The sequence below is a fragment of the Mucilaginibacter sp. P5_A4 genome (genome assembly GCF_056400605.1).
Genome location: NZ_JBFUKX010000053.1, coordinates 1 through 44,103 on the forward strand (window position 1 = coordinate 1; position 44,103 = coordinate 44,103).

A 44,103-nucleotide genomic window follows, 5' to 3' on the forward strand; every position below is an offset into this window, starting at 1 on the left:
GTTCTTTTCTTTCCACTTTCCTTTCCAGAAAATTCATATGGGCTGATGCTATAGATTGAGATAAAACCCATTGATGAAGATTAGGAATTTGAAGCCTAAAATTAATCGTTATTTCTTTTTGCTTTAATTCGTCTATCCTTAAAGAATTTGGGGAAGACCGCATTGCAAGCATTGCAAGTTTATCCTCTTCCCCTGCTTTTTCTAAAGATAAAACATCTTTTAAAATCATAGCTGTGGCGATAAGGTCAATCTTCGGGTAGTAAAAAGTTCCTTTATCACCAATCCCAGCTACGAGTACCATACCGCAATTGACTACGGGTTTTACGGTATAGGGAGCACATAATGCAAAAAGTGATTTTAACCCTATTTGAGATGAAATTGCAATACCTGCACGTATCAGTAATGGGGTTCCTATACCATATCCTGAAAGTTCCTGCGAATTCCACAAACCACAAATTTCTCCGGTACCATGTTGTGCAAAATTATTAACCAGGCCAAATACCCGTGCGTCCATTCCACCAGTTGCCTGTTCAATGGGTAATGGCTGCGATCCTCCTGCAACGTGAACCCTCGCGCCTCCGTAAACCTTTTTTCCATCCATTGATTCAACGATTATTACAAAAGCGCCGGGGTTTGCCGACCATTCATTTTTAGAGGATGTAACCTTTGTAACGCCAATGCTGGTTAAAACATTAGTGTGGCCTTCAATAAATAGCTCGCAAGTTTCGGGCTCATCAATTGCCCTGAAAGCTCTGAGTCTTACTTCGGGTTTTTCTTTATTTACATTATCATCCATTAATGAAATTTTTTCTGAAAAAATGATATTTAATCCGACAGGATTATTACTTAATTAGCGTAGGGGGATTAAGTAAATTAAACGGCGATTTTCGTTTAAGGTTCGGGTTTTTAATTAGTAATTGAAGAAATAGAAATCAAGGCAGAACCTAAGAGGGTTATCGGGGTAACTTTTTAACCTATTAAGGCTTTATCATGCCGATAGTACATTTTTATTGTGTACTATTGTAGTGATCCGGTTTTTTCAAGCTTAGCAATTCACAATCAGTTTGTTATAATTTATATCGGACAGTTACGATATACCCCCCAATTGGTTGTAAAGCCATATTATGGAAAAAGATAAAATGAATCTATCCGATCAATTAAGTATTGCAAACAAAGAGCTCATCATCCAAAATCAGGAAAAAGAAAAGCTTGCTGCCGAATTAAGCATTGCAAACACCCAACTACTTTTTCAAAATAAAGAAAAAGGGAAGCGCGCAGCAGAGTTAATTATTGCAAACATTGAGCTTGATTTTCAAAACGAAGAAAAACTAAAGCTTGCAGCAGCGTTAATTGAAGTAAATAAAGAGCTTGATTCTCAAAATGAAGAGAAGGAAAGGCGCGCGGCAGAATTAATTATCGCTTATGCCCAGCTCAGTTTACAAAACGAAGAAAAAGAAAAACGGGCTGCGGAGCTGATATTAGCGAATACAGAGCTAATATTTCAAAACCAGGAAAAAGAAAAGCGTGCCGCCGAATTGATAATAGCAAACACAGAGCTAATATTCCAAAATTTAGAAAAGGAAAAACGTGCAGCTGAGTTAATAATTGCCAATGCCGAACTGGTATTTCAAAATAAGGAAAAAGAAAAACGGGCAACAGAATTAATTATAGCTAACAAGGAGCTCGTATTTCAGAATAAAGAAAAAGGGAAGAGGGCCGCTGAATTGATATTAGCCAACATTGAACTCGATTTTCAGGATGAAGAGAAAGAAAAACGTGCCGCTGAATTGATTATAGCACTTCAAGAACTTGGCTTCCAGGATGAAGAAAAAGAAAAACGTGCCGCAGAATTAATTATAGCCAACAGAGAATTATTGGTTCAAAAGCAGGAAAAAGAGCGACGCGCCGCTGCCGAAGCAAAGAAAGATGAGTTTTTTAATATGGTAAGTCATGAATTTAAAACACCGTTAACTAATATTAAAGCCATTAATCAGCTCCTGGAAAAAACGACAAACAAAACCGATAAAACTTATGCGTTTATTTTAAATGCCAACAATAGCATTAAACGCCTGGAAAGATTAATAGAAGATTTATTAGATGTTACCAGGATAAACTCCGGGCAAATAGATTTGAATATATCTGCATTTAGTTTTTCAGATGCGCTTGCTAATAGTATATCCAGCGTACAACAAATCTCTAATAAACATAAGATCCTGCTTGAAAACTCAATTGATATACACTACACAGGCGATCAATTTAAGATAGAACAGGTTTTGATTAATCTTCTTAATAATGCGATAAAATATTCTCCAGATGCAAATAAAGTAATTGTAAAGGCGAAAGTGGCTTCGGGGCACATTGTAATAAATGTGGAGGATTTTGGAATAGGCATTGCAAAAGAGGACATAGGCCAATTATTTCAGCGCTTTTACCGGGTAAGTAAAACATCAATGCTTTACCAGGGTGTTGGCCTTGGACTTTATATCGCATCAGAGATCATCAAAAAACATAATGGAAATTTTACAATAGAAAGTGAATTAGGAAAAGGAAGCATCTTTGGCTTTAGCTTGCCCTTAAATCCTGTAATGTGTAATTGATACTAATCTGTTTATGCAAAAAAACAACATTCAGTACATAAGTTTTTGCCGGGGTTTTTACTTTATTCCTGCGGGTGATAGTCTGCATGTGAAAGCCCAAACTGCAATACACGGTCAATTGTCAGCATGGCCTGCCAGGTTGGTCCTGTCGTACTTTGTGGCTTAATCCAGGCCGGTTTAAAACCATTTTGCTGATAAAAGCGCAGAACCGATTTTGGATAATATAACTGCGCATCTAAATTTTGCCCCGAACCTGCTTTTTAATCTCCTGACTTAATCCTGTATCGATTGTAAGTGCATCTGTTTTTTGAGTAAATGTTGCTTTGGCATCACAATTTTGCAAATTGGCTACGATTAATATCACTATCCCAAGAGATAATAAATATTGGCTGATTCGGGTTTCCATAACATTGAATTATGAACATAAAGATCGACGGGAACCGATTGCTAAATAATGACAATCCTCACCTTAATTTTTGACCATTAACATCAATCAGGTAATAAGCGTAACTAAAATTCCTGCCATAACCTAATTTTCAGGGATCATCAACACCTGAGTGGTCACGTTTGTAATTATAGATGGGTTTGTATAAAACGAAACGCAAAAAAATGACCATCGTCACTTTTTTGCGTGAAAAGAATTATATTTTATATGGTTCTGATTACCAATATTTGTGATCACAATCAATATTTGATAAAATCTGTATATGGAAAACACCGCTCTTTTAAAAGCGATCATCGAAAACGCCATTGATGGTATCATCACGATCGATGGAAAAGGCATCGTAGAAACCATCAATCCCGCGGCCTGCAGACTATTCCTTTGCAGCCCGGAGGAGGTGATTGGTAAAAATGTTTCTACACTGATGCCACCGCCTTACAAGGAGCAACATGATGAGTATATTAATAGGTACCAGCGAACCAACGAACCGCATATCATTGGCATTGGTCGGGTAGTGACCGGTTTACGCAAAGACGGCACTACATTTCCATTCAAACTGGGGGTGAGCGACGTTCCTTTTTCAGGAAGGAAGATCTATGCGGGTTTTATTCATGACCTGAGCCGGGAAATGGAAGCAGAAGAGCAATTGAAGGAATATGCAGCCCATTTAGAAGAGTTGGTTGAAGACAGGACCCAATCCCTGAAGAAAACTGTACAGGCCTTACAACGGGCCAAAGAAGAAGTAAGCCTCTCCCTGGAAAAGGAAAAGGAGCTTGGCCAGCTAAAAAGCAGGTTTGTATCCATGGCTTCTCATGAGTTCCGTACGCCGTTAAGTGCTATACAATTATCATCCTCTTTAATAGAAAAATATGCGCAGCCTTTCGATAATCCCAACATCAGCAAACATGTCGGTAAGATCAAAACCGCGATTGGTAACCTTACCGCTATCCTGAACGATTTTCTATCGCTGGAAAAACTGGAAGCAGGGAAGGTAACCCCTTCATTCATCGCTTTCGACCTGGTAAAGCTTTCGGAAGAGATTACGGAGGAAATGCAAATGGTGGCCAAACAAAATCAAAACATTATTTACCAGCATACCGGGATTAGCAGCCTGATCGTCCTCGACCAAAATCTGGTCAGAAACTGCGTAATCAACCTCATTGGTAATGCCATAAAATATTCTGGAGAAAACACTTTCATAGAATTTAACACGGAGATCAATGAACAATTTTGCCTGATCACCGTTAAAGACAACGGAATAGGTATTCCGGAAACCGACCAAAAACATCTTTTTGAAGCATTTTTCCGCGCCCATAACACCGGTAATATCCCCGGAACCGGGTTAGGTTTAAATATTGTAGCGCGCTACGCTGGCCTGATGAATGGGCAGATAGAGTTTAAAAGCGACATTAACCAGGGAACCACATTCACCATTAAATTTCCAATATCATGAATAAAAAAGTATTGATCATTGAAGACAACAATGACATCCGTGAAAACGTGGTTGAAATACTGGAACTGGCCGGTTACGATGTAGCTGATGCCAATAATGGCAAAACCGGGGTAGAACTCGCCATTAAAAATCCGCCCGATATTATTTTATGCGATATCATGATGCCAGAGCTGGATGGGTATGGAGTTTTATATATGCTAAATAAAAATCCTGAAACCAGTGCTGTCCCTTTTATATTCCTGACGGCCAAAGCCGAACGGTTAGACCTGCGAAAAGGGATGGAAATGGGCGCAGATGATTACCTGACCAAACCATTTGATGATATGGACCTGCTCAACGCCATTGAAAGCCGGCTGAAAAAGAAGGAACTCCAGAAAAATTTTTATAGCAAATCATTGGACAGTTTGAACCATCTGATCTCCAGAAACGACGGGCTTAACGAATTAAAAAAGATCATCAGCGAACGGAGAAGCCGTCAGTTCAAGAAAAATCAGGTCATATACTATGATGGCGATAAGGGTGCCGGCCTTTACCTGGTAATCAACGGAAAAATAAAAACTATTAAACTTGCCGAAGATGGCCGCGAACTAATGACCGGCATTTATGCTAATGATGAATACCTGGGCGTCAATGCACTGTTATCCAACGAGCCTTATACGGATACGGCAACTGCCCTTGAAGACAGCACGTTATGTCTTATCCCTAAGGACCAGGTAGAACGGTTACTTAATCTGTATCCCGAGGTAGCCCGCGAATTTATTAAGCTGCTGGCCAATGATATCAGGTATAAGGAAGACCAGTTGATGCAGCTTGCCTACCATTCTGTACGAAAAAGAATGGCTGAGGCTCTGATCCGGCTGTTCCGTCAGCAGGGTAATAACACAGCTGGTTTTAAAATAACCAGGGAGGACCTCGCCGCTATGGCAGGAATGGCAACTGAAACCGTAAGCCGGACACTATCAGACTTTAAAGATGAAGGACTGATTGAAAAGAAAGGCAGCCTGATCAACATACTGGAACCCGAAAAACTGGTAAAAATGAAAAACTGACACATGTCATTATTTCACCTGATATTACTCATTCTATAGGGGTTACCATAATAATAGCTTTGTTTAATAAAAGCAATTAGGATGAAAGCGGTAGCGTACAGTATCAAGCACTTTGAAAAAGAATATTTGGCAAAGGCCAACCAGAAAAAGCATGACATCACGCTTATTTCAAACCCTTTAGGTCCGGAAACAGCTGTATATGCAGAAGGAAAGGACGCAGTCATTGTATTCACAAATGATGATGTGTCGTCTGGCGTCATTGAAATACTTGCCGGCTATGGCGTCAAATTTATTGTAACCCGCTCGTCGGGTACAGACCACATTGACAAGGACGCTGCAGCAAAACATGGGATCAAAATCGCCAATGTTCCTTCCTATTCTCCGCAAGCCATAGCAGAACATGCATTGGCCCTCGCCTTTGCACTCAACCGCCACATTGTTATAGCGGCCCGGCACAGTCACGAATTTGATTTTCGCAATGATAACCTTATCGGCTTTAACTTTTTGGGTAAAACCGTTGGAATCGTGGGGCTGGGCAATACCGGCCAGGCTGCAGCTACTATCTTTCACGGCATCGGTTGTCAGGTGATCGGCTACGATCCCCAATTCCCCAACGGCCTGCGCTACGTCAAACAGTCCTCATTAGACAATCTTTTAAGTACATCCGATATCATTAGCCTTCACATTCCGATGACACCGGAAAACAGGCATCTTATCTGTAAGGAAACGCTCGAAAAAATGAAGACCGGGGTCATGCTCATCAATACATCCCGGGGAGCGCTCATCCATACGCAGGATATACTGCACGCGCTGGAAAGTAAAAAAGTAGGATACCTGGGACTTGATGTTTATGAATTTGAAAAGGGTCTTTTCTTTGAGGACCACCAAAAGGATTTGATCAAAGACCCGCTGCTGCTTAACCTGATGAACCATCCCAATGTGCTTATCACGCCACATCAGGCGTATCTGACCAAAGAGGCTTTACAGGAAATTGCCGACCAGACCATTAAAAGCCTTGACTTATGGCAACTCAAAAAATGTGTCGGCAAAGCCTGTGCCTGTGCGCAGGATTGCAAAAAAAACATTGCACAGGAAAATTTATCTATACTCAACCATGAAAAGTCTGCATAAATATTTGTCCGATAAATACAACGTGGCCGCCCCTCGGTATACCAGCTACCCCAGCATGCCCTATTGGGATAATTCCAATTTTAGCCTGTCTTCCTGGAAGCAGGCAGTCAGGTTCTCTTTTGTAGAGAGTAACGAAACTTCGGGTATTAGTTTGTATGTCCACCTGCCTTTTTGTGAAAATTTGTGTACCTATTGCGGCTGCAATACCCGGATTACCAAAAATCACCAGGTAGAGGAACCTTATATAGCAGCCGTATTGAAGGAATGGATGCTATATCGAGAGGTATTCGATGGCGTTCCGGTGATCCGCGAAATACATTTAGGCGGGGGCACCCCTACTTTTTTTAGCGCCGAAAACCTGCATAAACTGATTGACGGTTTGCTGGAAGGCCTGCACATCCATACTGATGCTGAATTCAGTTTTGAAGCTCACCCTGCCAATACCACCATTGACCACCTGCAAACCCTTTTTGATCTGGGGTTTCGCCGGCTGAGTTTGGGCATACAGGATTTTGACCCCAAAGTGCAGTTCATCATCAACCGGCACCAAACCTTTGAACAGGTACAGACAGTAACCCTGCTGGCCCGTAAGATTGGTTATACCTCGGTCAATTATGACCTGATCTATGGCCTGCCATTACAAACAAAGGAAGGGCTGATCAGTACGATGAATACCGTTGCAGGCCTTAAGCCAGACAGGATAGCCTTTTACAGTTACGCGCATGTGCCCTGGATAAAACCGGGACAGCGCCATTTTACGGAGACGGATCTTCCGGATCCGGAACTGAAAGCCGAGCTGCATGAAACCGGTCGCAGGCTGCTGAGCAGCTATGGTTATCAGGAAATTGGGATGGACCATTATGCGTTACCCGGCGATGAATTGCTGAAAGCAGAACAGAAGGGAAGTTTATACCGTAATTTTATGGGTTATACCCATCAGCATACCCGGTTACTGGTTGGGCTTGGCGTATCTGCTATCAGCGATTCCTGGAATGCATTCGCTCAGAACGTAAAAACAGTGGAAGAATATCTTGCGCTGATCAAAAATGGGGATTTACCCGTTTTTAAGGGGCATATATTAACACAGGAAGACCTGATCATCCGCCGGCACATCTTAAACATCATGTGTAAAGGACATACAAACTGGAATCATCATCGGGAAACCACAGAAGCTATATTTGATGGACTGGACAGGCTAAAGTCATTGGAAGCTGACGGTCTGATAGAAACGGATTCGCTGGGTTTGAGGGTTACACCGCTTGGTAAAAACTTCCTGCGAAATATATGCATGTGCCTTGATGCCAGGCTATGGGCGGATAAGCCAACTACGCCATTATTCAGCATGGCAGTTTAATGTACCTGTATTATGGTTTAAGCCATAATACAGGTTGAAGTTTCTGTTACCATATTTTTTAGTGCCTGGATAAATATGGGGCTGTCATTCAGGCTTTCCACCAGCTGAAGGTGTTCTCCTCCAGCCATTAAAAAGGCTGCCCGGTATTCTACTCCTATTTCATAAAGCGTTTCCAGGCAATCGGCTACAAAAGCGGGGCAGATCACTAAAATCCTTTTTTTACCTACCGCTGCCAAGCGGGTAAGCCTATCAGCAGTGTATGGCTTGAGCCATTCCGAATTTCCGAGCCTTGATTGGAAGCTGATGGAATAATCCATCCTGTTCAGCATCAGCTCACCGGCAATCAGCCGGGCAGTTTGATGGCACTGGGCTGCATAGCAATTTTGGTTGATAGCAGAGATTTGATCGCAGCAATTTCTTTTTTGCATGCAGTGGAGACCAGATGGATCACATTGCCTCACCTGCCGCTCCGGCAATCCATGAAAACTGAACAATACATGATCATAATTTGCAGCCAAATATTTTCGCGCGTTGACTGCAAAAGCACGGATGACTAAAGGGTTATCATAAAACGCGTTGGCAAATGACAACGATGGTATAACGGACCAGGTGCTGATGATATTCATTACCTTTTCAAACACTGAACCGCTGGTAGCGGAGGCGTACTGCGGAAAAAGGGGTATAACCCGGATACTGCCTACATCAGCGTTCCGCAATTTGGCCAGTCCGCTTTCGATGGATGGGTGCTGGTAGCGCATGGCCAGCTCTACCACATAATCAGTACCAAGACTTTGTGCCAATAATTGCTGCTGCAGGGTGCTGTAATGCAACAAGGGCGAGCCGGTTTTGTTATTCCAGATCTTCCGGTATAAACCTGCTGAACGGGGTCCGCGGAATGGTACTATGATCGCACGAACGAGCATAAAACGTAAAAAAGGGTGTATATCGATCACCCTTTTATCCATCAGGAATTCAGTAAGGTATTTGCGAACGTCGCCCGTGGCCGGGCTAACCGGTGTTCCTAAGTTAACCAGCAAAATTCCTTTTCTCATGTAGCATATATTTAATTTAAACCTGGTTTTATGAGGGTTTTGCTATTTCCAGACGGCGAAAGCAACGGCCTCCTCCATATCTTTACGGTTTATGATGCAAAGGAACAATCGCCCTGCAATCATAATAAGTTGAAATAAGGGTGAAATGTTACAGTATAAAGATGATGAGCATAAGAATATGGATAAGGATACTCATTGCAAAAAGCCTAAGCATGGTTTTTATTCCCGCACCTCCCATACCAGCTATGATATTTGCAAAAAACAAGGATAGTGTTAAAACCACTACCAGGACCGGAGCATTGAAATAATATATCAGAACAGCCGGTACAGGCAAAAAGAAAACGCCCTGAAACACCAGTGAGATCAGGAACCATAAAGTTTTGTTGTCGGATTGGCTTTCCATGAAGGTTGTCCATTTCATTTGAAGGCCTTTGCTATAGGATTTTGTGGCGGCCTGAGCGGCCCATTGGGTGGTTGTATTTACAGTTGCCATAATAATGATGATTAATACTGCAAATATCCCTTACCCCTGTGATCCGTGCCATGATCTCAGCCCTTGAATAATATGACCCTGATCACAAAAGGCGCATTAGTTACCAAACAACCGGCAATAATAACTTCATGATAATTGCAAAAACTAACGGCAAATACTTACGCCAGAGGCTGGTTTCGCTGGGCTGAGGTAAGGAATATTCAGTTCCATGCCGCGAAGCAGGAACCAAAGGCCAAGGCAAACCATCAGGTATGGCATTCCCTTATTGATCCGGCGGCGCAAGGGGAGGCCGACTAAACCGGTACTAACAGTAGCCAATAACATTAACGGGAAAGTGCCTGCCCCAAACCAAAACATATATTGCGCTGATGCTGAAGGAGAGGAGGTATTCACCGCGCCGATAAGCGCCAGGTAAACAAAGCCACAGGGTAAAAATCCATTCAGCATACCTAATGCAAAATGTCCTGCTTTATGTCGAAGCGCATAGCTTATCACCCTGTTCACAGGCGCCAGCGATTTGGCAGCGAATTTGGATCTGCTGAATTTTACTTTGAAGATCCTGAAAAAACCTGCAGTTATGATCAACAAGCCGCTGATGATACTGACACTTTGCTGCAAACCGGCCAGCCAAAGTTGGTGCCCCACCACACCGATCAGCAAGCCCAGCAGGGTGTATGTTATTACCCGGCCCACATTGTAAATAAATTTATCGGCAACTACCATCCACCAGCGTTCATGAAAGGAGGGCACTGCAAAAGCCAGGGGGCCGCACATCCCGATACAATGGACACTGCCGAACAAGCCTATAAAAAAGGCAATCTGGTTTGTGGTCATTCGATATCTACCTCCTTTTCGTATAGGTAAGCTTTCCTGTTACTCTCCCATTCCAGTACTACATGCCACCGGCCCTTAATCAATGATGCGGTGGATAAACCAGCAATTTTGCCCAGTTCGGTATTTAACGGAAAGGAGGCATCCAGCGCTTTGCTTGAAGGCCTGATAAATTTTACACTCCCTTTTGCAGGTTCGGTAAAAGATATGCTCACCTGTTTGCCGTTGATATGGATAACCGGCTGGGCATGGTCTGTAACAACCTGTTTCTCCTTTGCATAGGCTTTATTAAAATCCAGCCCTTTTTCATAATAATGATGGTCATACTCGTCTGCCGGCAAAGCAAACATGCGGACACACATACTAATAATAAAAAGCATGAACAAGGCCATGCCGGTAATAATTCCTTTTCCCCAATTCATTTTTTTAATCATTTAATGGCCCCACAAAGGTGGTGCTGACCGTTTGAATTATTTTTTTGTTTAGTACAAGATTAATTTTGACATCAGTTTTTGCCGCGTGAATGTCACTGGCCGGGATCAATAAAAAAAAGACGGTTTTGACAGACCCGCCTGCGCTGATAGCCCCTGGTGCCTGTATGTACTTTATTTTTACTGCGGGATCCTCGGATACGATACTAATGTTCCTTGCTGTATTGGATTTATTGATGATTTCTGCGTTATAAATGTTACTGATGTAACCGCCCTCTTGTTCCTGGTAAAGCATGCCGGCACTGCGCAAAACAGTAATATCAATATCGCCGCGGCTAAAAATAAAATAACAAAGAACCGTCATCAGCACTATGATGACGCCGCTGTAACCCATCATCCTGCCGGTAAACGAAGGTTTTTGCTGTTTACGGATCATATTTTCCGAGTAAAACCCGATCAGATTGAGAGGTTTGTGAATCTTATCCATCACCTCATTGCACACATCAATACACGCGGTGCAGTTCACACACTCCATTTGCGTCCCCTCCCGGATATCTATACCGGTGGGGCAAACCGATACACACAGCCCGCAGTCCACGCAGTCTCCTTTAAGATGAATCGGGTTCGTATTTTTAGATAGTTTAGACCTCGGCTCACCTCTTACTTCATCATAAGCTACAACAAGGGTATCCTGGTCAAGTAAAACACCCTGTAGCCTACCGTAAGGACATATCACTGTACAAACCAGTTCCCGGACCTGGCTGTAGACCAGGTAAAAAATAAGGGTAAATAGCCAGATACTTAAAAAGCCTGACCAGTGGAGCACAACCGGCTCGGTAATGATTTTAAAAAGTGTATCACTTCCTACCAGGTAAGCCAAAAAAGTGTTGCCAATTAAAAAGGAAAAGAGAACAAATAGGATATGCTTGGAGCTTTTTTTTATGATTTTCTCCTTTGTCCAGGGAGCGGCGTTTAACTTTTTCTGTTTACCGGCGTTGCCTTCGATCCAGTTTTCGATCTTTCGGAAAAACATTTCCATAAAGATAGTCTGCGGACAGATCCAACCACAGAAAATACGCCCGAAAGCGATGGTGAACAACACCACACAAACTACAAAAACAAGGGTAGCCAGTACAAACAGGAAAATATCCTGTGGCCAGAATACCTGCCCCAGGATAACAAAATGCCTGTCCATAAAGTTTAGCAGCAGCAAGGGCTGCCCGTTAATCCTGAGAAAAGGTGCGGTAAAAAAAAGCAGGAGATACCCGTAACTTATCCAGGAACGCCATTTATACAATTTTCCTTTACGAATCAGCGGGTAAATCCACTTGCGTTTTTCTGTTTCCTTCACTACCGGTGTTCCGTCCATCGTTTATTTATTTGCAACCAGTTTTTGGTCCGTATCCGCTTCCTTTGCCCCTTGCGGTTCCTTTGCGCCGGCGGGATTTGAGCCATGCAGGGATTTGATATAATTGGCCACATCTGCAATCTGTTTTGGCGATAATTGCTTCTCCCAGGTAGGCATGCCTTTGGCCAATACGCCATACTTTATGGTTTTAAACACATCATTGATTTTATTGCCATGCAGCCAATAATCATCTGTAAGGTTTGGGCCAACATTCCCCTGGGCATGATCACCGTGGCAAGGTTTGCAGTTTTGCATATATACTGTTTGTCCGGAGGCCATGGAGGCCGGGTCATGAACCAGTTTAACCGTGTTCTCATCTACCCGGTTAGCGGCTTTACTTAAAAATGCCTGTTTCTCCCTGTCTGCCTGTACCATTTCTGTTTTATATTCTGCATATTGCAACTGTCCCGTTTTAAATACGTGATAGTTCAGCAGGTAACCTGCGGCAAATATGATGGAGGCATAAAAAAGGTACATGAACCAGGCTGGAATGGGGTTGTCGAGTTCCTGGATGCCATCATAATCGTGGGCTATCAACAGTTCATGTTCTTCTTCCACCGGCCGTAGAGAAAGTATTTTTTGCCAAACCTCGGCTTTGGGTTTCTTTTCCTTTTTTATTTTTTCAGGGACCATTTCCGCGGCAATCTCTGCTTCGGTTAAACCTTGCTGCCTGAGCACCATTTTGGTTAATACTTTAAAAGTTTTTAACAGCACCAACATCGCGATGACGAAAAGCAACAGCACGGCAACGATGATACCATAGGCTATTTCATTCATAACATCTCCCGGAATAAGGCTGTCGCTTGCCATAACAGGCTTAAAGAGCATGACCATGGCTGATATTAATAGGAGGCGTAGGTACTTCATGATTCAAAAGGTTGTTGTATATCGGTTAAACTGTCCTGCAGCGGCAGGTCACGCATATGATCTACATGCTGTTTGCGGGTGCGTACCAGCATGATGGTTACTACAATGAAAAACACAAAGAATATCCCGAGGGAGAATAACAGGTAAGCCTGGTTTGCGTTGATGTTTTCTGTGAATTGCTTAAACATGATGTTGGTTATTTATTGGCTGTTTTACTGGCTTTTATATCTGTCCCAAGGCGTTGCAGGTAGGCAATAATGGCGATGATCTCCTTATTGTCTTTCACTTTAATATGATCGGTATAAAGGTTATCTCTTATTTCTTTTTCTTGTTTTTCGAGGTCGCGGTTGGCCATGTTTTCATATCCTATCGGGTAAGGTACCCCGAGGGTCCGCATAGCCTGAATTTTAGCCCTGGTTGAAGTGGTATCCAGGTTCTGTGTGATTAACCAGTCATAATTGGGCATGATACTGCCCGGTGACATTAGCCGCGGGTCCATCAGGTGATTATAATGCCAGGCGTTTCCATATTTCTGACCTTCCCTTGCCAGGTCTGGTCCGGTCCGTTTAGAACCCCAAAGGAACGGGTGATCGTATACAAATTCCCCTGCCTTGCTGTATTCCCCGTAACGTTCAGTTTCAGACCGGAATGGTCTTACTGTCTGGGAGTGACAATTGGAACAGCCTTCACGGATATACAGATCACGCCCCTGTAGCTCCAGCGGGGTATAAGGTTTCACAGCAGCAATAGTAGGAATGTTGGAGGAAATGGTCAGTGTCGGCATCAGCTCAATGAAAGTGCCCACCAAAATCACCAGCAATGCGCCAATCAGCATCTGGATCGGTTTACGTTCCAGCCTGCGGTGCCAGCTGTTTTCCCGGGCCATGGTGTGTACGGGTTCCAACGGCATGGCCTGGGCTGCTTCGTTGGCAACCAGCTTGCCCTGTAAGGCAGTTCGGGTAAGGTTATAGGCCATTACAATAACTCCCAGCAAATACATCGCCCCCCCGGCCGAACGCATCATGTGCATCGGCAGGATCTGCAGAGTAGTTTCCAAAAAGTTCGGGTATTTTAACATACCTTCAGATGTAAATTCTTTCAGCATCAGGCTTTGGGTAAAACCAGCCCAATACATAGGAATGGCATAGAAGAGAATACCCAGAGTGCCGATCCAGAAATGGAACGAAGCCATTTTTTTGGAAAAAAGCTCGGTTTTATAAATACGCGGAATCAGCCAGTACAGAATAGCGAAAGTAAGGAACCCATTCCAGCCCAGTGCGCCAACATGTACGTGGGCAACTATCCAGTCACTAAAGTGAGCGATGCCGTTCACTTGTTTCAGAGATAGCAACGGGCCTTCAAAAGTGGCCATACCATATGCGGTAAGGCCAACAACCATGAATTTCAGGATAACATCATCCCTAACCTTATCCCATGCGCCCCGCAGGGTTAACAGGCCGTTGATCATCCCGCCCCAACTGGGTGCAATAAGCATGATGGAGAAAGCAACACCCAGCGACTGTGCCCAGCCTGGCAGGGTAGTATATAATAAGTGATGCGGACCTGCCCAGATATAGATAAAAATGAGCGCCCAGAAATGCAGTATACTTAATTTATAAGAGTAAATGGGGCGATTAGCCATTTTGGGCAAAAAGTAGTACATCATACCCAGGTAGGGAGTTGTCAGGAAAAACGCAACCGCGTTATGACCATACCACCATTGCACCAGCGCGTCTTGCACACCGGCATAAACCATATAACTTTTGAAGGGAGATACCGGCAGCTCAAATGAGTTGACGATATGCAGCACCGCGATAGTAACAAAGGTGGCAATGTAAAACCAAATAGCTACATACAAGTGCCGTTCCCGGCGTTTAAAAATAGTGCCGAACATGTTCCAGCCAAACACCACCCAGATGATGGTTATGGCAATATCTATTGGCCATTCCAGTTCTGCGTATTCATGTGAGGTAGTAAAGCCAAGCGGCAGGGTAATTACCGCCGACAAAATGATTAGCTGCCAGCCCCAGAAATGGATCTGGCTCAGCACGTCGCTAAACATCCTTGCCTTGAGCAGGCGCTGCAGGGAATAGTACACACCCATAAAAATGGCGTTCCCAACAAAGGCGAAAATAACCGCGTTGGTGTGCAACGGGCGGATACGGCCAAAGGTGGTATACTGGTTGTGCATATTGGCACCCGGATGGAATAGCTGGATAGCCGCAATCAGGCCAACCGTCATGCCGATGATCCCCCAAACTACGGTAGCTATACCAAAGTTCCGGACGATCTTGTTGTCATAATAAAATTTTTCAGGCTGCATAAAATTGTTCTCTGTTTATGGTGGTAAAATTATTAAGGCTTGTTGGGTGACAGCATGACGAAAGTGGGCTTTAAAAATGATTGAAATCATTTTTTATCGGCCTTCGGGTCGTCATCATCCAGCAGAATCCGTATGGATGGGGTATAGAGGTCTTCGTTTTGTCCGCTGCGCTGGGCCCATAAAAATGCGCCCAGGAAGATCAGGGCAAGCAAAACGCTGCAACCGATCAGGAAATAGATGATGTTCATATGAGTTTTCTCCTTTTTGCGGCAAAATGAGTGGCCAGGGTGGTAAATGAAATAATGGTCACGGTGCTTAGCGGCATCAATACGGCTGCTACCAGGGGCGACAGACTACCGGTAACCGCATAGCTTAAACCGACCAGGTTATAAGTGAGCGAGATCAGAAAAGAGGCATGGATGATGTTGACAGTATCTTTTGAAAAACGTAGGAAAGCAGGCAATTTATGAAAAGAACGACCGTCGAGGATCGCATCGCTGCCCGGCGAAAAATTATTCACATTATCCGTAACCGCCACGCCCAGGTCGCTTTGCTTTAATGCCCCTGAGTCATTCAGACCATCTCCCAGCATCATTACCTTATGGCTCTCCTGCTGAAGCATTTCAATCCGGTCAAGCTTTTGTTGTGGAGATTGCCCGAAGTACATGTGCCCCTCATCGGGTAAGAACCGGAGCAATTCATTCCGTTCATGATCCTGGTCACCTGATAGCAGGTAAAGGGAATAGGCCGGTTCTAACTCCCCTATCCGTTCCATGCCATCCCGATACTCCTGCAAAAAGGCGAAATGGCCCAGGTAGTCGCCATCAATCATTAAATGAACGCGGGTCATTAGTTTGGCTTCTGTAAAATAGCCAAATAAAAATTCGTCGCTGCCGATGCGCAGTTGATGTCCATTGATAGTGGCCGTAATCCCTTTCCCTGGCAATTCTTTATAATTCATTACGGGCAGCTTTTCCAGGGATCCGAGGTATTGACAGATCATACGGCTTAAAGGATGGATCGAATTAACACAGCCACTGTAGATCAGTTGTTTTTGATCCCCGGTCAATTCCCCGTCCAAATCAATACGCTTGCTACGGCCGGTAGTGATCGTGCCTGTTTTATCCATAACCACGGTGTCAATACGAGCCATTTGCTCCACGACTGCGGTATTTTTGAGGTAAAAAAGGTTACGGTCAAAAATGCTTAACGCGGCCGACATCGTAAAAGGGGTACTTAATGCCAGCGCACACGGGCAGGCTACAATGAGCACCGCCGTAAAGGCATCAATCCCGCGCCCGTAGTTAAAAGGCAACCAAGCCAGCAGGGAGCCAATAGCAATGGCGATCAAAACGATAGTAAAATATTTGCTGACTGTTTCATTAAAGGTTTTCATGCGGTTATCCTGTTTACGGGTAAACGCTTCATTATTCCATAGTTGGGTGAGGTAGCTCTGGGAGACCGGCTTGATCACTTCCAGTTCGATAGCCTCTCCGGTCTGCCGCCCCCCTGCGTAAATAATTTCCCCTAATGTTTTATTAACAGGCACCGATTCGCCGGTTACAAAGCTAAAATCGATGAGCGCCTCGCCTTTCAGCAGGATGGCATCGGCTGGAATGATCTCATTATAACGGATCAGCATGCGGTGCCCGGTCATCAAACCGGAAAGCGGTACTGGCTTTTCCTTCCCCTCGTCGAGGATTTGAACTGCTACCGGAAAAAAAGAACGATAATCTCTTTCAAAGGAAATATGATGATAGGTTTTCTGCTGGACAAATCTTCCCACCAGCAGGAAAAATACCAGCCCGCATAAAGTATCTGCAAAGCCCGCCCCCGTATGGGTGATAATTTCCGCCGCAGTCCGGAGAAACAACACCGCGATACCCAGCGCCAACGGAAAATCGATATTTAATATCTTGTTTTTTAAATTATGCCAGGCGGAAATGAAGTAGCCGCGGCCGCTAAAAAACACAACCGGAAGGGTAAACAGGATGTTGAGGTAACCAAAAAAATGTCTGAAGGTTTGTTCATAATCTGAAAGCCCGAAGTATTCCGGAAAACTGAGCAGCATGACATTGCCAAAACAAAAACCCGCCACGGCGATCTTCTGTACAAGGTTGTCTTTTTTCGCTTTGGTTTGTCTTTTGATAATATCCTGCAGACTGATCAGGGGTTCATAGCCCACATCGTATAACAGCTCCACCAGTTGCTGCAGGCTGAGCTCGCGGGGATCGAACCGAACGATCAGTTGTTTTTTTAGGAAATCCACCCTTGAATAGTGGATAGCCGGATTAAAGCGGTTCAATTGTTCCAGCAACCAAAGACAGGAGCTGCAATGAATCTGCGGGATATACAGCGTAATGACCGACAACCGATCATCAGTGTAATCCAGCAATTCGGCCAGAATGGTCGGATCACTCAGATAATCAAAGCGTTTGTCTGTTCTCACCCGCGTCGTTCCGGGATGGTCATTATAATTATAGTAACTGCAAAGCCCGGCACCGGAAAGTATTTCGTACACACTTTGGCAACCTTGACAGCAGAATTGCTTTTCTTCCGTTTGATAAGTAGTAGTCAAACATTCATCACCGCAATGATAGCAGCTGGTTTTGACAAGTGTTGTGGTTTCCGGCATTTTTCTTTCAATTTATTGGCTCAAAAATGAAGGATTGACCCTAACTCTGAAATGATTTGGATTGCTTAAAAAGATGATCTCCGTCACTTTTTACCTGATTCTCCATTACCCGGTCAATATGTTTTAGCAGAATTCAGGTTATGCGTTGCCGCCTGGCAGGGAATATCTTTTTGCCTGACAAGCCAAGCACCTTTTGATATTTATAAGAATTAATTTTTTCTTTACCCACAAATCAATCACATCCGTTTCTGCTTCACAAATTTTCTTGTTCCGCAATAAAACAATACGAATTTCAGCGATATATGACCTTGGTCATTTATTGAACAACCATCACAGAATAGCTTTGCGGGCAAACTCTTTGAATGGACACACCCGAGATAATAGATATAACCGCAATTGAACCTGGTTTAAAGCATCCGGTCATTTTCGAAAAATTTGATGCTTTAAGGCCGGAAAACGCCATGATCATTATTGATGATCATGAACCCGGGCCACTTTTTCATCTGCTGCTGAACAAGCGCGGGAAGGCCTTTCAATGGAAGGTGCCTGAAAATGGGCCGGCAATCTGGCGAATAGAAATTATAAAAAAAGCGATAAGCAGCGATGGGGATACGATAGGAAAGATCGTTTCAAGGGAGTACCGGAAAGCCCAGGTGTTTAAAAGCCTGGATATAGATTTTAGTTGCAGCGGAAATAAAACCATCAAACAAGCCTGCGAAGAAAAGGGATTGTCCGATGAAGAGGTATGGCTGCAATTGGCCGAAATAGATTCGGTGGCGCCTGAAAAAGAAGCGAACTACCTAAGCTGGGACATCGCTTTTCTGACAAACTATATCATCGAGTTCCATCATCGCTTTGTAAGTACACAAACCCGGTTTATTACCGAACTGGCGTACAAAGTTGCCGAATCTGACCGGGTACGTAACCCCGAAATTAAGCAGGTCGCAGATTTATTTGCTAACACAGGCAAAACGCTCGAACTAAAAGGAGCCGAAGAAGAAACAATATTATTTCCTTATTTAACTATGCTAAATACAGCCTATAAGAGCGGTGCAAAAATAAAGGAAGCAGACTTTGGACATATTTCAGAGCTCCTTTATTTGATGCAGGCAGACAGTGGAAAAGTAGCAGAAGATTTCCGGCTGATCAGGCAATTAACCAATGGCTATGTAGCCCCTATCTATACTTCTAACACCTGCTCTATCCTCTACAAGCTGCTTGCGGCCTATGAGGAGGACATGCATTTACATCTCCATCTGGAAAACAATATCCTTTTCCCTAAAGCCCTTGAAATGGAAGAACTGCTGCGGGCAAAACAACTAATTTTTTGGCAAAACCCAACATTCAAAATTTAATTAAATCAAGCTAATCCCATTAATATGAGTCATACGTTTCACATCCCCGTTTTAGGACTGGGCTATTCCATTGATACTCCTTTAAAGGTTGCCCGTTATGGCATATCCTCCTCCATGTCTATTGTTGATGATGAACTGATTGAAAGGATGCGCCAATACCATACGCAGCTTGCCGGTGAGGCCTTTATCCCCATTTTAAAAAAGGAGGATGACGCCAGAGCCAGAAGGATCACTGCTTACCTGAACCTGGTTGATCGCCTGGTTGACCGGCAGTTTGAAGAGTTGAAAGCTTTGCCATTTGAAGCCGGGAACGATCTGTGTCGTTATTTTGAGCTGCTTCCAGAAAATACACGTTTAAGGCAGGGTTATGACCTAATGCTGGAGGTAAGGGATGAATGGCAAAAAAAACACTTTCAGGAATTACTTAAAAAAGAAATGAAACCGGGTGCTATTGATGTCAATATCATGTCTAAAGTAGATAAAATGAATTACACGGTAAACGGCGATTCCAGCGGCGACCTGAATACGGATGCGTTGGCGGCACTTCGCGGGTTTGCCAAAAGCAGCCTGCATTCTTCGGTGATCATGTCTGCGGGTATGAACCCCCGCTTATATAGTTACCTGGAAACATTCGCGGATTTCTATCCGGACGCAAACGGCCAGCTGCGTAAAAAAGTCATCCTGAAGGTGAGTGATTTTCGTTCCGCATTTATCCAGGCGAAATTTTTGGCTAAAAAAGGCATATGGATATCAGAATTACGCGTAGAATCCGGCCTTAACTGCGGTGGCCACGCTTTTGCAACAGAGGGCTTTCTGCTTGGACCGATCCTTGAAGAATTTAAGCAGAAACGTAAGGACATGCTGGAAGAGCTTTCAATGAGCTACCAAAACGCGCTGGCTGAAAAGGGAATCAACTGCGTTAAAATACCCCTGCAACGCCTGAGTGTTCAAGGCGGGATTGGCACTGCCTCGGAAAACGAATTTTTGCTGGATCATTACCAAATGGACGCTACCGGCTGGGGTAGCCCTTTTTTACTGGTCCCGGAGGTCACCAACGTGGATAAGGAAACGCTGGAGCAACTGGAACATGCCGGGGAAGATGATTATTTTGTGAGCGATGCCTCTCCTCTTGGCATTAAATTCAATAACTTTAAAAAGAGCACATCGGAAGCACTCCGCCTGAAAAGGCTCGACAATAACCGGCCAGGCAGTCCATGCACGAAAAAATATTTGTGCACGGATACGGAGTTTACCGAGCAGCCCATTTGCACTGCTTCCCGTGAATACCAACATCTTAAACTGCAGCAACTGCAAACCATGGACCTTAGAAAGCAGGAATATGAACATCAATTTCAGGCTATAGTTGAAAAAGTATGCCTTTGCGAAGGCCTTTGCGCATCTGCCTATATCAAATATAATATGCTCAAACCGCGGGAAAACAAAGCGGTTGCCATCTGTCCCGGGCCTAACCTGGCGTATTTTTCCCGGATTTATACCCTGGAAGAAATGGTCAGGCATATTTACGGGAACATAGACCTGTTGAACAAGATCAAACGGCCCCATATGTTTATCAAAGAGCTGAATCTATATATTGACTACCTGCAACATGATCTACAACCCCAATTGAAGGATCTGAACGATAAAAAAAGGAAGCAACTGACTAAATTCAAGTTACAACTGCAGGATGGTATTAGCTATTATAAAACGCTTTTTGTTGAATCTGCATACCACACCAACCAGTTTTTTCAGGATTGGATCGGCGAGCTAACCTGTTCGGAAGCGAAATTAAGCAGAATAGAGATATAAGGTAAAAACAAGGAGAGGGCCTTCACCCATGGCAAAGGCCCTCCTTTTGATTTCTTTTAAGTGTTCAGGGTCTTGAGGGGAGTATGATCACCGGAATAGTGATATGATAAGTGGCCTGACTACTTTGTCCTCTTTTAAAGAACCTTGCCATTTGTTCCCGTGGTTGCTGGACAACTGCAAGCAGATCCGTTTTTTTATTGGCTTTCAACCAATTCCAATCTTTCTGGGTATTCTTATCGGGGATACTACGGAAATAAGCCCCTCCGAAGTTCAGTTTTTGATACAAGTCACGGTTAAGTTGTTTTTCGGCTTCCTCGATACAAGTGTCTGCGGGATTTTCATTCAGGTGGGCAACCATCAATTCCGCTGCGAAACCTTCCATCAGACCGCCCAATTCGGCGATGGAATTAATATCCTCTTTGTGAAGCTGCGAAGCAAAGGCAATTTTTTCAAAATTTTTGATTGCCGCGCTTTCAGGTACAACAAGCACCGGAACGGTGGCCCAGTCAATGATCCTGTTACAGGCATCGCCGAGCATATACGTCACCAGGTCATCTTTACCGAAAGGAAAAGTAACAATCATAGCGATCTCGCTATTCTTCATGATGGCTGTCATTATATCCACGATTTCCGGGCCTTCATCGTTAAATGCCACTTCAGGTAAAGAAGAGCCCGGAAATGATCCGTTCTTCAGGTCCATCTCCATGCGAAAGGTAAAATCTGCCAGCGCGTTACCAGAATCCAGCAAATGCTCTGGCTCACCGGCCGGCACGAGCTGTAGGTTTAGGTTTAGGTTTACCGGAACAGCGCTAAGGGAGAACAATAATACTTTTGCCCTCATCTTTTTGGCCATATGCATGGCAAAACGGGTAGCGTGGACGGATCTTTCTGAAAAATCGGTCAGTACGGCGATTGTGTTCATATAAATATATGGGGGATCATTGGTTTTGTTCTACGTAATTGTTTGGCCAGTTCAAATCCGTAACGGGCCAACTGTTTCGACCCATCTGAAAAATCGGTGGCAATTACTATTGTTTTCATGACTTTACACATCTAATTTGTGATGTAAAACTGCCTGTTTGTGTGCAGTATAAAACTGATGACGGTCATATTTTATAATGATCTTATGTCGGGAAAAACAGTCATATTAATCGGGCGTCAGATGACTTTTTTTGAACTAAAATGAGCTTCGGCATTTTTTTCAGAGCAATATCATTGCAATTTTCAGCAGCATTGATTTTGAGCGGACTCTATTTAGCACGATCATGATTATATAAGTACCCGAGCTATTTTTACAAACTATATTATTATATCACCCCATGTTTGGCTTTAATGCTTAATTCCACTTAAGTTCAGGGGGAAACTGATGAGTATCACGTGACCGGGTAAGAGTATCAGATAAATTATTGCCAAAGTTTTTCAGCTGGTTGTTTGTTCAAACCGCCCCGTTTTCTTGCTGATACGGATTTTATAAAGAATGAGTTCGATGTCATTTCCGATGTCGCTTTCCCTGGCCGTTATACCATGCGATGGGTGCGTGTTATCTCCCGTAAGAAAAGGGCTGATCTTGTCAATGAGTTTCTGCATTGCCTGTAGTTTTTCATTCAGATCTGTTATTTCTTCAAAAACGCCCCATACGATAACACATTCCCAGTTAACCATATCTTTTATATGATCAACCTCAAAACATATTTCCGGGTTTTCCCGCAGCATACTAATCTTGAGACCCTCTGTGGAGTGTGCAAGAATGTGCGTGCAATCGTAGACATAATTTACAGGAACAATATAAGTTGTCCCTTTGGCGTGACAGCCAATCCGGCCAATCATCTGGCTTTTTAATAAAGCCTCTATCCAGTTTTCGTTTAATTCTCCTAACATGACGGATTGTTTATTGGTTAACAATCGAATATTCCGGTTTGAAGTATTTTTATCAGTCTGGATGCAGCATCAGTCGCTGTGCACGAATCAGGAATTCGGTCAGGTGAGTAAATTGCCTGTCTTCGTATTCCCAGTCAAGGATGAATCGATATCTGCCATCATCACATGGGCCAAGAGGAACTTCAAAATCTTTTTTTCCTTTACTGTCAACCAGGATCTCCTGAGCTGACTGCGCATCACCACAAAGGCGCCTCAAACAGGCACGGCCTTTAACCGGGTGTGAAAAATTAAATTTCAGACTTGGCATATCTCCTCCTTACTGTAAACCGAAATGTACTACCAAATTTAGATACTACCAATTTCCAAAAAAATGACATCCGGCACAAAATAGCATGACCTTCCATATATTCCCCGGGGGTATCTTCTACTCGGTATCCCGTCATCAGGATAGTGTTTCTTGCATCCTTGCAGAATATAATAATTGGGACAAAAGTTAATTAATGAGAACAGTTCTGGCACCAATCTTACTCTTTCACACCGACTAAAATCTACGGACAAAATGTAGATGATGTAAAGTACAGGCTTGCGAAAGAAGTTTTTAAGAGTGAGTTTTGGAAAGAACTTTACGATCTTCAATACAATATTGAGAAACCCCGCCAAAGATTTGCTTTCCTTCGCTACCAGTTGTCGCCGTATTTGAATAATCTTTATACAGATAAATACTTATATATACCTTTGCCGCATGGCAGGAATATATTTACTAATTGATATTCAGCATCTTATTTGTTAAGAGTAACATATAAGTAACAAACGGAATTAACGGAGTCGAAAAATTAATGGTCAGTTTACATTGCATGTAATACGTCATCGGTTTTGTATCTTAGAACTATGGAAATAAATTTGATCGCAAAGAATAAGATAGCCGACTATATTCAGCAGCAGCCCCAAGCGCAAACAGCTTTTTTAAACTGGCTTAGGGATTTTCCTTATAGGGAAGCAAAAAGTATATCCCGGCAAATTGAAAGATCATCCCCGAGTGAGTCTTCTTCTGCGTCCTCGCCATTAAATAATGGCGAATACCAAATTGAGTATCGTACTAATTATTTGCTTAAAACCACTTATATTTCTTGGCTGGGTACACGAAAAGAACTGGAAGATTATATGCATGCCGAGTTTAAAAAAGAACGGGCCAAAAATCCGGGTTTAAATTTCCGAGTTATAAAAACAACCGTCGTACTTACCCCGCCGCCGATGTCGTCCTCAATAAAGCATACGGGAGAAATAATGGTAAATGCGGACGGCAACCCAGTCAATATTAATTTTATTAAAGAAGTAACCGTACATCCCAGGCCACTTTATGTAGAAAGCGATCTGGATTACAGAACAAAGGTAGAATATGAGCAGGCCTTAAACAGAGCTATTTCTATTTTTGACGCCCGACCAGATACACCCGAATTTGAGGAATTAAGTTCATTGCTGCCATTAGTGAAACACTATGAGGATACCAAACTTATTTTACCTGAGTTGGACATATCTGATGTTATTAGGCTTACTATAAAAAACTTCGACTTACTCAGGCCGATGTTAAAACCCATAATTGGTCGGCAAGAAGAAGTAGACCTGTTTTTGGCAGGCAAACAACAACTCCCAGAACAAATGCTTAAGTTAATATGTAATAATCTTGGAATCCGATATTAATCTAAGCCTTTTTTTAACCAAAATACATCTAACACTTGTTCAATTTTTGAAGAATTCTTAGTTTACTTTTGCATTTTAAAAATCTCTGATGGCAGGCATCTACATTCATATCCCTTTTTGCAAACAGGCATGTCATTATTGCGATTTCCATTTCAGCACGTCGCCGCAATATAAGGACGAGTTGGTGCAGGCATTGGTAAGCGAAATTAAACTGCAAAAGAGTTACCTGAATGGCGAAACAGTAGAAACTATTTATTTTGGAGGTGGCACCCCATCGGTGCTGGCAGCCGACGAAATTCACCTGCTTATTAATACGATAACAGAACAGCATACCGTAGCCTCAAATGCCGAAATTACACTGGAGGCTAATCCCGATGACCTTGACGTAGCCAAAGTAAAAGCGTTTAAACAAACCAATATAAACCGCTTTAGCATTGGCATCCAATCGTTTTTTGATGAGGATTTGGTATGGATGAACCGGGCCCACCGCGCCCGCGAATCAGAATCGGCAGTAAAACGAGTACAGGATGCCGGCTTTGAAAACATCACAGCCGACTTGATATACGGCTACCCTTTACTTACCGATACCAAGTGGAAACAAAACCTGGATAAAATTTTTGAATTATCTATCCCGCACATATCAGCTTATTCCATGACGGTGGAACCGCAAACCGCCCTGGCATCATTCATCAGCAAAAAAAAGCAACCGCCCATGAACGATCAGCAAAGCGCTGCCCAGTTCATGGTGCTGGTGCAAGCCATGGCTGATCATGATTTTGAGCATTACGAGATCTCGAACTTTGCCTTACCAGGCCAATATTCAAAACATAACTCCAATTATTGGCAAGGTATAAAATACCTGGGGATAGGTCCATCGGCACACTCCTACAACGGCGAGGTAAGGCAATGGAATATTGCCAACAATGCCAAATACATACAGGCCATCATTACCGGTACAATACCCGCAGAAACAGAAACCCTTACCGAAGAAAACCGTCTTAACGAGTACATCATGACCTCCATCCGTACCATGTGGGGACTGGATCTGGACAGGCTTAATGCCATCGCAGGAGGCTCTTCGGACCAATTGCTGATTTCGGCTGGGAATTTTTTTGACAAAGAGTGGATCACCCAAAAAGAGCGTACCATTTATCTTACTGCTACCGGTAAGCTTTATGCCGATAACATTGCCGCGGGTTTATTTTTTTAAGCAATAAACCATTAATCTGTTAAATGGTCAATAGCATTGTAACAAATCAAAACTGTTATTAAAACCGTTTATATTTACTAACCGTATCTTACATAAATATGAACACTATCCTGTAATTATGAAAAAACTCATCGTTTTGACCCTGGTGTTAGCAGCTTTTGCAGTAGCGCCAAAAGCACACGCCCAAACAAAAATGGTTGGCGGCGCAGCCATGCTCCCCAATAAAAACATTGTACAAAACGCCTCCAACTCTAAGGATCATACTACGTTGGTAACCGCTGTTAAAGCAGCCGGCCTGGCGCCTACCTTATCCTCGGCGGGGCCGTTCACTGTATTTGCCCCAACTAACGAAGCCTTTGGTAAATTGCCTGCAGGTACGATTGATAACCTGGTGAAACCTGCCAACAAAGCCAGCCTTATAAAAATATTAACTTATCACGTAATTGCCGGCAAAATGAGTTCGGCCGATTTGCTGGCCAAAGTAAAGGAAGGTCATGGTAAAGCCGAGTTGAGTACCGTAAGCGGTGGCACTTTAACTGTAATGGCACAAGGCACAAAACTATACCTGGTTGACGAAAAAGGCGGAAAATCATTCATCAGCATTGTCGATGTAAACCAAAGTAACGGCGTAATACATATAGTAAACTCCGTTTTAATGCCGAATTAAAGAGCGAGCAGCAGACGGTTTGTAATAGGCAGTCCTTTTAGCAGCCGGAAAACTGACTGATGAAAACTTTCCTTTTGAAGTTTTATTTCGTTCCTTTGTTTACTTTTTGGTAATATAAAGTCAATGTTAAAATAAACAGCCCTGGAAAGTACCCTATATGAGTTTTATACTTAGCCCAATTGATACCGTTGAAAATATTTCTCCTGAGGATTTTAAGAAGAACTATTTAAACCCACGTCGCCCATTAGTAATTAAGGGGCTCACCAAAAGCTGGCCTGCCCGCGAAAAATGGACACCTGAATATTTAAAAGAAGTGGTTGGCAAAAAGGTGGTGCCTTTGTATGACAACTCCAAAGCCGATCCATCAAAACCTATCAACTCATCGGCTACCGAAATGCCCTTTGATGAGTATATCGATATGATTCGTACCCAGCCTACCGAGCTGCGCATCTTTTTCTTTAATATCTTTAAACAGGCTCCGCAGCTATTGGATGATATTGTACTCCCTAAAGACCTCATGGGTGGCTTTTTAGAAAGTATGCCGGCCATGTTTTTTGGTGGCTCAAATTCGGTTACATTTTTACATTACGATATCGATCTTCCGCATATTTTCCATACCCATTTTGGGGGACGCAAGCATGTGATCTTATTCGAGAATAAATGGAAACGCCGTTTATACTGTATCCCTAATGCTACTTATGCGTTAGAGGATTATGATGTATTAAACCCCGACACTAAAAAATTCCCGGCACTGGATGGAGTAGAAGGCACCGAGGTATTTCTTGAACATGGCGATACCCTGTTTATGCCTACAGGCTACTGGCACTGGATGAAGTACATCGACGGATCATACTCCCTGAGCCTGCGCGCATGGGACGCATCTGTAAGCCGTAAGGCTGCAAGCTTGTATAACCTGGCCATCAAAGGCGGTGTTGATAGTGTGCTAAAAATGGCTTTCAAAGAAAAATACGCCAAGTTTCGCGAGGAACTGGCTGTTAAATGGGCTAATAAGGAATTAGCTGCGGGCAAGCCGTTGTAAGTTCGGTTATTACTTTTGCCGATTTTGTGAACCAATACCGGGTTGATATTGCCGAAAATCTGCTGATGCAGGATAAAACGTTACAGAAACCTGTTATGCCATGGGTTTTGAAAGCTTATCTTTTTTTAAAAAGCTTTTCAAAAAAACAATTGGGCGAAAACCTGCCAGGATTTAAGCGCAAGTGGATCGATAGGGGTAGGATCAAAATATAATTATCTGGAGATAAATTTATTTACAGCTATAACAGCATTTTTAAACCTTTCCTCCCACTCATTTCCCGGTATTAAAACGTAGCTGATGCCCCGGTTAATTAGTTCCTGCCGATGGCTTTCATTTAGTCTGTTTCTATCAGCCTCGTTAAGTCTTGTTCCATCCTGCACATAAGGAGCGTCGGCATCAAGATATAAATAAAGATCGAACTGATTAACTGCTGCTACCCATTCAGACACGTCCAAATCCTTATCAAACAAAAACCGGCTGTATGACCGCGTTGTATTTAAATCGGTATCAACAAACAACAGTTTATCGGCCCGTTTTATTTGTTCATTGATAGCTTGTGCATGCAATTCGGCTATCCGGATTAAATGTTCTTCTGTACATTCATGGGTATGTTCCAGTATCTCACGGGCCGTTTCGGGCACATCTACCGTATTAAAATGAATAGCCAGCCTTTTTGCCAAAGTAGTTTTACCTGTTGATTCGGTGCCATACAGACAGATCTTTTTGATAAAATAAGGCTTTACAACACCAGGTAAAAAATTCCAGAAAGTAAAAGGATCATTCCTTATCTGCGTGGCAGATACAGGCACTATTTTGCGGGGTTCATCAAATATAATGTGCTCGCAGTTTAAAAACCGACCCATATATGCACCGTAAGCTTCTGAGGCGAAAATCACATCAATGGCTGGCAATTGCACCTTCAAATAATCAGCCCAAAGCCTGGATACCCCCTCTGACGATGCCGAAGTATTGGGCAAAACCGCTTCATCATAATTCAATAACCAGGGTTTAACCTTGCTATTGTCTTTATAGGTTTCGGTAACCCATTCCAATCTCCTGGCGCCTTGTATTGGCTCATCATCACTGGCACTTACCAAAACAACCAGTTCATCGCAGTGCTCCAAAGCAAAATTAATTAAGGCTATATGCCCGTTATGCAAAGGCATAAATTTTCCTATGACCAATCCTCTCTTCATCTCAAAAAATTCTGCCTCAAATCTAAGAAGTATGATCACATACTATCTTCCATTCACCATTAATTTTCCTGAACCAGAGGGTATAATAGCCGCCTAAATCGTCTTTAACACGCTTAAGGTGCCATCCGCCTAAAACAAAAGCATTAGTAGCATCCAGTACTTTTACTTGCATAATAGTAAATTTAAGCTGTCCCATAGCGGCCTTGTCCGGATATCGCTTTTTATAATGATCGAGCGTAGTTTGCCAGCCATAAACAGGCGCGTTTTTACCTACAAATACCAACGAATCTGATTTCCAATAACCCTGCATAAAGCTTTCAATATCTGCCCGGTTCCAGGCAAGTTCTTGCTTATGCATCACAGTTAATATGGCTTGCTTATCCTGGGCATAGCAAAAACAAGAAACCAGTAGCAAGAAGAAAGACGGGATGATTTTTTTCATAGTTTGAAGATAGGAATTTTGTGGAACCTGAATTTACCGAAAATATGAATTAAACATAATGATAAAAAAAGCTAAAAATTCTTAAATTCTAAAAATTCCGGTTCAGACAAAAAATCAACTATATTTGAGTTTTACTGCCTTAACAAAAAACTCACTTATGAAAAATCAGGTATTAAGCTTTGGCGAAGTTTTATGGGATGCGTTTGGCGATGGTAAAAAAGCAGGGGGAGCACCAATGAATGTGGCCAGGCACCTGGTGCAGCAAGGCGTAAACGTTACTTTTGCCAGCTCTGTTGGCATGGATAACAGTGGGGACGCATTGATTGAGTTCCTTAAATCCAACGGCCTTTACTCCGACCTGATCCAACAATCTGATGAGTTCCCTACCTGCGAGGTTACCGTTAAGCTGGATGAAAACAACCAGGCAACCTATATTATTCCCGAACCTGTTTCCTGGGATAATATCGAAACAACTGAGGTGCTTAATACAGCTGCTAAAAAAGCGTTGGCCATTGTATTTGGCAGCCTTGCCTGTCGCCTAAAAACTACCCGCGAAACACTGCTTAACCTGCTTGATGAGACCCCTGCACTCAAAATTTTTGATGTAAACTTACGCCCTCCTCATTTTACACTTTCAACCATAGAAACCCTGGTAGCGCGTGCCGATGTTGTGAAGATGAACGAAGAAGAAGCCAACCTGCTGATAGGTGGCAGCAATAATTCGATAAGAGACCAGATAGCAGAGTTTCGTTCCAAATATCATAACCAAACCATTTGCGTAACCCGCGGCGAAAACGGGGCGATAGTTTGGCACGATCATAAATTTTATGAAAGCCCTGGCTGCCCTGTAAAAGTAGGCGATTCGGTAGGTGCGGGCGACGCATTCCTGGCTACCTTTGTAACCGGTTTACTGGCCAGCCACCCCATGCAAATTGTGGTTGATAAAGCCTGCTCTGTAGGGGCTTTTGTTGCCAGTCAGCGTGGTGCAAACCCAATTTATCCGCCAGAGCTGTTGAGTAGTTTGGCGTATATTTAAATCAAAATTCAAAAGTAAAAATTCAAAAATGCTCAAGGCCGATAGTCAAAATGACTGTTGGCCTTTATTATTGGATAGCGGTTCCATTTTCAAATTTTCAAATAAAAATCTGCACATCTTAAATCTGCACATCTATCAAATTGTCATACTTACCTAACAATTTATTTTAATCCCCGCTACTCCAAACTTTTAAGAATAATTATCCGTTCCTTTATATTAAGAAAGGACAAAATATGCGCGGTTTTGGATTTTCCAAGTTTAAACCCAACCAGATCCCTAAAGGCGGATTTGAAGAATTATTAAAATTATTTCTTGAATTGCTCAACTACACTTCGGGCGATGCAGGCGAAGCTTTAGCCTGGCTTAACGAGCTTGATAAACAATATAACCTTACTAACGACGAGTATGGTATAGGCGATTTTATTGACGAACTGAAACAAAAAGGCTACCTGAGCGATGACCAGCAAAGCGGCGGTTTCAACATAACGGCAAAAACAGAGCAAAGCATTCGCCAATCGGCATTGGAAGAGATCTTTGGTAAGCTCAAAAAATCGGGCAAAGGCAATCACATTTCACCACAATCGGGCCAGGGGGATGAAAAAAACGCAGAACGGCGGGAGTTTGAGTTTGGCGATAGTTTGGACCAGATTGACATGACTCAATCTATTCACAATGCGCAGGTAAACCACGGAATCGGTGATTTTATGATGACGGAGCGCGACCTGGAAGTGGAGGAAATGGACTACAAAACCCTTACTTCTACCGTGCTGATGATCGATATATCGCATTCCATGATCCTTTATGGAGAAGACAGGATAACCCCGGCAAAAAAAGTAGCCATGGCCCTTGCCGAACTGATTAGGACCAAATATCCAAAAGATACCCTTGATATTGTTGTTTTTGGTAACGATGCATGGCCTATAACCCTGCAAGACCTGCCGTATTTACAAGTTGGGCCTTACCATACCAATACATACGCGGGCCTGGAGCTGGCTGTCGACTTGCTGCGCCGCCGTAAAACGCACAACAAGCAGATTTTCATGATCACCGATGGTAAACCAACCTGTTTAAAAGAAGGTACCAAGTATTATAAAAACAGCATTGGGCTTGATAGAAAAGTGGTAAACAAAACCCTGAATATGGCTGCCCAGTGTAAACGCTTAAAAATACCTATCACAACGTTTATGATAGCAAAGGACCCCTACCTGCAGCAGTTTGTACGCCAGTTTACAGAGACAAACGGCGGCAAGGCCTTCTACAGTTCATTAAATGGTCTGGGCGAATATATTTTTGAGGATTATATTAAAAATAGAAGGAAAACGGTAAGATAGTTTTTAGTCGGGAAGCCCGAAAGTCCGGGAAGTCCGAAAGAAGGAAAACTATTATATCAATAAAAACAACCTTCCGGACTTTCGGTCTTTCCGACTTTCCGGACTACAAAAGAAACATGAATAAATTATTAGATATTAAAACCCTCGGTCAGCTTAAAAAAAGTGCATACAAAAGCCGTTCGGTTAAAGATGAACTACGTACCAACCTTATTGAGCAACTAAAAAAACGTGAAGGCGGTTTTGAAGGCATTATTGGGTTTGAGGATACAGTAATACCCGATCTGCAAACAGCCATCCTGTCTCGCCACAATATTTTGTTGCTGGGTTTACGGGGCCAGGCAAAAACCCGTATTGCACGTTTGTTGATCAATTTACTGGATGAATATGTACCTTACATCGAAGGATCTGATTTGTTTGATGATCCTTACAACCCCATTTCATGGTTTGGCCATAGTACCATAACCGAAAAAGGCGACGATACTCCTATCGGCTGGATCCATCGTTCTGAACGGTATACAGAAAAACTGGCTACACCCGATGTTACCGTTGCCGACCTAATTGGTGATGTTGACCCTATAAAGGCGGCAACATTAAAATTAACTTACTCCGACGAACGCGTTATCCACTTCGGRCTAATCCCACGTGCACACCGTGGTATTTTTGTGATTAACGAATTGCCCGACTTGCAGGCCCGTATCCAGGTTTCATTATTTAACATTTTGCAGGAGAGAGATATCCAGATCCGTGGGTTTAAACTGCGTTTGCCCTTGGATATCCAGTTTGTATTTACTGCCAACCCCGAAGATTATACCAATCGTGGATCTATTGTTACACCACTTAAGGATCGGATTGAAAGCCAGATTTTAACACACTATCCGCGCACGGTTGAAATTTCAAGAAAAATAACTCAGCAAGAAGCCTCACTCACAGATGAGCAGCGGAACACTGTTGAAGCCGACAATTTGGTTAAAAATCTTATTGAACAAATTGCCTTTGAAGCACGCAGTTCCGAATATATTGATAAAAAATCGGGAGTATCGGCCCGTTTAACTATTTCGGCCTATGAAAACCTGATCAGTAATGCGGAGCGCCGCATGATCATGAACCATGAGCCAGATACCTTTGTGCGTATAACCGACTTTTTGGGTGTTATCCCTGCCATCACCGGTAAAATTGAGCTCGTTTATGAAGGTGAGCTGGAAGGCCCTGGCAAGGTGGCCAATATCCTGATAGGCAAGGCTATTAAAACCACACTCCTTGAATTTTTCCCCGATCCGGAAAAGGCTAAAAAGTCAAAAGGAGTAAACCCTTACGCCAGCATTATTAACTGGTTTGGCGAAGGTAACAACCTGGCTTTGGTTGATGATATGTCATTACTTGATTACAAAAAAGAGCTTAATGAAGTTGCCGGGTTAAAAGACCTGGTTAAAAAGCTCCATCCGCGTTTAACAGAAAACCAGCAATTATTACTCATGGAGTTTGTGCTGCATGGTCTTTCAGAGTTTTCGCAGTTAAACAAAGGATTTTTAGATAACGGTTTTGCTTTCTCGGATATGTTTAACAGCCTGTTTAATCTGCAGCCTGACGAAGATGACCTTGATTTAGATGACGACCGTTATAATTGATACTTTTGCAATAAATGGCAGAACAGACGCTTAACATTATCCTGATTATTACGGCACTATTGCTAATTGATCTGTATGTATGGCACGGCATACGCGGGGCCTTTCAAAAGTGGGAGCTGGTGCGTAGAAAGCCGTTTACCATTTTTTATTGGGTAAGCTGCATTTTAATTATTGGAGGCTTGCTAACCGGGCTCTATTTTCATTTGGGGCTTGGTGTACGCGCAGCGGGTTTGCTAATCTTCTCCCTTACATTTATAGGAAAGCTAACATTTTTGCCTTTTTTGCTAATTGATGATGTAAGGCGGATACTGGTATGGCGCAAAGCCAGGTTTACAAACTTATCTGCAAAAAACACCGCCCTATCCCCACCCAATGCTATTCCCCGGTCAGAATTTTTGATGAAAGCCGGTTTGCTGGCGGGTGCTGTGCCTTTAGCTGCCATTAAGATTAATATGCCCAAAGGTTTGTACGATTATCATGTAAAATACCAAACCCTGTATCTGCCTAATTTACCCAAAGCTTTTGATGGCATTAAACTGGGGCAGATCTCTGATATCCATTCGGGCAGTTTTTATAATAAAAAAGCGGTACTTGGCGGTGTGGAAATGCTGTTGAAGGAACAACCCGACTTTATATTTTTTACCGGCGACCTGGTTAACAGTGAAGCCAGCGAAATGCGGTATTACCAGGATATTTTTGCAAAAGTAAAGGCTCCGCTTGGTGTTTATTCATGCCTTGGCAATCATGATTATGGTGATTATACTGACTGGTCAAATCCCGCCGATAAACAAAAAGACCACAGGGCCCTGGTACTTACCCACAAAAACATGGGTTGGGACCTGTTGCTGAACGAAAGCCGCCGACTTAAAGTTAATGGCGAGGAAATAGGGATACTTGGTGTTGAAAACTGGGGAGAATTTAGTCGTTTCCCTAAGTATGGGCGTATGGATCTGGCTACAAAAAACACCAATGACCTACCCGTAAAGCTCCTCCTCTCACATGATCCATCTCACTGGCGGGCACAGGTGCTACCAGAATATCCGCAGATTGACGCAATGTTCTCCGGTCATACACATGGTATGCAATTTGGTGTGCGTTACCAAGACTTTCAGTGGAGTCCTATCAAATATGTTTACCCGGAATGGGCCGGACATTATCAGCATAACAAGCAGCAATTATATGTAAATGTTGGCTATGGCTTTGTTGGTTTATACGGCAGAGTTGGAATATTGCCTGAGATTACGATATTTACATTAAAAGCCGGGCACGATCCTTCTGGAAGCAAAGCATAAGATCAAAGCGGGCAGATCATTACCCCATGAAGAAAATATTTCAATCAGTTTTTGATTTTCTGCTGTTCAGTAATATCTTCATGTCGCTTTGCGCTGTGGCCCAGGCATTGGTTACCTTTCACCTCATCGGATCCAAACCTGTTTTATCCGTTTTGGGATTACTATTCACCTCTACCTTAGGTATATATAATTTCTGCATACTCATTACCAAACCTAAAAAACCCGAAGCATCGCCCTACAAACGTGTACGCTGGTTTTTTGACCATTACCGGTTGATGGTAACGTTTACCATAGTTTCGCTGCTCTCTCTTGTTCCCCTGTTTTTCCTGATCACTACGGAATCAAAAATACTGCTCATCTTTTTGGGTATTTTATCATTTTGCTACGGTTTACCACTATTTGCAGTTGGCGAACAAAAGTTTGGGCTGCGTAATATACCCGGCCTGAAACCATTCCTTATCACCCTGGTATGGACTATGAGCTGCGTACTGTTCCCGGTACTTGAATCAATGCATCACCACGCAACTGATATATCTATGCGTGATACTACCATACTAATAGCTAAAAGGTTTTTATTTATTGGTGCGCTTACTATACCTTTTGATATCCGCGATTTGTTTGATGACCGGACAATGGGCTTAAAAACCATCCCGGTAGTTTGGGGCGAAAAAAATGCTTACCTGTTTTGCCAGGTTTTGCTGGCTGGCTATGTAGGCCTGCTTTTCCTGTTCAGGCAAAACGGTTTTAGTGCCGATTTTTTTGCATTAACACTCACCGTTTTCCTTACAGGCTGGCTTATCTTTAAATCCGGCCGGGAAAAAGATGAATACTATTATTTCTTTTTTATGGATGGCGTACTCATATTGCAATATGTTGTTCTCTTAGCCGTTAACCTGGTTTTTAAAAGCCATTAATATGGCTGCAAACTTTAATAATTCCGCCTGGTTTTATGATAGCCTTTCGCGGTTGGTATATGGTAAAGCGATAGTAAACGCACAGCTTTATTTGCTCGGTTATGTAAAACCTGGCAGTAAAATTCTAATAGTTGGCGGTGGCACAGGCTGGATACTGGAAGAGCTAACTAAACTTTATCCATCGGGTTTATACATTACTTATGTTGAAGTTGCTGCGGGGATGATGGCGCTTTCCCAAAAAAGAAACACACGCAATAACCAGGTGAATTTTATAAATAATGCAATCGAAAATGTATCCCTCTCCCAGGATTTTGACGCAGTGATCACCCCTTTTCTTTTTGATAACTTTACCAATAAAACTTTAAAAACCGTGTTCGAACATATCCATGTTCTGTTAAAGCCAGGGTGTATATGGCTCAATTGCGATTTCCAGTTAACAGGTAAATGGTGGCATGGATTTTTGCTTAAAAGCATGTTTGTTTTTTTTAGATTGATCTGTGGGATAGAGGCCGGTAAGTTACCGGAGATTAGCAGCTGTTTTAATTTGAATGGATATAGGATTTTAGATGAAAAGCTTTTTTTTAATGATTTTATAGTGGCGAGGGTGTATGAGAAGTAATAAGCTCAATATAACCGTCATTGCGATATAAACGCAAACCTCTTATCCGTCGAGTGATAAAATTTCACGAAACTCTGAAGGGGAAATGATGTTTTATAAGTTTTGTCATCCTGAACGTAGTGAAGGATCTATTCGCAGACTGTACAGGGCGAAGAGGCATGGCGAATAATAGATGCTTCACTACGTTCAGCATGACAAAAGGCTTTTTCTTGCAAACACGTCATGGGTAGGTACGAAGCAATCGCCAGCTTACAGAGTAACTGCGTAAATCCGATCTGTATTTTGGGGATTGCTTCGTCGTACCTCCTCGCAATGACGATCACGAGGCAGTTGTGGTATCCATACATGTCATCACTGTTTTTCCAGCTTAGCTGGTGATTATTCGCAATGATAGTGGTTATGTACTTCATTAGAAGCATAAAAACATTAATAAACCCAATTTAAACAGCTTCTTAGTGATTTCGCAATTGAGGAGAAAAAGCCCTTTTACTGATTATACACAAACTTATACCCAATGCCCCTTACTGTTTGCAAATATTGCGGCGAATCGGCATTGGTTTCTATTTTTTTACGCAAACGTACTATATGCATATCCAGTGTGCGGGTGTTTACATCGGCATTGTAGCCCCAAACTTCCATCATCAGTTCTTCCCGGTTAATTACCTTATTCTTGTTTTTCAAAAAGTAAAGCAATATCCGGTTCTCCAGTATGGTAAGTTCAATTTTACGGCCATCCCTTATCAGCAGGTGCGTATTGGGTAAATGCTCCATATTGGCAAACTTGTACGATTCTGCTTTTTCACTATTCAGGCTGAATTTGATCTTGTTATCAATCATAGCCACCAGCACATCCATATTAAACGGTTTGGTAAAATAGTCGGATACGCCAAAGTTATAGGCTTCAATTTTGTCAACATCCTGGGCTTTTGCTGTCATTAGTATTACCAGCTTATCGTAGCCCTTTTCCCTGATGTTGCTACAAACTTCAGATCCTGGTTTGCCGGGCAGCATCCAGTCAAGCAGTACAATGTCTGGCTGTTCGGCCAGTATCATAATCTCTGCATCGTCGCCGTTATCGGCCTCCAAAACTTTATATCCCTCGGTTTGCAAACGCTCTGCAACCAGGAAACGCAGGTTTTCATCATCTTCAACCAGCGCAATCTTAATTTCTTTGTTCATATTTTAATTTTCGTTTGGAAGCGTAACTATAAATTCCGAACCCTCATTAATTTTACTGTTAACCGTAATCTCTCCGTTCATAAAATTAACCAGCTCTTTACAAAATGCCAAGCCTAAACCTACGCTTCCGTTTTGGTTATATTGGTTCTCTATCCTGTAAAATTTTTCAAATACGTTATTTTGTTCGTTTTTAGGAATTCCTATTCCCCTATCAATAAAAGAAAATACAATCTTTCCTTTTCTTTGCGTTATATTTATATTAAGCTCCTTTTGCCTGGGGTGCGAATATTTGTAGGCATTTTCTATGAGGTTTTGAAAAACGCTGCCCAAAAGTACCGGATCTGTGTAAAAACTATGTACGCCTTCTGCCGTATAGTTCAGCTTAAAATCGGGGTACTTAATTTTAAAAGAACCAATATACCGGCCCACAAAATCGTTAACAATAATTTTTTCTTTTTTAATACTAATAGATTTATTTTCAAGCTGGGTGAATGATAACAACTTATTCATCAAATCGTTTAGTTTATCTGCCTCTTCATCCAAAATTTTACCGTAGTGCTTGCGTTGTCGTTCGGTAAGTTCTCCGTCCCCTTTAAGGTTTGACCCGGCAATTTTTATTACGCTAACCGGAGTTTTAAACTCATGTGTAAAGTTGTTAATAAAATCATACTGTAGTTTAAACAATTTGATGTTCACATTAAGGTTACGGTAAATGAGCCAGCCTATCAACACCAAAAAAAGCGTTATCAATAATACGGCTGCCCCTATAGGCATAAACCTACGGTTAGTTTCGGCGGTTAAATAACCCTGCTCCGAACTAAAAAATAATTTATAATCAGAAAAAGCACCGGGAAACGATACTTCGGTTATTAGTTTATTTCCTTCGCTATCGATAGGATCATACACTACCGGTTGTATAGATACATTTTGGTAAAGCTCATGATGAGTATTTTTTACCTTGAGTAAAAAAGGATCAAGATAAAAGGTCACCATATTTTGCTTATAGGAGTCTGAAAGCGTATTACGGTGCTGCAATTCGCGGTATACCTTAACATCCTGCCGCCGCAAAATATTGGTATAAGTTATTTTATTAGGCTTAACATCCCAAAAAGTTTTGTACAACTCATCCTGGTCCGATACCCGGGTTGTATCAGAAAAAGTTATATAATTACTTAACTTGGCAGCCATTTCCCTAAAATCAGATTCATCGGCAGGGTGTACCTGTTTTGCACTCCACATTTTACCTTTTTTATGACCAAACAAATAAGTGGCTTTAAGTGATATAGTGAGGTTATTTCTGTGGATAGATACTGGCATGGTATGCCCGCCGATAACCGCATCGTGAAAAACTACTTTTTTAACAAAACCATAATCGTGAAAAACAGAGCCGGCGTATTTCCCCGCCGATGCCGAATCAAGGAAGCCCTGGTATGATGTTATTTCGGGTATCTTATTCTGAAAGAAATCATTGTATGGCTTGATAGTCTGCTCCAGAACTTCAATTTTTTTGGAGGCAAACTCATTCTCTACATACTTTGAGGTGAGATTATAGGATATAAAAAGCGCAACAACAAAAGTAATGGATATGAGCACCAGGAAAATGATGATCAGCGAAAAATTTTTGCGGTAAACATTCTTTTGTGCCGGCATAACCGTTATGGTTTAACCCTCATATTATCATCCAGGAATTTTTCTATCTCGGTATACATTTCAAGGCGGTTTCGCTCACTTCTAAAAAAGGCACGTTCATTGGGCTTTAAAAAATACTTCACGTCTACATCATGCTTACGCAATTCGCGCACAAATTGGTTCAGCTCGCTTATGTTGGCCCGCTGATCCTTAGCTCCCTGGAAAATAATCAGCGGCACTTTTATCTTATCTGTATGAAAAACCGGCGAAATAGCCCGAAACTGATCTGCATCCGTTTCCGGGTTACCAACCATTTCATATGTCATTTTTAAATAAGGCTTAAAAAAAGGCGGTGCATCTTTAATGTAAGTAAAAAAGTTTATCAACCCATACTGTACAACTGCACAGTTATATAGCTCGGGATGAAAAGATACACCATATAAAGCAGAGAAGCCACCAAAACGACCGCCAAAAATGGCTATCTTTTTAGGGTTAGCTATTTTTTTGTCTATAAGCCAATGCACTCCATCGGTTATATCGTCCTGTATTTTACCCCCTACTTGTTTGTATCCTGCACTTCTGAAGGCTTTGCCATAACCAGTTGATCCACGGTAGTTCACCTGGAAAACGGCATAGCCGCGATTGGCTAAAAATTGCACCTGCTCATCATATCCCCACGAATCGCGGGCCCAGGGACCATCATGCGGCATTACTACTATAGGCAAATTAGTTTTTTTATTACCCAGTGGCATGGTTAAATATCCGTTTATGATTAGCCCATCTGTTGCTTTGTATGATATAGGCTGCATGGCACAAAGTTCATCGGGCACCAGCGATGAGTTAAGATCACCCAGTTTGATTAATTTGCCGGTAATTTTCTCATAAAGATAGTATGCCCCCGGGGTTCGGTCGGTATAAGTATACAATATAAATTTGTTCTCTGAGCTATCCCGATCAACTACCCTAATTTCAGCACCCTTAAGCTGCTGTTGCAAATTTTTATATATATTCTCAATATCAGCCGCCAAAAAATGTTTTCGGGGTTTGGCTTCTTCCCATCCGGCAAACTCAACCCTTTGTTTGCTTTTTGAGTATTCTACATACATTATATCAGCTTTGCTGCAACTAAAAATGGTTTTTTGCTCCTTGCCATCTTCTGCATTAATTTCAACCAGCGCCATTTTATCGCGGTTGACGTTGGATAGCGCATAAAAATTGTTTTTCACCCCGGTGAAAGCTATGGGCCTTACCGAATTTTTGAAATTATTTTGAATAACAGGCTTAAAAGGCGCAGCGTCATAGGGCCGGTATAAAATAGCCTCATCAACTCCATCGGAAGATTTAACCAGGCGAATCTTCCCATCAGCATCCGGGAACCATTCTGTAATGTTACCTGGGTTTATAAGGTAAGGGGTAAGCTCGCCGGTTTTAATATTAAGCCGGTATACATCAAAATTAGCAGGGTCGCGTTTATTCATCCTCACGGTGATAATATCCGGCTGCTGTCTGCTGCGGCTAACCAAGCTTACCTTTACTTTTTCGAGCGACAAAATGATGCGCACTTTATGTTTTGATACATCAAGCGCATACATTTTAAAGCCGTCATTTGCTACAATATCCTGGTTAAAAACCAATTGGTTATTAAAGGTCCAAAAGTAATCGCCCCGTACCGGATAATCCTCAAAGGAGGTTTCCATATGTTCGCTACCATCAGTAAGCGATTTAATAAACAGGTTCTGTTTATCCTTGTATGGTTTTAAATAACATATGTATTTGCCATCGGGCGATATTCTGAAAAAACTTTTTTCGGGCGTTTTAAAAAAATCAACAATAGGGATCTGCTTTACATGATCTTTGCAGGAACATATAACAGTAAAAATACCAATAAACAAAAAAATCTTTAGCCGGCTCAACATATTTAGTTTTACCCCATTTTATTAATCAGGTCAAATTAGATAAAATTAGTTGACGATAACAAAATGTCACTACAATTTTACCCGGTGCATCCTTATACGAATATTAACCCCCAACGGACATGTTATAATATTAATTCCCTATTTTTGAATAGATGAGGGCTTTATTTGCATTTATTGTTTTTGTTTGGCTTGGATCGGCTAAATTGTTTGCACAGAACAATGAACTTCAGCTGGCCACGCAATATAATGCCAATGGCGAACCTCAAAAAGCGCTTGAGATTTATCAGAAACTATACAAGCAAAATAATGAATCGTATTATTCCTATTATATAAACACCCTGCTCAGCCTTAAAAAATTCGATGAGGCCGAAAGTGTAGCCAAAAAGCTGACGCGCAAGCACCCCAACGTTAATGAATATCAAATAGTACTGGGTACTATTTATACACAGCAAGGCAACCTTGATAAAGCCGATGCGATTTACGACAATTTGCTTAAAAATTTGCCGGCAGACCAAATGGAAATTGCCAACCTGGCCAACCAATTTTATCAGAATGCCAATATTGATTACGCTATCAAAATATTTCTACAGGGTCGTAAGCTACTCAAAAGTGATGAAGCCTTTACCTATGAACTGATAAACCTTTATCGGTTTAAACGGGATAAGGTGTCGCTTATCGAAGAGTACCTTAATTTTCTGCCATCAAATCCCAGCTTTATTACCCAGGCCGAAACCACCTTTTCCAACATATTTGAAGGAGATACCGATTACAATTTACTTAAAAGTGCACTACTAAGACGGATACAAAAAGCACCACAACAAACCATTTATGCCGAATTGCTTACCTGGCAATATATGCAGCAAAAGGAGTACGATCTTGCTCTTAACCAGGCGTTGGCTCTCAGTCGCCGGCAAAATGATGAAGGGAACAGTATTTATRAACTTTGCCGAACRCTAAACTCAAACGAGGCCTATGATGTTGCTATACGCGGGTATGAGTATATTATTGCAAAAGGCGTAAGCAATCCCTTGTATATTCCCGCTAAAATTGAGCTTATCAATACCAAAAACCAAAAGATCACTGCAGGCAAATATCTGCCGGCAGACCTATTGGGTCTGGAGCAGGATTACATGGCCTTGCTTACCGAATTTGGCCGGAATAACAATACCGTTTTTGCTATGCAAAAACTGGCCAATCTGCAGGCTTTTAAACTGCATAAAATTACCGACGCCCAAAAATTATTGGAAAGCGCTGTAACCATCCCGAACATCCGCACCGACCTGCTTGCTTCCTGCAAACTCGACCTTGGCGATGTTTACCTGTTAAATAACCTGCCCTGGGAAGCAACCCTTTTATACAGCCAGGTTGAGAAGGATTTTCCGAATACCGCCATTGCACAGGATGCCAAATTCCGAAACGCCAAACTGGCCTATTATACAGGCGACTTTACCTGGGCAAAGGGACAACTTGATGTATTAAAAGCTGCAACATCGCAACTGATAGCCAATGACGCGCTTAACTTGTTGCTGCTCATCAACGACAATACCACCGCTGATAGTTCGGGGGCTGCCCTTAAAATTTACGCCCGTTCAGATCTGCAGATTTTTGCCGAGCAACCTGCCAGGGCCCTGGTGGCACTTGATAGCATCGACAAAAAATTCCCTGGCAACGGCCTCAATGATGATATCCTGATGGCAAAATCGCGCATTTTTATACAGCAGAAAAATTACGTTGATGCCGTTGCCCTGCTTAAGAAAATCTTCGATGATCATCCAACGGAGCTATGGGCCGATGACGCTGTTTTTATGCTGGGCGATATTTATGAGAACCACCTTGATGATAAAACCAACGCCAAAACCTGGTACCAAAAAATCATCACCGATTATCCCGGCAGTTTATGGATCAATGAAGCACGAAAGCGATTCAGGCTACTGAGGGGAGATAAGACGGATTCATAAGTTGGTGAGTGGTTGATTAGGTGAGTGGTTAGATGGTTTTAAATTCATGATCAATCGACCTTGCATTTGTTGAGCCCCCGCAACCATTCACTTAATCAATTGCTCACCTAATCAACTTAAATACCTATTTTTGCACCACCATGATTGTATACAACGACACTATAATATTGGATGAAACCATCCAGGAAGAATGGCTTCATTACATGAAAACTGTTCACATACCAGCCGTAATGGCTACGGGGCTTTTTACCTCATACCGGATATTAACTGTAATTGATTCTCCAAACGAGGGGGTTACCTACTGCGTTCAATACCATGCAGACAGCATTGAGCATTTTCAGCAGTATTATATGAATCACCTTCACAAGCTCCAGGCCAGCCATCAGCAAAAATTTGATGAAAAGTTTGTAATCTTTAATACTTTGATGGAAGAGGTGGAGTAAAGCCTCTCCCGAAAGTTTCACCACATTTATAATGAAAAAGCTCCCGGAAACATTTCGGGAGCTTTTTCATTATTTAGTTATCAGGTTGTATAGTTCATCAAGTTTAGGGGTAAGCACTATTTCTATCCTCCTGTTCCTGGTTCGGGCTTCGTCAGTGCCGGCAGCATCAATTGGCTGAAACTCGCCTTTCCCGGTAGCCGTTAACCTGTGCGGATCAACCATTTCTACTTCGGTAAGGTATCGGGTTACGGAGGTTGCGCGTAGTACGCTCAGGTCCCAGTTGTCTTTGATCTGGCCCAGATTTTTTACTTTTTTATCATCGGTATGGCCTTCAACTGCCATGTTGATGTCTGGTTCTTTATTCAATACTTCTGCCAGTTGTTTCAGCGCCTGTTTACCTTTATCGTCAATTATTATACTGCCCGATGGAAACAGCAATTTATCGGTAAGCGAAACATATACTTTACCGTTACGGATATCAACCGTTAACCCGCTTGCCTGGAAACCCAACAGGGCCTTTTGCAATTTATTTTTGAGCGCATTTGTGGCTTCATCACGCTTTTTCAAAATATCTTCCACCTCCTTTAAACGGGCTTCGCGTTTTTGCAGATCAGCAGCCAACTGATTGGCTTTGGTTGATGTAACATCGAGGTTATTGGTAAGGGAACTGTTGTTGCTTAGCAAATCGCTTATCTGCCGGTGCAGGCGCATGGTATCGCTCTGCAATTGTGCAAGCTGCGATTCCAAAGTTCCGGTACGGGTATTTAATGAATCGCGTTGAGCCAATAATGATCTGTACTCTTT

General features: G+C 42.4%; 43 protein-coding genes. 20 read left to right on the forward strand and 23 right to left on the reverse strand.

Annotation, left to right across the window (positions count from 1 at the left end):
- On the reverse strand, window positions 1-796 hold a 796-nt coding region (locus tag AC1DQW_RS23410; RefSeq protein WP_477456265.1), incomplete at its 3' end, for a hypothetical protein.
- Between the two features lie 328 nt (window positions 797-1,124).
- Between AC1DQW_RS23410 and AC1DQW_RS23415 the strand changes: the two genes are divergently transcribed.
- Window positions 1,125-2,597, forward strand: coding sequence for a sensor histidine kinase (locus tag AC1DQW_RS23415; protein ID WP_477456266.1), 1,473 nt, complete (start codon window positions 1,125-1,127; stop codon window positions 2,595-2,597).
- 62 nt (window positions 2,598-2,659) lie between these two features.
- On the opposite strand, the gene AC1DQW_RS23420 is transcribed toward AC1DQW_RS23415, so the two are convergent.
- Complete coding sequence (locus AC1DQW_RS23420; protein WP_477456305.1) at window positions 2,660-2,803, reverse strand: L,D-transpeptidase scaffold domain-containing protein; 144 nt, start codon at window positions 2,801-2,803, stop codon at window positions 2,660-2,662.
- Window positions 2,804-2,832: 29 nt separating this feature from the next.
- A complete protein-coding gene (locus AC1DQW_RS23425) occupies window positions 2,833-3,003 on the reverse strand; it encodes a hypothetical protein (protein ID WP_477456267.1) in 171 nt (56 codons plus the stop codon).
- 301 nt (window positions 3,004-3,304) lie between these two features.
- Between AC1DQW_RS23425 and AC1DQW_RS23430 the strand changes: the two genes are divergently transcribed.
- The 4 genes from AC1DQW_RS23430 (at window position 3,305) to hemN (ending at window position 8,026) form a co-directional block, all read left to right on the forward strand.
- Window positions 3,305-4,492 carry a PAS domain-containing sensor histidine kinase gene (locus tag AC1DQW_RS23430; protein WP_477456268.1) on the forward strand — a complete coding sequence of 396 codons (1,188 nt, stop codon included), beginning with the start codon at window positions 3,305-3,307 and terminating at the stop codon, window positions 4,490-4,492.
- The gene (locus tag AC1DQW_RS23435) at window positions 4,489-5,541 is read left to right on the forward strand and encodes a response regulator (protein ID WP_477456269.1); all 1,053 of its coding nucleotides are present in this window, start codon (window positions 4,489-4,491) and stop codon (window positions 5,539-5,541) included. Before AC1DQW_RS23430 ends, AC1DQW_RS23435 begins: the two co-directional genes overlap by 4 nt.
- 81 nt (window positions 5,542-5,622) lie before the next feature.
- A complete protein-coding gene (locus AC1DQW_RS23440) occupies window positions 5,623-6,672 on the forward strand; it encodes a 2-hydroxyacid dehydrogenase (protein WP_477456270.1) in 1,050 nt (349 codons plus the stop codon).
- Window positions 6,656-8,026, forward strand: a complete 1,371-nt coding sequence (gene hemN, locus AC1DQW_RS23445; protein WP_477456271.1) for an oxygen-independent coproporphyrinogen III oxidase — start codon at window positions 6,656-6,658, stop codon at window positions 8,024-8,026. Before AC1DQW_RS23440 ends, hemN begins: the two co-directional genes overlap by 17 nt.
- A 17-nt stretch (window positions 8,027-8,043) precedes the next feature.
- Here the strand turns inward: hemN and hemH are convergent, their stop codons facing one another.
- The 10 genes from hemH to AC1DQW_RS23495 form a co-directional block, all read right to left on the reverse strand.
- Window positions 8,044-9,078 carry a ferrochelatase gene (gene hemH, locus AC1DQW_RS23450; protein ID WP_477456272.1) on the reverse strand — a complete coding sequence of 345 codons (1,035 nt, stop codon included), beginning with the start codon at window positions 9,076-9,078 and terminating at the stop codon, window positions 8,044-8,046.
- A 148-nt stretch (window positions 9,079-9,226) separates the two neighbouring features.
- On the reverse strand, window positions 9,227-9,571 hold the full coding sequence (locus AC1DQW_RS23455; protein ID WP_477456273.1) for a hypothetical protein: 345 nt from the start codon (window positions 9,569-9,571) through the stop codon (window positions 9,227-9,229).
- Window positions 9,572-9,715: 144 nt separating this feature from the next.
- Entirely contained in the window at window positions 9,716-10,405 is a 690-nt protein-coding gene (locus AC1DQW_RS23460) for a sulfite exporter TauE/SafE family protein (protein ID WP_477456274.1), read from the reverse strand.
- Window positions 10,402-10,824, reverse strand: coding sequence for a FixH family protein (locus AC1DQW_RS23465; RefSeq protein WP_477456275.1), 423 nt, complete (start codon window positions 10,822-10,824; stop codon window positions 10,402-10,404). Before AC1DQW_RS23465 ends, AC1DQW_RS23460 begins: the two co-directional genes overlap by 4 nt.
- 4 nt (window positions 10,825-10,828) lie before the next feature.
- Complete coding sequence (gene ccoG / locus AC1DQW_RS23470) at window positions 10,829-12,202, reverse strand: cytochrome c oxidase accessory protein CcoG (protein WP_477456276.1); 1,374 nt, start codon at window positions 12,200-12,202, stop codon at window positions 10,829-10,831.
- Between the two features lie 3 nt (window positions 12,203-12,205).
- Window positions 12,206-13,108: a cbb3-type cytochrome c oxidase N-terminal domain-containing protein gene (locus tag AC1DQW_RS23475; protein WP_477456277.1), complete on the reverse strand. Its 903-nt coding sequence runs from the start codon at window positions 13,106-13,108 to the stop codon at window positions 12,206-12,208.
- Window positions 13,105-13,296, reverse strand: coding sequence for a hypothetical protein (locus tag AC1DQW_RS23480; RefSeq protein WP_477402476.1), 192 nt, complete (start codon window positions 13,294-13,296; stop codon window positions 13,105-13,107). The genes AC1DQW_RS23475 and AC1DQW_RS23480 overlap by 4 nt, the downstream gene beginning before the upstream one ends.
- 8 nt (window positions 13,297-13,304) lie before the next feature.
- On the reverse strand, window positions 13,305-15,431 hold the full coding sequence (gene ccoN, locus AC1DQW_RS23485; protein WP_477456278.1) for a cytochrome-c oxidase, cbb3-type subunit I: 2,127 nt from the start codon (window positions 15,429-15,431) through the stop codon (window positions 13,305-13,307).
- Between the two features lie 86 nt (window positions 15,432-15,517).
- Complete coding sequence (gene ccoS / locus AC1DQW_RS23490; RefSeq protein WP_477402474.1) at window positions 15,518-15,679, reverse strand: cbb3-type cytochrome oxidase assembly protein CcoS; 162 nt, start codon at window positions 15,677-15,679, stop codon at window positions 15,518-15,520.
- The gene (locus AC1DQW_RS23495; RefSeq protein WP_477456279.1) at window positions 15,676-18,066 is read right to left on the reverse strand and encodes a heavy metal translocating P-type ATPase; all 2,391 of its coding nucleotides are present in this window, start codon (window positions 18,064-18,066) and stop codon (window positions 15,676-15,678) included. The genes ccoS and AC1DQW_RS23495 overlap by 4 nt, the downstream gene beginning before the upstream one ends.
- A 362-nt stretch (window positions 18,067-18,428) precedes the next feature.
- On the opposite strand from AC1DQW_RS23495, the gene AC1DQW_RS23500 reads away from it, so the two are divergent.
- Together AC1DQW_RS23500 and AC1DQW_RS23505 are read left to right on the forward strand one after the other, a co-directional pair.
- The gene (locus AC1DQW_RS23500; protein ID WP_477456280.1) at window positions 18,429-19,421 is read left to right on the forward strand and encodes a DUF542 domain-containing protein; all 993 of its coding nucleotides are present in this window, start codon (window positions 18,429-18,431) and stop codon (window positions 19,419-19,421) included.
- A gap of 24 nt (window positions 19,422-19,445) precedes the next feature.
- The gene (locus AC1DQW_RS23505) at window positions 19,446-21,227 is read left to right on the forward strand and encodes a hypothetical protein (RefSeq protein ID WP_477456281.1); all 1,782 of its coding nucleotides are present in this window, start codon (window positions 19,446-19,448) and stop codon (window positions 21,225-21,227) included.
- A gap of 64 nt (window positions 21,228-21,291) precedes the next feature.
- On the opposite strand, the gene AC1DQW_RS23510 is transcribed toward AC1DQW_RS23505, so the two are convergent.
- The 4 genes from AC1DQW_RS23510 to AC1DQW_RS23525 all read right to left on the reverse strand — a co-directional run bounded on the left by AC1DQW_RS23510 (window position 21,292) and on the right by AC1DQW_RS23525 (window position 23,412).
- On the reverse strand, window positions 21,292-22,149 hold the full coding sequence (locus AC1DQW_RS23510; RefSeq protein WP_477456282.1) for a universal stress protein: 858 nt from the start codon (window positions 22,147-22,149) through the stop codon (window positions 21,292-21,294).
- Window positions 22,146-22,268, reverse strand: a complete 123-nt coding sequence (locus AC1DQW_RS23515; protein WP_477456283.1) for a hypothetical protein — start codon at window positions 22,266-22,268, stop codon at window positions 22,146-22,148. Before AC1DQW_RS23515 ends, AC1DQW_RS23510 begins: the two co-directional genes overlap by 4 nt.
- A 378-nt stretch (window positions 22,269-22,646) precedes the next feature.
- Window positions 22,647-23,105, reverse strand: a complete 459-nt coding sequence (locus tag AC1DQW_RS23520; RefSeq protein WP_477456284.1) for a pyridoxamine 5'-phosphate oxidase family protein — start codon at window positions 23,103-23,105, stop codon at window positions 22,647-22,649.
- A 52-nt stretch (window positions 23,106-23,157) separates the two neighbouring features.
- A complete protein-coding gene (locus tag AC1DQW_RS23525; protein ID WP_477456285.1) occupies window positions 23,158-23,412 on the reverse strand; it encodes a hypothetical protein in 255 nt (84 codons plus the stop codon).
- Between the two features lie 581 nt (window positions 23,413-23,993).
- Here AC1DQW_RS23525 and AC1DQW_RS23530 point away from each other — a divergent pair.
- The 5 genes from AC1DQW_RS23530 to AC1DQW_RS23550 all read left to right on the forward strand — a co-directional run bounded on the left by AC1DQW_RS23530 (window position 23,994) and on the right by AC1DQW_RS23550 (window position 27,931).
- A complete protein-coding gene (locus AC1DQW_RS23530) occupies window positions 23,994-24,803 on the forward strand; it encodes a hypothetical protein (RefSeq protein WP_477456286.1) in 810 nt (269 codons plus the stop codon).
- Between the two features lie 88 nt (window positions 24,804-24,891).
- A complete protein-coding gene (hemW, locus tag AC1DQW_RS23535) occupies window positions 24,892-26,013 on the forward strand; it encodes a radical SAM family heme chaperone HemW (RefSeq protein WP_477456287.1) in 1,122 nt (373 codons plus the stop codon).
- Window positions 26,014-26,131: 118 nt separating this feature from the next.
- Window positions 26,132-26,680, forward strand: a complete 549-nt coding sequence (locus AC1DQW_RS23540; protein ID WP_477456288.1) for a fasciclin domain-containing protein — start codon at window positions 26,132-26,134, stop codon at window positions 26,678-26,680.
- Between the two features lie 157 nt (window positions 26,681-26,837).
- The gene (locus tag AC1DQW_RS23545) at window positions 26,838-27,719 is read left to right on the forward strand and encodes a cupin-like domain-containing protein (protein ID WP_477456289.1); all 882 of its coding nucleotides are present in this window, start codon (window positions 26,838-26,840) and stop codon (window positions 27,717-27,719) included.
- 26 nt (window positions 27,720-27,745) lie between these two features.
- Window positions 27,746-27,931: a hypothetical protein gene (locus AC1DQW_RS23550; RefSeq protein ID WP_477456290.1), complete on the forward strand. Its 186-nt coding sequence runs from the start codon at window positions 27,746-27,748 to the stop codon at window positions 27,929-27,931.
- On the opposite strand, the gene AC1DQW_RS23555 is transcribed toward AC1DQW_RS23550, so the two are convergent.
- Window positions 27,932-28,915 carry an AAA family ATPase gene (locus AC1DQW_RS23555; protein WP_477456291.1) on the reverse strand — a complete coding sequence of 328 codons (984 nt, stop codon included), beginning with the start codon at window positions 28,913-28,915 and terminating at the stop codon, window positions 27,932-27,934.
- Window positions 28,916-28,937: 22 nt separating this feature from the next.
- Window positions 28,938-29,357 carry a YybH family protein gene (locus AC1DQW_RS23560; RefSeq protein WP_477456292.1) on the reverse strand — a complete coding sequence of 140 codons (420 nt, stop codon included), beginning with the start codon at window positions 29,355-29,357 and terminating at the stop codon, window positions 28,938-28,940.
- Between the two features lie 157 nt (window positions 29,358-29,514).
- Between AC1DQW_RS23560 and AC1DQW_RS23565 the strand changes: the two genes are divergently transcribed.
- The 6 genes from AC1DQW_RS23565 (at window position 29,515) to AC1DQW_RS23590 (ending at window position 36,174) form a co-directional block, all read left to right on the forward strand.
- Window positions 29,515-30,393 carry a carbohydrate kinase family protein gene (locus AC1DQW_RS23565; RefSeq protein ID WP_477456293.1) on the forward strand — a complete coding sequence of 293 codons (879 nt, stop codon included), beginning with the start codon at window positions 29,515-29,517 and terminating at the stop codon, window positions 30,391-30,393.
- 233 nt (window positions 30,394-30,626) lie between these two features.
- Window positions 30,627-31,724, forward strand: coding sequence for a vWA domain-containing protein (locus tag AC1DQW_RS23570; protein WP_477456294.1), 1,098 nt, complete (start codon window positions 30,627-30,629; stop codon window positions 31,722-31,724).
- Window positions 31,725-31,840: 116 nt separating this feature from the next.
- Complete coding sequence (locus AC1DQW_RS23575) at window positions 31,841-33,349, forward strand: sigma 54-interacting transcriptional regulator (protein WP_477456295.1); 1,509 nt, start codon at window positions 31,841-31,843, stop codon at window positions 33,347-33,349.
- A 14-nt stretch (window positions 33,350-33,363) separates the two neighbouring features.
- Entirely contained in the window at window positions 33,364-34,641 is a 1,278-nt protein-coding gene (locus AC1DQW_RS23580; RefSeq protein WP_477456296.1) for a metallophosphoesterase, read from the forward strand.
- 26 nt (window positions 34,642-34,667) lie between these two features.
- Window positions 34,668-35,555 carry a UbiA prenyltransferase family protein gene (locus tag AC1DQW_RS23585; RefSeq protein ID WP_477456297.1) on the forward strand — a complete coding sequence of 296 codons (888 nt, stop codon included), beginning with the start codon at window positions 34,668-34,670 and terminating at the stop codon, window positions 35,553-35,555.
- A 1-nt stretch (window position 35,556) separates the two neighbouring features.
- On the forward strand, window positions 35,557-36,174 hold the full coding sequence (locus AC1DQW_RS23590; protein WP_477456298.1) for a class I SAM-dependent methyltransferase: 618 nt from the start codon (window positions 35,557-35,559) through the stop codon (window positions 36,172-36,174).
- 486 nt (window positions 36,175-36,660) lie between these two features.
- Here AC1DQW_RS23590 and AC1DQW_RS23595 read toward each other — a convergent pair whose 3' ends face one another.
- Genes AC1DQW_RS23595 through AC1DQW_RS23605 form a run of 3 tightly spaced genes read right to left on the reverse strand, consistent with a single transcriptional unit; the run spans window position 36,661 to window position 40,898 of the window.
- Window positions 36,661-37,353, reverse strand: coding sequence for a response regulator transcription factor (locus AC1DQW_RS23595; protein WP_477456299.1), 693 nt, complete (start codon window positions 37,351-37,353; stop codon window positions 36,661-36,663).
- 3 nt (window positions 37,354-37,356) lie between these two features.
- Complete coding sequence (locus tag AC1DQW_RS23600) at window positions 37,357-39,003, reverse strand: sensor histidine kinase (protein ID WP_477456300.1); 1,647 nt, start codon at window positions 39,001-39,003, stop codon at window positions 37,357-37,359.
- Between the two features lie 5 nt (window positions 39,004-39,008).
- Entirely contained in the window at window positions 39,009-40,898 is a 1,890-nt protein-coding gene (locus AC1DQW_RS23605; RefSeq protein WP_477456301.1) for an alpha/beta hydrolase family protein, read from the reverse strand.
- 152 nt (window positions 40,899-41,050) lie between these two features.
- Here AC1DQW_RS23605 and AC1DQW_RS23610 point away from each other — a divergent pair, with 152 nt between their 5' ends.
- Together AC1DQW_RS23610 and AC1DQW_RS23615 are read left to right on the forward strand one after the other, a co-directional pair.
- Entirely contained in the window at window positions 41,051-42,856 is a 1,806-nt protein-coding gene (locus AC1DQW_RS23610) for a tetratricopeptide repeat protein (protein ID WP_477456302.1), read from the forward strand.
- A 140-nt stretch (window positions 42,857-42,996) separates the two neighbouring features.
- Window positions 42,997-43,299, forward strand: a complete 303-nt coding sequence (locus tag AC1DQW_RS23615; protein WP_477456303.1) for a DUF4286 family protein — start codon at window positions 42,997-42,999, stop codon at window positions 43,297-43,299.
- A 69-nt stretch (window positions 43,300-43,368) separates the two neighbouring features.
- Here the strand turns inward: AC1DQW_RS23615 and AC1DQW_RS23620 are convergent.
- Window positions 43,369-44,103 (reverse strand): OmpA/MotB family protein (locus AC1DQW_RS23620; RefSeq protein WP_477456304.1); only part of this gene is annotated, 735 nt, incomplete at its 5' end.

Bases quoted from the DNA above. Each gene is read 5' to 3' on its own strand.
- AC1DQW_RS23415 (WP_477456266.1), top strand. From the start codon at position 1,125: ATGGAAAAAGATAAAATGAATCTATCCGATCAATTAAGTATTGCAAAC.
- AC1DQW_RS23425 (WP_477456267.1), bottom strand. From the start codon at position 3,003: ATGGAAACCCGAATCAGCCAATATTTATTATCTCTTGGGATAGTGATA.
- AC1DQW_RS23430 (WP_477456268.1), top strand. From the start codon at position 3,305: ATGGAAAACACCGCTCTTTTAAAAGCGATCATCGAAAACGCCATTGAT.
- AC1DQW_RS23435 (WP_477456269.1), top strand. From the start codon at position 4,489: ATGAATAAAAAAGTATTGATCATTGAAGACAACAATGACATCCGTGAA.
- AC1DQW_RS23440 (WP_477456270.1), top strand. From the start codon at position 5,623: ATGAAAGCGGTAGCGTACAGTATCAAGCACTTTGAAAAAGAATATTTG.
- hemN (WP_477456271.1), top strand. From the start codon at position 6,656: ATGAAAAGTCTGCATAAATATTTGTCCGATAAATACAACGTGGCCGCC.
- hemH (WP_477456272.1), bottom strand. From the start codon at position 9,078: ATGAGAAAAGGAATTTTGCTGGTTAACTTAGGAACACCGGTTAGCCCG.
- AC1DQW_RS23455 (WP_477456273.1), bottom strand. From the start codon at position 9,571: ATGGCAACTGTAAATACAACCACCCAATGGGCCGCTCAGGCCGCCACA.
- AC1DQW_RS23460 (WP_477456274.1), bottom strand. From the start codon at position 10,405: ATGACCACAAACCAGATTGCCTTTTTTATAGGCTTGTTCGGCAGTGTC.
- AC1DQW_RS23465 (WP_477456275.1), bottom strand. From the start codon at position 10,824: ATGAATTGGGGAAAAGGAATTATTACCGGCATGGCCTTGTTCATGCTT.
- ccoG (WP_477456276.1), bottom strand. From the start codon at position 12,202: ATGGACGGAACACCGGTAGTGAAGGAAACAGAAAAACGCAAGTGGATT.
- AC1DQW_RS23475 (WP_477456277.1), bottom strand. From the start codon at position 13,108: ATGAAGTACCTACGCCTCCTATTAATATCAGCCATGGTCATGCTCTTT.
- AC1DQW_RS23480 (WP_477402476.1), bottom strand. From the start codon at position 13,296: ATGTTTAAGCAATTCACAGAAAACATCAACGCAAACCAGGCTTACCTG.
- ccoN (WP_477456278.1), bottom strand. From the start codon at position 15,431: ATGCAGCCTGAAAAATTTTATTATGACAACAAGATCGTCCGGAACTTT.
- ccoS (WP_477402474.1), bottom strand. From the start codon at position 15,679: ATGAACATCATCTATTTCCTGATCGGTTGCAGCGTTTTGCTTGCCCTG.
- AC1DQW_RS23495 (WP_477456279.1), bottom strand. From the start codon at position 18,066: ATGCCGGAAACCACAACACTTGTCAAAACCAGCTGCTATCATTGCGGT.
- AC1DQW_RS23500 (WP_477456280.1), top strand. From the start codon at position 18,429: ATGGACACACCCGAGATAATAGATATAACCGCAATTGAACCTGGTTTA.
- AC1DQW_RS23505 (WP_477456281.1), top strand. From the start codon at position 19,446: ATGAGTCATACGTTTCACATCCCCGTTTTAGGACTGGGCTATTCCATT.
- AC1DQW_RS23510 (WP_477456282.1), bottom strand. From the start codon at position 22,149: ATGAACACAATCGCCGTACTGACCGATTTTTCAGAAAGATCCGTCCAC.
- AC1DQW_RS23515 (WP_477456283.1), bottom strand. From the start codon at position 22,268: ATGAAAACAATAGTAATTGCCACCGATTTTTCAGATGGGTCGAAACAG.
- AC1DQW_RS23520 (WP_477456284.1), bottom strand. From the start codon at position 23,105: ATGTTAGGAGAATTAAACGAAAACTGGATAGAGGCTTTATTAAAAAGC.
- AC1DQW_RS23525 (WP_477456285.1), bottom strand. From the start codon at position 23,412: ATGCCAAGTCTGAAATTTAATTTTTCACACCCGGTTAAAGGCCGTGCC.
- AC1DQW_RS23530 (WP_477456286.1), top strand. From the start codon at position 23,994: ATGGAAATAAATTTGATCGCAAAGAATAAGATAGCCGACTATATTCAG.
- hemW (WP_477456287.1), top strand. From the start codon at position 24,892: ATGGCAGGCATCTACATTCATATCCCTTTTTGCAAACAGGCATGTCAT.
- AC1DQW_RS23540 (WP_477456288.1), top strand. From the start codon at position 26,132: ATGAAAAAACTCATCGTTTTGACCCTGGTGTTAGCAGCTTTTGCAGTA.
- AC1DQW_RS23545 (WP_477456289.1), top strand. From the start codon at position 26,838: ATGAGTTTTATACTTAGCCCAATTGATACCGTTGAAAATATTTCTCCT.
- AC1DQW_RS23555 (WP_477456291.1), bottom strand. From the start codon at position 28,915: ATGAAGAGAGGATTGGTCATAGGAAAATTTATGCCTTTGCATAACGGG.
- AC1DQW_RS23560 (WP_477456292.1), bottom strand. From the start codon at position 29,357: ATGAAAAAAATCATCCCGTCTTTCTTCTTGCTACTGGTTTCTTGTTTT.
- AC1DQW_RS23565 (WP_477456293.1), top strand. From the start codon at position 29,515: ATGAAAAATCAGGTATTAAGCTTTGGCGAAGTTTTATGGGATGCGTTT.
- AC1DQW_RS23570 (WP_477456294.1), top strand. From the start codon at position 30,627: ATGCGCGGTTTTGGATTTTCCAAGTTTAAACCCAACCAGATCCCTAAA.
- AC1DQW_RS23580 (WP_477456296.1), top strand. From the start codon at position 33,364: ATGGCAGAACAGACGCTTAACATTATCCTGATTATTACGGCACTATTG.
- AC1DQW_RS23585 (WP_477456297.1), top strand. From the start codon at position 34,668: ATGAAGAAAATATTTCAATCAGTTTTTGATTTTCTGCTGTTCAGTAAT.
- AC1DQW_RS23590 (WP_477456298.1), top strand. From the start codon at position 35,557: ATGGCTGCAAACTTTAATAATTCCGCCTGGTTTTATGATAGCCTTTCG.
- AC1DQW_RS23595 (WP_477456299.1), bottom strand. From the start codon at position 37,353: ATGAACAAAGAAATTAAGATTGCGCTGGTTGAAGATGATGAAAACCTG.
- AC1DQW_RS23600 (WP_477456300.1), bottom strand. From the start codon at position 39,003: ATGCCGGCACAAAAGAATGTTTACCGCAAAAATTTTTCGCTGATCATC.
- AC1DQW_RS23605 (WP_477456301.1), bottom strand. From the start codon at position 40,898: ATGTTGAGCCGGCTAAAGATTTTTTTGTTTATTGGTATTTTTACTGTT.
- AC1DQW_RS23615 (WP_477456303.1), top strand. From the start codon at position 42,997: ATGATTGTATACAACGACACTATAATATTGGATGAAACCATCCAGGAA.